Annotated in this window: 52 protein-coding genes (2 of these 52 cut by a window edge); 15 read left to right on the forward strand and 37 right to left on the reverse strand. The window is 32.8% G+C overall.

All coding sequences use genetic code 11. The annotated features are described in order from the left end of the window. The 6 genes in view from FS85_RS0111530 to FS85_RS0111555 are tightly spaced (at most 31 nt apart) and all read left to right on the forward strand, a layout consistent with a single transcriptional unit that may run on beyond the window. Positions 1–576: the final stretch of an MFS transporter gene (locus FS85_RS0111530; RefSeq protein ID WP_010136464.1), read on the forward strand. It extends 585 nt beyond the left edge of the window; only the last 576 of its 1,161 coding nucleotides appear in the window; its start codon lies off the left edge, out of view; its stop codon occupies positions 574–576. A gap of 31 nt (positions 577–607) precedes the next feature. Next, on the forward strand, positions 608–1,750 hold the full coding sequence (locus FS85_RS0111535) for a Gfo/Idh/MocA family protein (protein WP_010136465.1): 1,143 nt from the start codon (positions 608–610) through the stop codon (positions 1,748–1,750). Between the two features lie 12 nt (positions 1,751–1,762). Continuing rightward, complete coding sequence (locus FS85_RS0111540; protein WP_010136466.1) at positions 1,763–2,815, forward strand: sugar phosphate isomerase/epimerase family protein; 1,053 nt, start codon at positions 1,763–1,765, stop codon at positions 2,813–2,815. Positions 2,816–2,817: 2 nt separating this feature from the next. Further along, a complete protein-coding gene (locus FS85_RS0111545; RefSeq protein ID WP_010136467.1) occupies positions 2,818–3,552 on the forward strand; it encodes a 3-keto-disaccharide hydrolase in 735 nt (244 codons plus the stop codon). A gap of 24 nt (positions 3,553–3,576) precedes the next feature. Further along, positions 3,577–4,953 carry a Gfo/Idh/MocA family protein gene (locus FS85_RS0111550; protein ID WP_010136468.1) on the forward strand — a complete coding sequence of 459 codons (1,377 nt, stop codon included), beginning with the start codon at positions 3,577–3,579 and terminating at the stop codon, positions 4,951–4,953. A gap of 1 nt (position 4,954) precedes the next feature. After that, on the forward strand, positions 4,955–5,929 hold the full coding sequence (locus FS85_RS0111555) for a ThuA domain-containing protein (RefSeq protein ID WP_010136469.1): 975 nt from the start codon (positions 4,955–4,957) through the stop codon (positions 5,927–5,929). 75 nt (positions 5,930–6,004) lie between these two features. Here the strand turns inward: FS85_RS0111555 and efp are convergent, their stop codons facing one another. The 5 genes from efp to FS85_RS0111580 are packed head-to-tail and all read right to left on the reverse strand — an operon-like array spanning position 6,005 to position 11,048. Beyond that, complete coding sequence (gene efp, locus FS85_RS0111560; protein ID WP_010136470.1) at positions 6,005–6,571, reverse strand: elongation factor P; 567 nt, start codon at positions 6,569–6,571, stop codon at positions 6,005–6,007. 13 nt (positions 6,572–6,584) lie between these two features. Next, positions 6,585–7,367 (reverse strand): acyl-ACP--UDP-N-acetylglucosamine O-acyltransferase, encoded by a 783-nt coding sequence (gene lpxA, locus FS85_RS0111565; RefSeq protein ID WP_010136472.1) that lies wholly within the window; start codon positions 7,365–7,367, stop codon positions 6,585–6,587. Between the two features lie 4 nt (positions 7,368–7,371). Beyond that, positions 7,372–8,760: a bifunctional UDP-3-O-[3-hydroxymyristoyl] N-acetylglucosamine deacetylase/3-hydroxyacyl-ACP dehydratase gene (locus tag FS85_RS0111570; RefSeq protein WP_010136473.1), complete on the reverse strand. Its 1,389-nt coding sequence runs from the start codon at positions 8,758–8,760 to the stop codon at positions 7,372–7,374. Between the two features lie 21 nt (positions 8,761–8,781). Then, complete coding sequence (gene lpxD / locus FS85_RS0111575; RefSeq protein ID WP_010136474.1) at positions 8,782–9,786, reverse strand: UDP-3-O-(3-hydroxymyristoyl)glucosamine N-acyltransferase; 1,005 nt, start codon at positions 9,784–9,786, stop codon at positions 8,782–8,784. A gap of 29 nt (positions 9,787–9,815) precedes the next feature. Beyond that, a complete protein-coding gene (locus FS85_RS0111580) occupies positions 9,816–11,048 on the reverse strand; it encodes an HD domain-containing protein (protein WP_010136475.1) in 1,233 nt (410 codons plus the stop codon). 76 nt (positions 11,049–11,124) lie between these two features. Between FS85_RS0111580 and porX the strand changes: the two genes are divergently transcribed. Both porX and FS85_RS0111590 read left to right on the forward strand, forming a co-directional pair. Next, positions 11,125–12,672, forward strand: coding sequence for a T9SS response regulator signal transducer PorX (gene porX, locus FS85_RS0111585; RefSeq protein ID WP_010136476.1), 1,548 nt, complete (start codon positions 11,125–11,127; stop codon positions 12,670–12,672). A 1-nt stretch (position 12,673) separates the two neighbouring features. After that, the gene (locus FS85_RS0111590; RefSeq protein WP_010136477.1) at positions 12,674–13,171 is read left to right on the forward strand and encodes an acyl-CoA thioesterase; all 498 of its coding nucleotides are present in this window, start codon (positions 12,674–12,676) and stop codon (positions 13,169–13,171) included. A gap of 90 nt (positions 13,172–13,261) precedes the next feature. On the opposite strand, the gene FS85_RS0111595 is transcribed toward FS85_RS0111590, so the two are convergent. Then, positions 13,262–14,281, reverse strand: a complete 1,020-nt coding sequence (locus tag FS85_RS0111595) for a glutamine synthetase beta-grasp domain-containing protein (RefSeq protein ID WP_010136478.1) — start codon at positions 14,279–14,281, stop codon at positions 13,262–13,264. 247 nt (positions 14,282–14,528) lie between these two features. Here FS85_RS0111595 and FS85_RS0111600 point away from each other — a divergent pair, with 247 nt between their 5' ends. Both FS85_RS0111600 and FS85_RS0111605 read left to right on the forward strand, forming a co-directional pair. Next, positions 14,529–15,716 (forward strand): AIR synthase related protein, encoded by a 1,188-nt coding sequence (locus tag FS85_RS0111600; protein ID WP_010136479.1) that lies wholly within the window; start codon positions 14,529–14,531, stop codon positions 15,714–15,716. A gap of 140 nt (positions 15,717–15,856) precedes the next feature. Further along, entirely contained in the window at positions 15,857–16,432 is a 576-nt protein-coding gene (locus tag FS85_RS0111605; RefSeq protein WP_010136481.1) for a helix-turn-helix domain-containing protein, read from the forward strand. Between the two features lie 9 nt (positions 16,433–16,441). Here the strand turns inward: FS85_RS0111605 and pbfA are convergent, their stop codons facing one another. The 9 genes from pbfA to FS85_RS0111650 all read right to left on the reverse strand — a co-directional run bounded on the left by pbfA (position 16,442) and on the right by FS85_RS0111650 (position 30,322). Next, positions 16,442–17,767 carry a (R)-1-hydroxy-2-aminoethylphosphonate ammonia-lyase gene (gene pbfA, locus FS85_RS0111610; RefSeq protein WP_010136482.1) on the reverse strand — a complete coding sequence of 442 codons (1,326 nt, stop codon included), beginning with the start codon at positions 17,765–17,767 and terminating at the stop codon, positions 16,442–16,444. A gap of 1 nt (position 17,768) precedes the next feature. Further along, positions 17,769–18,452 (reverse strand): phosphonatase-like hydrolase, encoded by a 684-nt coding sequence (locus FS85_RS0111615; protein ID WP_029489445.1) that lies wholly within the window; start codon positions 18,450–18,452, stop codon positions 17,769–17,771. A gap of 9 nt (positions 18,453–18,461) precedes the next feature. Further along, the gene (locus tag FS85_RS0111620; RefSeq protein ID WP_010136484.1) at positions 18,462–19,622 is read right to left on the reverse strand and encodes a TIGR03364 family FAD-dependent oxidoreductase; all 1,161 of its coding nucleotides are present in this window, start codon (positions 19,620–19,622) and stop codon (positions 18,462–18,464) included. Beyond that, positions 19,612–20,886, reverse strand: a complete 1,275-nt coding sequence (locus tag FS85_RS0111625; protein WP_010136485.1) for a DUF5690 family protein — start codon at positions 20,884–20,886, stop codon at positions 19,612–19,614. Before FS85_RS0111625 ends, FS85_RS0111620 begins: the two co-directional genes overlap by 11 nt. A gap of 90 nt (positions 20,887–20,976) precedes the next feature. Next, positions 20,977–22,566, reverse strand: a complete 1,590-nt coding sequence (locus FS85_RS0111630) for a fibronectin type III domain-containing protein (RefSeq protein ID WP_010136486.1) — start codon at positions 22,564–22,566, stop codon at positions 20,977–20,979. 22 nt (positions 22,567–22,588) lie between these two features. Next, positions 22,589–23,854, reverse strand: a complete 1,266-nt coding sequence (locus tag FS85_RS0111635) for a ComEC/Rec2 family competence protein (protein WP_010136487.1) — start codon at positions 23,852–23,854, stop codon at positions 22,589–22,591. A gap of 8 nt (positions 23,855–23,862) precedes the next feature. Continuing rightward, entirely contained in the window at positions 23,863–25,530 is a 1,668-nt protein-coding gene (locus FS85_RS0111640) for an alkaline phosphatase family protein (protein ID WP_010136488.1), read from the reverse strand. A gap of 8 nt (positions 25,531–25,538) precedes the next feature. Continuing rightward, the gene (locus FS85_RS0111645) at positions 25,539–26,993 is read right to left on the reverse strand and encodes a SusD/RagB family nutrient-binding outer membrane lipoprotein (RefSeq protein ID WP_010136490.1); all 1,455 of its coding nucleotides are present in this window, start codon (positions 26,991–26,993) and stop codon (positions 25,539–25,541) included. A gap of 20 nt (positions 26,994–27,013) precedes the next feature. Then, positions 27,014–30,322, reverse strand: coding sequence for a SusC/RagA family TonB-linked outer membrane protein (locus FS85_RS0111650; RefSeq protein ID WP_010136491.1), 3,309 nt, complete (start codon positions 30,320–30,322; stop codon positions 27,014–27,016). 720 nt (positions 30,323–31,042) lie between these two features. Between FS85_RS0111650 and FS85_RS0111655 the strand changes: the two genes are divergently transcribed. Beyond that, positions 31,043–31,417 (forward strand): hypothetical protein, encoded by a 375-nt coding sequence (locus FS85_RS0111655; protein ID WP_010136492.1) that lies wholly within the window; start codon positions 31,043–31,045, stop codon positions 31,415–31,417. A gap of 358 nt (positions 31,418–31,775) precedes the next feature. Here the strand turns inward: FS85_RS0111655 and FS85_RS0111660 are convergent, their stop codons facing one another. The 15 genes from FS85_RS0111660 to FS85_RS16440 all read right to left on the reverse strand — a co-directional run bounded on the left by FS85_RS0111660 (position 31,776) and on the right by FS85_RS16440 (position 46,181). Beyond that, complete coding sequence (locus FS85_RS0111660; protein ID WP_010136493.1) at positions 31,776–32,510, reverse strand: flavodoxin family protein; 735 nt, start codon at positions 32,508–32,510, stop codon at positions 31,776–31,778. A 289-nt stretch (positions 32,511–32,799) separates the two neighbouring features. Continuing rightward, a complete protein-coding gene (locus FS85_RS0111665) occupies positions 32,800–33,252 on the reverse strand; it encodes a carboxymuconolactone decarboxylase family protein (RefSeq protein ID WP_010136494.1) in 453 nt (150 codons plus the stop codon). A 64-nt stretch (positions 33,253–33,316) separates the two neighbouring features. Beyond that, the gene (locus FS85_RS0111670; protein WP_010136495.1) at positions 33,317–33,898 is read right to left on the reverse strand and encodes a Crp/Fnr family transcriptional regulator; all 582 of its coding nucleotides are present in this window, start codon (positions 33,896–33,898) and stop codon (positions 33,317–33,319) included. Between the two features lie 315 nt (positions 33,899–34,213). Then, positions 34,214–35,257: a T9SS type A sorting domain-containing protein gene (locus FS85_RS16175; RefSeq protein WP_010136496.1), complete on the reverse strand. Its 1,044-nt coding sequence runs from the start codon at positions 35,255–35,257 to the stop codon at positions 34,214–34,216. A 237-nt stretch (positions 35,258–35,494) separates the two neighbouring features. After that, positions 35,495–36,259 carry a type I methionyl aminopeptidase gene (gene map / locus FS85_RS0111680; protein WP_010136498.1) on the reverse strand — a complete coding sequence of 255 codons (765 nt, stop codon included), beginning with the start codon at positions 36,257–36,259 and terminating at the stop codon, positions 35,495–35,497. Positions 36,260–36,367: 108 nt separating this feature from the next. After that, positions 36,368–37,237, reverse strand: a complete 870-nt coding sequence (locus FS85_RS0111685; RefSeq protein ID WP_010136499.1) for an AraC family transcriptional regulator — start codon at positions 37,235–37,237, stop codon at positions 36,368–36,370. Between the two features lie 225 nt (positions 37,238–37,462). Continuing rightward, positions 37,463–37,921: a GNAT family N-acetyltransferase gene (locus tag FS85_RS0111690; protein ID WP_010136500.1), complete on the reverse strand. Its 459-nt coding sequence runs from the start codon at positions 37,919–37,921 to the stop codon at positions 37,463–37,465. 95 nt (positions 37,922–38,016) lie between these two features. Continuing rightward, positions 38,017–38,304 carry a PDDEXK family nuclease gene (locus tag FS85_RS15965; RefSeq protein ID WP_010136501.1) on the reverse strand — a complete coding sequence of 96 codons (288 nt, stop codon included), beginning with the start codon at positions 38,302–38,304 and terminating at the stop codon, positions 38,017–38,019. 11 nt (positions 38,305–38,315) lie between these two features. Beyond that, positions 38,316–38,765 (reverse strand): hypothetical protein, encoded by a 450-nt coding sequence (locus FS85_RS16180; protein WP_010136502.1) that lies wholly within the window; start codon positions 38,763–38,765, stop codon positions 38,316–38,318. Positions 38,766–38,910: 145 nt separating this feature from the next. Beyond that, positions 38,911–39,987, reverse strand: coding sequence for a serine hydrolase domain-containing protein (locus tag FS85_RS0111705; protein WP_010136503.1), 1,077 nt, complete (start codon positions 39,985–39,987; stop codon positions 38,911–38,913). A gap of 189 nt (positions 39,988–40,176) precedes the next feature. Next, on the reverse strand, positions 40,177–41,529 hold the full coding sequence (locus FS85_RS0111710; RefSeq protein WP_010136504.1) for a TrkH family potassium uptake protein: 1,353 nt from the start codon (positions 41,527–41,529) through the stop codon (positions 40,177–40,179). 169 nt (positions 41,530–41,698) lie between these two features. After that, positions 41,699–42,172: a hypothetical protein gene (locus FS85_RS0111715; protein WP_010136505.1), complete on the reverse strand. Its 474-nt coding sequence runs from the start codon at positions 42,170–42,172 to the stop codon at positions 41,699–41,701. 247 nt (positions 42,173–42,419) lie between these two features. Continuing rightward, a complete protein-coding gene (locus FS85_RS0111720; RefSeq protein ID WP_010136506.1) occupies positions 42,420–42,839 on the reverse strand; it encodes a hypothetical protein in 420 nt (139 codons plus the stop codon). 149 nt (positions 42,840–42,988) lie between these two features. After that, on the reverse strand, positions 42,989–44,974 hold the full coding sequence (locus tag FS85_RS0111725; RefSeq protein ID WP_010136507.1) for an ATP-binding protein: 1,986 nt from the start codon (positions 44,972–44,974) through the stop codon (positions 42,989–42,991). A 1,003-nt stretch (positions 44,975–45,977) separates the two neighbouring features. Then, complete coding sequence (locus tag FS85_RS16440) at positions 45,978–46,181, reverse strand: hypothetical protein (protein ID WP_010136508.1); 204 nt, start codon at positions 46,179–46,181, stop codon at positions 45,978–45,980. A 148-nt stretch (positions 46,182–46,329) separates the two neighbouring features. On the opposite strand from FS85_RS16440, the gene FS85_RS0111730 reads away from it, so the two are divergent. The 4 genes from FS85_RS0111730 to FS85_RS16790 all read left to right on the forward strand — a co-directional run bounded on the left by FS85_RS0111730 (position 46,330) and on the right by FS85_RS16790 (position 48,122). Continuing rightward, a complete protein-coding gene (locus FS85_RS0111730) occupies positions 46,330–47,085 on the forward strand; it encodes a hypothetical protein (RefSeq protein WP_010136509.1) in 756 nt (251 codons plus the stop codon). A 4-nt stretch (positions 47,086–47,089) separates the two neighbouring features. Further along, entirely contained in the window at positions 47,090–47,485 is a 396-nt protein-coding gene (locus tag FS85_RS0111735) for a DUF5675 family protein (RefSeq protein ID WP_010136510.1), read from the forward strand. A 255-nt stretch (positions 47,486–47,740) separates the two neighbouring features. After that, positions 47,741–47,950 carry a hypothetical protein gene (locus FS85_RS0111740; protein ID WP_010136511.1) on the forward strand — a complete coding sequence of 70 codons (210 nt, stop codon included), beginning with the start codon at positions 47,741–47,743 and terminating at the stop codon, positions 47,948–47,950. A 4-nt stretch (positions 47,951–47,954) separates the two neighbouring features. After that, positions 47,955–48,122 (forward strand): hypothetical protein, encoded by a 168-nt coding sequence (locus FS85_RS16790; RefSeq protein ID WP_192807101.1) that lies wholly within the window; start codon positions 47,955–47,957, stop codon positions 48,120–48,122. A 339-nt stretch (positions 48,123–48,461) separates the two neighbouring features. Here FS85_RS16790 and FS85_RS17035 read toward each other — a convergent pair whose 3' ends face one another. The 7 genes from FS85_RS17035 to FS85_RS0111780 all read right to left on the reverse strand — a co-directional run. Then, on the reverse strand, positions 48,462–48,884 hold the full coding sequence (locus FS85_RS17035; RefSeq protein WP_010136512.1) for a DUF6943 family protein: 423 nt from the start codon (positions 48,882–48,884) through the stop codon (positions 48,462–48,464). A gap of 1,196 nt (positions 48,885–50,080) precedes the next feature. Beyond that, the gene (locus FS85_RS0111755) at positions 50,081–51,538 is read right to left on the reverse strand and encodes a DUF6339 family protein (RefSeq protein WP_139062207.1); all 1,458 of its coding nucleotides are present in this window, start codon (positions 51,536–51,538) and stop codon (positions 50,081–50,083) included. After that, positions 51,531–52,301 (reverse strand): hypothetical protein, encoded by a 771-nt coding sequence (locus FS85_RS0111760; RefSeq protein ID WP_010136514.1) that lies wholly within the window; start codon positions 52,299–52,301, stop codon positions 51,531–51,533. The genes FS85_RS0111755 and FS85_RS0111760 overlap by 8 nt, the downstream gene beginning before the upstream one ends. Before the next feature lie 4 nt (positions 52,302–52,305). Beyond that, positions 52,306–53,940, reverse strand: coding sequence for a hypothetical protein (locus FS85_RS0111765; protein ID WP_010136515.1), 1,635 nt, complete (start codon positions 53,938–53,940; stop codon positions 52,306–52,308). A gap of 70 nt (positions 53,941–54,010) precedes the next feature. Next, on the reverse strand, positions 54,011–55,291 hold the full coding sequence (locus FS85_RS16445) for a restriction endonuclease subunit S (RefSeq protein WP_010136516.1): 1,281 nt from the start codon (positions 55,289–55,291) through the stop codon (positions 54,011–54,013). Continuing rightward, complete coding sequence (locus FS85_RS0111775) at positions 55,281–56,909, reverse strand: HsdM family class I SAM-dependent methyltransferase (protein WP_010136517.1); 1,629 nt, start codon at positions 56,907–56,909, stop codon at positions 55,281–55,283. Before FS85_RS0111775 ends, FS85_RS16445 begins: the two co-directional genes overlap by 11 nt. Positions 56,910–57,101: 192 nt before the next feature. Beyond that, a protein-coding gene (locus tag FS85_RS0111780; RefSeq protein ID WP_010136518.1) for a type I restriction endonuclease subunit R crosses the window boundary here: on the reverse strand, positions 57,102–57,671 show its end. Its footprint extends 2,493 nt past the window's final position; 570 of the gene's 3,063 nt are visible here — the last part of the coding sequence; the start codon falls outside the window, past its right edge — the gene reads right to left on this strand; its stop codon occupies positions 57,102–57,104.

Below are 57,671 nucleotides of genomic sequence, written 5' to 3' on the forward strand. Positions count from 1 at the left end.
ATTAGTTACTCTAACATGCTAAAAAGTATTGGTAAGCCATTGTTTTTGTTTATGGTTTTTTGTATGTTTTTAACAGCCGCTTCGGAATTAGGGACAACACAAAGAATAGAATCTTTATTAAAATCTTCGGTAAGTGCTCCTTTATTAGTTTTGGCATTTATCAATGGTATTATGGCTTTGGGTAGAGCGTTTGCAGGAAATGTTGTACACAAACTAAAACCCTCTGGAATGTTACTATACTCTGCTATTTTAACATTTGCAGGACTATGGCTTTTAACAATCTCTACCGGAGGAATGACTTTTGTTGCTGCAGCTGTTTTTGCTTTAGGAGTTACATTTTTTTGGCCAACCATGCTAGGGTTTGTTGCTGAATATTTACCAGAAACAGGTGCTTTAGGACTCTCTATTATGGGGGGAGCGGGTATGTTATCAGTTTCTATTGTATTGCCAATTATGGGAAATCTAATGGACAATGCAAATGCAACCGAAGCTCTAAAAACCATGTCCATTTTACCTGCAATTCTTATTCTATGCTTTACAGGATTGTCTATTTACATGAAAAAAATATCGAAATAATCAAAATAAACCAACAACACATAAAAATCACATGAAAAAATTAAAAATGGGAATGATTGGTGGTGGTACAGGCTCTTTTATAGGAGACGTTCACCGAAAAGCAGCCAGTATCGATGGGATGATTCAACTAGTCTGTGGTGCATTTAGTAGCACGCCCGAAAAATCAATTGCTTCGGGAAGAGATTTAGGAATTTCCGAAAGTCGATGTTATGCCAATTACCAGGAAATGATAGTGAAAGAAAAAAAACTACCTGAAGAAGAAAGAATGGATTTTGTTGCAATTGTAACGCCTAACCACATGCACATTCCTCCTGCTAAATTGGCTTTAGAAAACGGATTTCACGTAGTTTGTGACAAGCCTGTAAGTTTAACATTAGATGAGGCTTTGGAGTTAGAAAAGGTAATTGATAAAAGTGGAAAATTGTTTGCTCTTACCCATAATTATACAGGACATCCTATGGTTAAGCAAGCAAAAGCTTTGGTCGCTAATGGAGATTTAGGAAATATCAGAAAAATCCAAGCACAATATTTACAAGGCTGGCTATCTACTTCTATAGAAAAAGAGGGACAAAAACAAGCTGCATGGAGAACTGACCCAACAAAATCTGGAATTGGTGGTGCTTTAGGCGATATAGGAACCCACGCTGAAAATTTAATAGAATATATTACAGGGTTAAAAATAGAAGAAATTGCTGCAGACTTAGGAGTTTTTGGTGAAGGTAGAACATTAGATGATGACGGAAACATGTTGATTCGTATGAATAATGGAGCTAAAGGAACCCTTTCTATTTCTCAAATTGCTTTAGGAGAAGAAAACAATCTTGCAATTAAAGTTTACGGAGACAAAGGTTCGCTAGAATGGCATCAAGAAAATCCTAACGAACTATTAACTCGTTGGTTAAAAGAACCACAAAAAACATACACTCCAAACGGAAATGGCTTGTATCCAGAGGCTTTAGAAGTATCTAGAATTCCAGCAGGACACCCTGAAGGATATTTAGAAGCTTTTGCAACAATTTATAAAAACTTTGCCACACATTTAAACGCTATTAAGAATGGAAACACCGTAGAAAAAATAGACTATCCTACCGTAAAAGATGGAATTAGAGGAATGAAATTTATTTATGCTGCGGTAGAAAGTGACAAAAACAATGCTTCTTGGGTTAAAATTTAAAAAAATAAGATAATGAGTACAATTAAAGGACCTGCTGTTTTTCTAGCCCAATTTATGGGAGATAAAGAACCTTTTAACAATTTAGATTCACTTTGTAAATGGGCAGCAGATTTAGGCTACAAAGGAATACAAATCCCTACATGGGAATCGGCATTAATAGATTTAGACATTGCCGCAGAAAGTAAAATTTACTGTGATGAGCTAAAAGGAAAAATAAATGATTATGGATTAGAAATCACAGAACTATCTACGCATTTACAAGGGCAACTGGTTGCAGTAAATCCTGCTTACGACACTATGTTTGATGGCTTTGCTCCTGATGCTGTTAAAAACAACCCCAAAGCTAGAACTGCATGGGCTATAGATACCGTAAAAAAAGCAGGATCTGCTAGTAATAAATTAGGATTAAAATCGCATGCCACTTTCTCAGGTGCACTTTTATGGCATACCGTATATCCATGGCCTCAACGCCCAAATGGATTGGTTAAAATGGGATTTGAAGAACTTGCCAAAAGATGGACTCCTATTTTAAATCATTTTGATGAACAAGGAATAGATGCTTGTTATGAATTGCATCCTGGGGAAGATTTACACGATGGGGTTTCTTTTGAAAGATTTTTAGAAGCTACAGGAAATCACAAAAGAGCTAATATTTTATACGATCCAAGTCATTTTGTATTACAACAATTAGATTATCTAACTTTTATAGACTACTACCATAATAGAATAAAAGCTTTTCATGTAAAAGATGCTGAGTTTAACCCTACAGGGAAACAAGGTGTTTATGGCGGATATGCAGACTGGGCAGACAGAGCAGGTCGTTTTAGGTCTTTAGGAGATGGACAAACAGATTTTAGAGGAATTTTTTCAAAACTAACAAAATACAATTGTGATGTTTGGGCTGTAATGGAATGGGAATGCTGTATTAAATCTCCAGAACAAGGAGCTAGAGAAGGTGCTCCTTTTATTCAAAAACACATTATTGAATCAACAGGTAAAACATTTGATGATTTTGCCGGTGGAGAAACCGATACAGAACAATTAAAAAATATATTAGGAATATAGTCATGAAAAAATTAGCCATATTTATTCTTGTCCCAGTATTGAGTTTTGCTCAAGAAAAAACAATCGACCCTAAACTTACAGAAGTATGGGAACCACAACCACCTAAGGTAGTTCCTGCTACAAAATATAAAGCTCCTAGTGATGCTATTGTTCTTTTTGATGGAACTAATTTTGATCAATGGTCTGGGAAAAACAATACGGTATCCTGGGCATTAAACCCTGATGGCTCTATGACCGTACAGCCAAAAACAGGTGGCATTAAATCTAAAAAAGAGTTTGGAAGTATACAGTTGCATTTAGAATGGAAATCTCCAATTGATATTGTAGGTAAAAAAGGCCAAAAAAGAGGAAATAGTGGTGTGTTTTTACAAGGTAGATATGAAATACAGGTTTTAGACAACAACAATAACACAACGTACGCAAACGGACAAGTAGGCTCGGTTTACAAACAGTCCATTCCTTTGGCCATGGCATCTGTTCCTACAGGAGAGTGGAACACTTATGATATTATCTATCATCAGCCTAAATTTAATGCCCAAGGAACCGTAGTCAAAAAAGCAACAGTAACTGTGCTGCACAATGGAATTTTAGTACAAGACCATTTTGAAATTCAAGGTCCTACTGTTTTTAGAGGAAAACCTAGTTACAAAGCTCATGGAAAAGGGGCAATTTTCCTTCAAGATCATGGAGACTTGGTCAGTTACAGAAACATTTGGGTAAGAGAGTTAAAAGACTAATGTTACTATTAAATTGTATAGAAAATGACACATAAAAACATATCTAGAAGATCTTTTTTACAACAAGCTTCTGTTGCTTCAGCTGGAATTTTAATAGCTCCTACTTTGATGAGTTTTTCTGCCAACAGTAAATTAAACATAGCAGTTATTGGAGTTGGTAATAGAGGAAACTACAATTTAAGAGCCTCTGCTATAGGGAACAATATTGTAGCTTTATGCGATACGGACGATAGAATGATGGCTAAAGCAGCCAGTGCCTTTCCCCAAGCAAAAACTTTCAGTGATTTTAGAGTAATGTTCGATCAAATGGCTAATGAAATTGATGCTGTAGTTGTTGCAACTCCCGATCACACACATTTTGCTGCAGCTATGGCTGCTATGGAATTAGGAAAACACATTTGTGTAGAAAAACCTTTAGCTCATAGTGTTTGGCAAGTACGTACGCTAAAAAAAGCAGCAAATTACTATGGTGTGGTTTCTCAGATGGCTAATCAAGGGCATACCACCAACGGTATAAGAACTATTAAAGAATTGTATGATAATGACGTTCTTGGAGAAGTAAAAGAAGTGGTTGCTTGGAGAGGTTTTAATAAATTTAAACCTAACTTTTATTTTACCAAACCCGAAAACTATCCTCCTATTGCAGAAACTGTTCCTAATTTTTTAAACTGGGATGCATGGCAAGGACCGGTGGTTAACAAATCGTATAATCATGTGTATACTCCAAAATCTTGGAGAGGATTTTACGATTTTGGCAATGGACAATTAGGTGACTGGGCTTGTCATACTTTAGATGCTCCTTTTTGGGCTTTGGAGTTGGGTTCTCCTAAAACGGTATTTGCAGAAATACCTAATGGAGAATTTAACCACAACAGTTTTATGCCAAATAAGTCTAAGGTGATTTTTAAATTTCCTAAAAGAGGAAAAAAACCAAAAGTAACTATGACTTGGTATGAAGGTTTAGGGGCACCAGATATTGCAATAAGAAAAGAATGGGGTATTGAGAAACTACCTGCAGGAGGTGGAATGTTAATGATTGGTGATAAAAACACCGCTTTTCATGGAGCAAGACCTAACGATGGAAAGCTATTGATTCCAAATGCTGATTGGGAAGAATTTAAAAAGAACAAACATCAACAAACTATTGCAAGAATAGCAGAAGAAAAACCACATCAAGAATGGATTGAAGCCATTAAAAATGATAGATTACCTGGTTCTAACTTTAATTATGCATCTGACTTAACAGAAATGGCTTTGGTCGGTGTAATTGCACAAAGATTTGGTGGTAAAATAAAATTTGATTCTGATAAGATGAAGATTACTAACAGAAAAGAACTTAATAAATATATTAAAGAACCTGTAAGAGAAGGATGGTCTTACGGAGAAAATTTATGGAAATAAAATGAAAATAAAACAATTATTTATTTGCTTAATACTATGCTTAGCTTGTGTAACACTTGGATTGGCTCAGCAGAAGAAAATAAAAGCCTTAATTATTGATGGACAAAACAATCATGCAGTTTGGCCAAAATCTACCATTATGATGCAACAGTACCTAGAAGAAACTGGTCTGTTTGCTGTTGATATTGCAAGAACCAAATACATTAACAACAGCAAAAGGTTTCACAACTGGTTAGATTATGCGCAGCAACCGTTTAAAAGTATTGAAGGTAAACCCAAAACAGATCCTGACTTTAGTCCTAATTTTTCGGACTACGATGTGGTGATTTCAAACTTTGGATTTAAAGCTGCTCCTTGGTCTTCTGCAACTCAAAAAAAATTTGAAAAATACATGAAAAAAGGTGGAGGTTTTGTAAGTGTTCATGCTGCTGATAACTGTTTTCCAAACTGGGAGGCATACAACCAAATGATTGGTATTGGTGGCTGGGGAGGAAGAACTGAAAAACATGGCCCTTATTTGTATGTAGACAAAAATAACAAAGTAGTTACTGACCATAGTCCAGGTCATGGAGGAACTCATGGAAAAAGAGAAGAGTTTGTAGTCACTACCTTTAATGATAAGCACCCTATTACCAAAGGCTTTCCTCATCAATGGATGCACACGTCTGACGAATGTTATGCCAAACTAAGAGGTCCCGCAAAAAAAGTTAAAATACTAGCTACGGCAGTATCTACCAAAAAAGATCCTGCATTGGGACAAAAAGAACCTGTTGTTATGACTATTAAATACAAAAAAGGAAGAATTTTTCATACTACTTTAGGGCATGATGAAACTGCATTTTCTTCAGTTGGTTTGATAACATTGATCCAAAGAGGAACCGAATGGGCTGCTACAGGAAAAGTTACACAAAAATTACCTAGTGACTTTCCAAATGCAGAAAAGAGTGTTGCTAGAAAGTTTTATTACCGAGAATAAGAAAAGTAAACTGTATTAAAAAGGCTTGCTAATTTTAGCAAGCCTTTTTGTTTTGTAAAGAAACAATAAAAACAGTTATTCCTTAATTCTTTCTTGGTAACTACCTTTGGTAGTTTCTATTTTAATTTTATCTCCTTCGTTAATAAACAAAGGAACATTTACAGAAGCACCTGTTTCTACTGTTGCAGGTTTGGTTGCATTTGTAGCTGTATTTCCTTTTACTCCAGGCTCTGTATATGTCACTTCTAAAATCACAGACTGAGGCATTTCTACAGCTAAAGGCATTTCATCTTCAGCTCTAACAATCACTGTTACTACTTCTCCTTCCTTTAATAAATCAGGAGCATCTAAAACCTCTCTTTCTAATGTAATTTGGTTGTAATCGTCTGTATTCATAAAATGAAAAGTATCACCTTCTGCATACAAATATTGATATTTTCTTGTTTCAACCCTTACCTCTTCTATTTTGTGTCCGGCAGAGAATGTGTTGTCAATTTGTTTTCCTGTGGTTAAGCTCTTTAATTTTGTTCTAACAAAAGCAGGTCCTTTTCCTGGCTTTACATGTAAAAACTCAATTATTTTATAGGTATCGTGGTTAAATACAATACACAATCCATTTCTAATATCTGATGTTGTTGCCATCTAAAATCTATTCTTAATTGTTAAAATATCCTTTCATAATACCACGTTGAGAGTTTTGTATAAATCGAATAATATCATCTCTCTCTTTGGTTGCTTCCATTTCGGCTTCAATAATTCTGATTGCCTGTGTGTTGTTGTATTTACTTTGAAATAAAATTCTGTAAATATTTTGAATTTCGTGAATTTTTTCTGGAGTAAATCCTCTTCTTCTTAAACCAACAGAATTTACACCTACATAAGATAAAGGTTCTCTAGCTGCTTTTACAAATGGAGGAACATCTTTTCTTACCAAAGATCCACCTGTTACAAACGCATGGTCTCCAATAGAACAGAATTGATGAATAGCTGTCATTCCAGCTAAAATTACACTATCTCCTATATTGGTGTGTCCTGCCAATGTACTTCCGTTAGAAAAAATACAGTTATTTCCAACAATGCAATCATGAGCTATATGGCAATAAGCCATAATCAAACAGTTGTCTCCTACAACTGTTTTCATTCTATCGGTTGTTCCTTTGTTAATGGTAACACACTCTCTTATGGTAACATTGTTTCCAATAATAGTTGCCGTTTCTTCACCGTTATACTTTAAGTCTTGTGGAATGGCTGATATTACTGCTCCAGGAAAAATTTTACAATTTTCACCAATTACAGCACCTTCCATTATTGTTACATTAGATCCAATCCAAGTTCCAGAACCGATAGTTACATTATTATGAATCGTAGTAAAAGGTTCAATTACCACGTTACGGGCAATTTTTGCACCTGGATGTATATAAGCTAATGGTTGATTCATATATTTATTTTTTCTTTGATATTTGGGCCATTAATTCAGCCTCTACTACTATTTTTCCATTGGCATAACCAACAGATTTCATATGACAAATCCCTCTACGGATGGGAGTTATTAATTCTGCTTTAAAAATTAAAGTGTCTCCTGGTAATACTTTTTGTTTGAACTTTACATTGTCCATTTTCATAAAGTACGTTAAGTAATTATCAGGATCAGGAACGGTGCTTAACACTAAAATCCCTCCACATTGAGCCATGGCCTCTACTTGTAAAACTCCTGGCATTACAGGAGCATCAGGAAAATGTCCAACAAAAAAAGGTTCGTTCATTGTTACATTTTTCATTCCTACAACGTGTGAGTCTGACAATTCTAAAATGCGATCAATTAACAAAAATGGAGGACGATGTGGAAGCAACTTCATGATGTCGTGAATATCCATCAAAGGAGGCTGGTTTAAATCGTAAGTAGGAACACTTTTTCTTTTTTCTTGTTTGATGATATTTGCCAAACGTTTTCCAAAAAGTGTGTTTACTTTATGTCCTGGTTTGTTCGCAATTACTTTTCCTCTTATACGGGTACCTACCAAAGCCAAATCACCAATAACATCTAACAATTTATGCTTGGCTGCTTCGTTTGCCCAATGCAATTCTAAATTGTCTAAAATTCCGTTAGGGGTTACTTTAATTTCGTCTTTCCCAAATGCTGTTTTTAAACGTTCTAAGGTGCTATCAGATATTTCTTTATCTACATAAACAATTGCATTGTTTAAATCTCCTCCTTTTATAAGATTGTGCTCTAACAACATTTCCAGTTCGTGTAAAAAACTAAAAGTTCTTGCTGCAGCTATTTCCTCTTTAAAATCAGAAAGTGTTTCTAAAGTTGCATTTTGGGTTCCTAAAATTTTAGTTCCAAAATCTACCATGGTTGTTACTTGGTACTCATCAGCAGGCATTAAAATAATTTCACTTCCTGTTTCAGGATCTTTATAAGAAACCACATCTTTCACAATGTATTCATCTACCTCTGCTTCTTGCTCTACAATTCCAGCAGATTCTAGTGCTTCTACAAAAAACTTAGAAGAACCGTCCATAATAGGTGGTTCTGAAGCATCGATTTCAATAATTAAGTTGTCAATCTGCAAACCAACAGCAGCTGCTAACACATGTTCAGACGTATTGATGCTCACTCCTTTTTTTTCCAAGTTGGTTCCGCGTTCTGTAGTTGTTACATATTCTACCTTGGCCTCAATACTTGGTTTCCCTTCTAAATCTACACGAACAAATGTATATCCATTGTTTTCTGGAGCTGGTTTAAAAACCATTGTTACATCTTTTCCTGTGTGTAGCCCTACACCTGTTAACGTAACCTCTTTTTGGATTGTTTTTTGTTTTAGCATTCTTTATACTTTTTTTAAAGCTTATTTATTTTTTAATTCTTTAACAATGGTAGGTAATTTTTTAAAATAGACATAAGATTTATTAAAATCACTATAATCCATAGCAGGAATTCCTCTTAATACTTCACCATCTTTAACATTTTTTCCAATTCCAGTTTTGGCAGAAATTTTCACATTATTTCCTATTTTAAGATGTCCAGCAACTCCTACTTGACCTCCAAACATACAGTTTTCCCCTACCGTGGTAGAACCAGCAATACCTGTTTGTGAAGCTATTACCGTATTTTTTCCAATTGTTACATTGTGAGCAATTTGCGTTAAATTGTCTATTTTAACTCCTTGCTCTATAACTGTAGATCCCATGGTTGCTCTGTCTATAGTTGTATTGGCTCCAATATCTACATGATCTTTTACAATTACATTTCCTATTTGCGGAATGGTTTTATAAGCTCCGCTTTCGGTGGGTGCAAAACCAAAACCGTCGGCACCAATTACTGCTCCTGCATGAATTTTACAATGATTTCCTATCTCGCAATCTGCATATACTTTAACTCCTGCGTACAAGGTAGTGTTGTCTTTAACTGTTACATTGTCTCCTATGTAGCAATTAGGATAAATTTTCACATTGTGTCCTATCTTTACATTGTGGCCTATATAAGTAAAGGCTCCAATGTAGGGATCGTCTCCTATACTAGAAGATTCTGAAATACTTACAGGTTGTTCTATTCCCGTTTTTTGATTTTTATACTCGTTGTAAAACTCTAACAATTTGGTAAATGCCTGATAAGCATCTTCTACCCTTATCAAAGTAGCATTTATGGGTTGTGTAGGTACAAAATCTTTGTTTACAATAACAACAGATGCGTTGGTAGAATAAATGTAATTTGTGTATTTTGGGTTAGATAAGAATGTCATACTCCCCTGCTCTCCTTCTTCTATTTTAGACAAGGTAGAAACTGTTACAGACGGATTCCCCTCTATTTCTCCTCCTAAAATTTCTGCGATCTGTGTTGCTTTAAATTCCATTACGGCAAAAGTAAAAAATTAAATTTTATTTAACTTGATTTCACAACTTTTGGATAGCAGACAAAGTGTTTTATCACGGGTTTTGTTAATGCCTGAATGTTTAATTGATCCGATGCTTTGATCAAATCTGTAATAGCACCATTTTTGTAATAGAGATAAATCTTTTTTTCTTTATCATTATACGCTTGATTTTCAACAGTGTCCTGAATGTAAAAGTATTTTAAATCTTCTGCCGTCCAACCGTTTTGTGTCATTTTATTTTTAATTTCATCTATTTCCAAAGTTGTAAAAGGAACATTACTCATTTTTACTTTTAACAACTTTCTGTTAATAATCATCTCTGAAAGGTGAGATAAAATAACATCATCATGACTGATCCAATCTTTTATTGCCGACAGCATGTCGTAATCGTCTAACCTAGAAAACGTTTTAAGAGTTTGCAAATCAAAATTCTCATCAACATCTCTGTATAAGAAATAATGCAATGCTTTGCTAGATGGCAACACAACTCCTTGTTTAGCCAAGTATTTTGCTCTGGCTAATAAGTTTACCAACATTTTTTCGGCAACCACACTGGTTTTGTGTAAATAAACTTGCCAATACATTAGCCTTCTACCTACAATAAACTTTTCTACAGAATAAATTCCTTTTTCTTCTACCACCAATTGATCGTCTACGACGTGCAACATATCAATCAAACGTTCAGAACTAATATTCCCTTCGGCAACACCTGTGTAAAAACTATCTCTTTTAAGATAATCCATACGATCTATATCTAGCTGACTGGAAACTAATTGATTTAAAAACTTACGCGGGTATTTTCCTTCAAAAATAGCAATAGCCAAGTCTAACTTTCCTTTAAACTCTTTGTTTAGTTCTTTCATAAACAATAAAGAAATAGTTTCATGACTCACTCCTTCTACAATACTATGTTCTAAGGCGTGCGAATAGGGTCCGTGACCTATGTCGTGTAAAAGAATGGCTATACAAACGGCATTTTTTTCCTCGTCACTTATCACCACTCCTTTATTTTTTAACACCCTAATTGCTTTTTGCATTAGGTGCATACACCCTACTGCATGATGAAAACGTGTATGATGAGCACCTGGATAAACTAAGTTAGACAATCCCATTTGAGTTATTCTTCTCAATCTCTGAAAATAGGGGTGCTCCATCAAATCAAAAATTAATTTGTTAGGAATTGTAATAAACCCATATATTGGATCGTTTATAATTTTAACTTTATTGTTTGGGCTTTTCAAATTTTATAATTTTAGTTTCGCACAAAGATAAAAATCTAAATTCTTTATATTTAGTTAATCCTAGATTCTTATACGCATGACAACCATAGAAATTCTTTGGGTTGATGATGAAATCAACCACTTAAAACCTCATATTTTATTTCTTGAAAAAAAGAATTACAAAGTAACTCCTTGTACCAACGGTGCCGATGCTTTGGATTTGATAGAGGAACAAAATTTTGACATTATTTTTTTAGATGAAAATATGCCCGGATTGTCCGGTTTAGAAACCTTGAGCGAAATTAAAAACAGAAATGCAACCATTCCGGTGATTATGATAACCAAAAGCGAAGAAGAATATTTGATGGAAGAAGCCATTGGTTCTAAGATTGCTGATTATTTAATTAAGCCCGTCAATCCTAGTCAAATTTTATTAAGCCTTAAAAAAAACTTAGATCACAGTCGTTTGGTTAATGAGAGAGCAACTATTAATTATCAACAAGAATTTAGACAAATTGCCTTAGATTTGGCAAGCGTAAATTCTTACGATACATGGATTGATTTGTATAAAAAACTAATCCATTGGGAGCTAGAACTAGAGAACGTAGACAACCCAGGCTTGTTAGAAATTTTAAGAGATCAAAAGCAAGAAGCCAATTCTGTCTTTTTTAAATTCATCAAAAAAAACTACCAAGATTGGTTCTACGAGATGGATGCACCTGTACTGTCTCATCAACTATTTTCTAAAGTAATTTTACCCGAAATAGAAAAACAAAAAACATTGGTTTTGGTGGTAGATAATTTAAGGTACGACCAGTATTTTATGATTGAAAAAAACATTCAAAATCATTACAAAAAACTTTCTGAAACTCCTTTCTTTAGTATTTTACCAACCGCAACCCACTATGCTAGAAATGCTATTTTTTCGGGTATGACTCCTTTAGAAATGTCTAAACATCACAAAGAATTTTGGAAAAATGAAAATGACGAAGGTGGAAAAAACACACACGAAGAAGATTTCTTGAAAAGTCAACTAAAAAGATTGCGAAAAGAGTTGAGTTTCTCTTATCATAAAATTGTCAATCAAAAAACGGGAAGAGAATTGTTGCAAAACTTTAACCAGATAAAACACAACGATTTTAATGTTGTGGTTTACAACTTTGTTGATATACTATCACACGCAAAAACAGACACTAAAGTTATTAAAGAATTGGCTGCTAACGATAAAGCTTTTAGATCATTAACCGAAACTTGGTTTTTAAATTCTACCATGTTAGAATTAATTCAAAAAGCACAAAAAGAAAATATTCAACTTATCATTACCACCGACCACGGAACTATAAATTGTAACAAACATACACAAGTAATTGGCACCAAATCTATAGCCAGTAATTTAAGATACAAAACAGGTAGAAGTTTAACCTATCAAGAAAAAGATGTGTACGCTGTTCACAATCCTAACAGTATTTTTTTACCGCAAGAACACTTAAACAGTTCTTTTATTTTTGCTAAAGAAAATTTATTTTTTGTGTACCCTAATAATCAAAATCACTACACGCATTACTACAAAGATACTTATCAGCATGGAGGTGTTTCTTTAGAAGAAATGATTATTCCTTGTGTTACATTTACACCTAAAAACTAAGATGGAAAAACCAAAAATTTTAACCAGCAGTACCAAAATTCGTTTTCAAGATTGTGATCCTTTTAATCACTTAAATAACGGTCGTTATGTAGATTATTTTATCAACCAACGAGAGGATCAAATTCTAAATGCATATGGAATTGATATTTTTAAGATGATTAGAGAAGAACAGCTAGGCTGGGTTGTTTCTAGCACACAAATAGCTTATATATTGCCTGTTTTTACAATGGAAGAAATAGCTTTTGAATCGCAAACAATTGATTTTTCTAAAAAACATTTGCGTGCAGAAATGCGCATGTTTAACAAAAACAAAACGGAGTTAAAAGCTTTGGCTTGGATGACTTTTGTGCATGTTGATGTAAAAAAACAACGTCCTACACAACATAGTGAAACTTTGATGGATTTGTTTAAAGAAGTGGTGCTTCCTGTAAAGGAAACAACATTTGATGAACGAGAACATCATATTAGAATGCTTAAGAAAAAAAAGGAAAAGAAGTAACCATCAGATTCTTTAAACTTTGATATTTTTCATAAAAAAGCCTTGTAATTTTGTTACAAGGCTTTTTATTATATTTTAATACTTTACAAATTAGCAAACTGTTTTTACAGTTTTGATAATACGTGCAGCAATTTTATATGGATCTCCGTTAGAAGCTGGTCTTCTGTCTTCTAACCATCCTTTGTAACCTTTTTCTACAGCGATAATTGGAATACGGATAGATGCTCCACGGTCAGAAACTCCCCAAGAGAAATCTGTAATGGCAGCAGTTTCGTGCTTTCCAGTTAAACGTTGGTCGTTAAATTCACCATAAACAGCAATGTGCTCTTTTACTACAGGACGGAAAGCTTCACAAATTTCTGCATATTTTTCTTTAGAACCGCAAGTTCTTAATACAGAGTTAGAGAAGTTTGCGTGCATTCCTGAACCATTCCAATCCATATCTTTTCCTAATGGTTTTGGGTGGTACTCAATGTAGTATCCGTAAGATTCTGTTAAACGGTCTAGTAAGTAACGTGCAATCCAGATTTCATCTCCAGCTTTTTTAGCTCCTTTAGCAAACAACTGGAACTCCCACTGTCCACATGCAACTTCTTGGTTGATTCCTTCAAAGTTCAATCCAGCTTCAATACATAAATCTGCATGCTCTTCAACCAATTCACGTCCGTGAGTATTTCTTCCACCTACTGAACAGTAGTACATACCTTGTGGCTTTGGATATCCTCCTCTTGGGAATCCTAAAGGCAATTCTGTTTCAGTATCCATAATAAAGTATTCTTGCTCAAAACCAAACCAGAAATCGTCATTATCATCGTCAATAGTAGCTCTACCATTAGATTCGTGTGGAGTACCATCAGCATTGTATACCTCAGTCATCACTAAGTATCCATTTACTCTTTGTGGATCTGGGTAAATAGCAACTGGCTTTAAAATACAGTCAGAAGAACCACCTTCTGCTTGTAATGTAGATGAACCATCAAAAGACCAGTTTCCAAGTTCTTCTAAGGTACCTTGAAAGTTTTCATGCTCCTCAACTTTGGTCTTGCTTCTTAAGTTTTGAGTTGGTGTGTATCCATCTAACCAGATATACTCTAATTTAATTTTAGCCATAATAAAATATTAATTTAATAAAATGTTTATCTTCTTTTAATTAACCGAAACAAATATATAACAATTATTGAAACATCCAACGAGCAAACTACGTATTTTTACGTAGCAGAGACAATTTTATATTAAAGATGATTTAACACATTCTTAAAACTGTTTTTTATCATACAAATAGGTTGTTCAAAAAATATGTGGTCGCTAAAATTCAAATACCTAAATTTGCAATTCCATAAAAACACGAAATTATATTATGAGCTCGGAAGTAAGTAAAAGATACAGCCAAAGAGGAGTTTCGGCATCTAAAGAAGATGTACACAATGCTATTAAAAATGTAGACAAAGGATTATTTCCCAAAGCATTTTGCAAAATTGTACCTGATTATTTAACACAGGACGAAGATTATTGTTTGATTATGCATGCAGATGGTGCTGGTACCAAATCTTCTTTAGCTTATATGTATTGGAAAGAAACAGGGGATGCTTCTGTATGGAAAGGAATTGCTCAGGATGCTTTAATTATGAATATTGATGACCTACTTTGTGTAGGTGCAACAGACAATATTTTATTATCTTCTACCATTGGTCGTAACAAAAATTTGATTCCTGGAGAAGTAATTTCTGAAATTATTAATGGAACCGAAGAGTTGTTGGCCGAGTTAAAAGATTTTGGAGTAACCATCCATTCTACCGGTGGAGAAACCGCTGATGTAGGAGATTTGGTAAGAACCATTATTGTAGACTCTACCGTTACTGCCAGAATGAAACGAAGTGATGTAGTAGACAATGCCAATATTAAAGAAGGAGATGTAATTGTAGGATTGTCTTCTTATGGACAAGCTTCTTACGAAAGTATGTATAATGGAGGAATGGGATCTAATGGATTGACATCGGCTAGACACGATGTTTTTCACAAGTATTTAGCCGAAAAATATCCTGAAAGTTTTGATGCTGCTGTGCCTAGTGAACTGGTTTATTCTGGAAACACCAAACTTACAGACTCTGTAAAAGATGCTCCTATTGATGCAGGTAAATTGGTATTATCACCTACAAGAACATATGCTCCCATTATTAAAGAAATACTTTCAAAATATACTCCTGAACAAATTCATGGGATGGTACATTGTTCTGGAGGAGCACAAACAAAAATTTTACACTTTGTAGAAAATTTACATATTGTAAAAGACAATCTATTTCCAATACCTCCTTTATTTCAATTGATTCAGGAAAATTCTGGAACTGATTGGAAAGAAATGTATCAAGTTTTTAACATGGGACACCGAATGGAATTGTATGTTCCTAAAGAAATTGCGGATGATATTATTAAAATTTCATCATCCTTTAACGTTGATGCACAAATTATTGGACGTGTTGAAACCGCTAAAGAAGCAGGAAAAAAATCATTAACTATAGAAAGTCCTTACGGAACATTTAATTATTAATTTATTGCTCTATTAGGCAATTTATACAAAACGCTCTTCTTTAAATTAAGAAGAGCGTTTTTGTTTGATTTCTTATCAAAAGAAATCTTTTTTTCTAGGTACAATTTCTTTATTATTGTATTGTTAAGATAAAAAAGAGCATGGACGATTTTCTTATAGGAATTGGAAAAAGAATCAAATCAATTAGAAAGAAAAAAGGAATTACAATTAGCAACCTAGCTAGTACTGCTGGTGTTAGTAACGGACTGATTTCTAGAATAGAAAATGGAAGAACCATTCCATCACTACCTGTTTTATTAGAGTTGATAAGTGCTTTAGAGGTGGATGCAAGTAATTTTTTTGAAGGAGTAGAGAAAAAAACTGGAGCAAAATACATTCTTATAAAAAAAGAAGAAAAACAATTGCTTGAAAAGGAAATAGAAGCCGAAGGTTTTACTTATTTTCAAATCTTTGGAAAAAGCCTAAATGCTGTTGGTTTTGAAGCTGTTGTACTAACTATTTCTCCTAATTCTAAAAGAGAAAAAGTAATAACCGATGCATGGGAGTTTAAATATGTTTTATCTGGATCCTGTGTGTATTTAATAGACAACGAAGAAATTGAAGTAAACCAAGGAGACTCTCTATACTTTAATGGTAGATTGCCTCATGTTCCTATCAATAAAACAAGCACAGACTGCACCATGCTTGTCTTGTATTTTTACTCTGAAAATAATTAGAAAAAAGCTCTATAGAAGCTGTAGTCCAGATTTTAAAGTTTGTAATGTATAATCAATTTCATCTTTGGTAATAATTAAAGATGGTTTTAGATTTAATATATTTCCTTGAATCAACTTAAAAGAAACCCCTCTTTCTAAGCAATAGTTCATTAACTGATGTGCTTTTTGCACAGCTCTTTTTTTAGTGTGTTTACTTTCTACCAAATCTACTCCTAGGTTTAAACCTAAACCTGTTATTGTCCCAACACACTCAAACTCTTCTTGCAACAAGCTTAATTCTTGTTTAAAATAACTTCCTAAAACTTGTGTTTTTGCTACAAGGTCTTGTTCTTCTATACAATCAATAACAGCTTTAGAAACAGCAGCACATAATGGATTTTTTTCGTGTGTATAATGACCAATAGATTTATGAGAAATTACATCTAAGTCTTTTCTTCCTATAATACCTGCATAAGGTACTACTCCACCCCCAAAACCTTTACCTACGACCAATAGATCTGGAGTTACAAAATGCTCTGAAGCAAACATTTTTCCTGTTCTTCCAAAAGCGGTATAGATTTCATCAAAAATTAAAAGAATATCATTCTTACTACATATTTCTTTTACTCTTTGCCAATAATACTTTGTAGGAACAGTTGAATTGTAAAAAATAGGTTCTGTAATTAATGCTGCAATTTCTGTATTATTTTCTACTTGTAGTTCCAATTGTCTTAAATATTCATCGTCTATTTGTTGCGAATCTGTCCATCCCCAAGGATTTCTGTAATAATCTGGTAATTCTAGATGTATGGCTCCTGGCATCATAGGGCCTAAACCTTCTTTAAAATGTTTGTCTGCCCCAATTGAGATTGCCTGAAAACCAGCACCGTGAAAAGTGCCATAATACGATAGTGTTTTCCATTTTCCTGTGGTGTGTTTTGCCAACATAACAGCCATTTCAACAGCTTGAGAACCTCCTGGACAAAACAGTACTTTTTCCAATCCTTGCGGACTTATATTGATAAGTTTTTCTGCAAGTGCAACTGCGGGTTCATTGGTAAATCGTCTTGGAGAAAATGACAATTGATTTTGAAATTGTTTTTGAATGGCTTCATAAATTTTGGGATTGTTGTACCCAATGGTATGCACTCCGTTTCCGTGAAAATCTAAATATTTAGTACCATTCTCATCGTACAAATAAGCCCCTTCTGCTTTGCTAACCACATTAAAAACTGGAGTTGATAGAGATTGATGGTAGAAACTAGCAGCATCTCTGTCTAATAAATTTTGAGCTTGGCTAGACACCGATACTTGATTTCCTAAATTCCTTATATTTTCTCCTTGATTTACACTCATCTTACTTCAAATTATTAATTACTGTATCTAATGCTGCCAAAGAATCTAAAATATAGTCTGGGTTTGCAGTTTCTAATTGCTCTTTGGTTTGTGCTCCCGATAAAACCCCCACGGTTACGCCACAATTTGCATTCTTTCCTTCTTGTATATCTACTGCAGAATCTCCTGCTTTTAGCACCCAAGAAGGGTTTTCTATTCCAAATAATTCCATCGCTTTGTAAATCATATCAGGCTTTGGCCTTCCATTTTTCACATCATCAGCCGTTATTAATGCATCGTAGTGCTGTTCTTTTTTCCAGTTTAATTTTTCTAACAATTGATTGGCAACTAAACTATTGTATCCTGTGTTTAATACTAGTTTAATATTTTTCGTTTTCAATTTTGTAAACATTGCTTCTACTCCATCAATTGCTTGTACATCCAAATTTTGGTAAGCCAAATCCAATGCCTTTTTAAACTCTTGAAAAATAATTTCAGAATTCAATTGGTCAGACAGCTTTAAAAATGACAAAACATCTTTAATTGCTTGATGTTTTTCTTTTCCTGCTCCTAATTGTAAAACCAATTCTAGATTTACCTCTGTGGTATATTTATAAATCGTGTTGTATAGCGTTTTGTAAACCACATTTTTCTCATCAATTGTGGTTCCTGCCATATCAAAAACCACCATTTTTATTTTTGTCATCTGTTCTTATTATCTGTTAATTATGTTGTTTAAACTCATTTCTGAAAAAGCTGGACTTCCTGTCATTCCTTTACCTCCAATTCCTGTTACTATGTGAATGTTTTTTTCTATTTGCTGCTCAAAAACATCCTGTTCTTTACATTGCGAATACATCCCTACCCATCTTTTATCTATCTGATAATTAGGCAAATTCATTATTTTCTTTGATTCTTCTATCATAAAATGGTCTAAGTCTTCATTTCTATCAAACCCTATTAAGTCTGCCTTAACTGCATCTTGATATTCATGAGAGTCTCCCAAAATCACAGAACCATCATTTACTTGTTTAAACAAAATATGCACCCCATATTGATTGTGGTATGCTTCTTTATTTTCCTTATCTTTTATACTTTGAAAAGAAGGACATTCATAAAAAGATTCATACCTTCTTATAGTCCAACCAGTTAAAACAGAAGGTGCTAGTGTATAGTTTTTTTGAGGTTTGGTACGTAACATTTGTAATTTAGACACCACCAAATCACTTTGATTAAATAATTCTGGAAACAAAATTTTAAAATCACTTCCGTTACAAACAATTGCTTTTGATGCTATAAACTTCTGATTGTTAGCTGTTGTTGCAAGTACTTCATTTCCTTTGTCTTCCAAATCTTTTACTGTGTTGTTAGAAAAAAATTCTAATTGATATTTTTCAATCAATAACTTGCGAACTCTATGAATCATTAAGCTAGGATCTACATTCATTTCTTGCGGAAAGAACAAAGCTCCTTTTGCGTATTCCTTCTTTAAACCAGCACAGCATGCTATACTCTGTGCCTGTGTTAACAAATGAGATTCGTAATTATTACTTTTGTTTATTTGTGAAAGTTCTTCTATTAACTGTAGTTCCTCGGTATCAGAAGCTATATAAATACTACCAGACTGCCTAATGGTAATGTCTGTTAGCTGACTGATTTCTTGATAAATTTCTAAACTTTTTCTTCCAATATTTTGCCACTTTAAGTCCATTCCCGAGGGTACTATTTGTCCAAAGTTTCGAACAGTAGCCCCTTGCGGAACCGTATTCTTTTCTAGAAGTACTACTTTTAATCCTTTTTTTAAAGCATGATACGCATGAAACGTTCCTAAAATCCCTCCTCCTACAATAATTAGGTCGTATTTTTTATGATTCATAAATGATGTGTTTTGATTGAGCTGTTATTTTTTGTTTGTTCTTAAAAAAGAAAAATGAGAGCATTGCTACTACAATGGCTAAAACTGAAACCATCAGAATTAGATAAGAAAAGAAGTGTATGTACGAGCTGTTTTTCTCTCCGAAATTTTTGTAAAGCAAAATGCAAACACTACCTAAATAACCAAAAGCATCGGAGATATAAATTAAAAAGCCTACATTTCCTTGAATTTTAAAGGTGGCAATCATTCTATCGTAAAACAATCCCTGAAATGGTATGTAGCAAGCATACATTCCAAAACCAGTACTCATCATCCACCATACAGCATTGATTGTATTTGTATAAAAAAGAAAAGTGGCTAAGGCAATTAAAACTCCTCCAAAAAACAATACCCAATGGTAAATAGCAAAAGCTTTTTTGTTCTTTTTAATAGAACCTATCACTATCATTAATAACAGAACAGAAATTGCAATAGGTATTTCCGAAAAAGAATAAACAGTAATACTATCTACATAACCTAAAGAATCCCAAATTTCTCGTGCAAAATTGTCTCTAAAGTCTCTAACCCCAGTGACAAAAACATAAAAAATAATTATTAATGTTAATGGAATTGCAAATTCTCTATACAGCAAAAAACGTTCATGCTTGTTTAACGGAGCTCTTTTAGACCTTAACTGCTCATCTTCTAAAGAAGGTTTTGGCAACTGCTCTAACAAATAAGCAAAAATTAATAAAGGAAATACAAATAAAGCTCCCACTATAAAGGGCATCCAAAAAGCATTGAAACCCCAAGTATCCATTACAAATTTACCTACAGATTTTACTACTCCTGAAGACACAATAAAGCTAGAGCATAGAATAACCCCTAAGATTTCGGTTGTTTTTCTTCCTTCTAAATATGAGAATACAATTCCCCAAATCATTCCCAATGGCAAACCGTTTAAAAATAAACATAGAATATTGTACGGTGCTGGTACCAAGGCAAAGCCTAATAAGGCAAATTCTGCAAAAGTTATAAAACTTATTAAGTACAGAAAGCGTTTAGAGTTGGGCATTTCGGCAATCCATTTAATTCCTAAAAACTTAGAAAGTGTATACCCTATTACTTGAGCAATAACCAATAGAATTTTATAGTCAATTCCCCAAAATTGTATATCGGAAAAGGTGGCTACTGTAAAAGGTTTTCGGAAAGCATACATACAGAAATAGGCACCAAAAGCTGCTATTGCTGCTTGTAATATAAATTTTAAACGATTTATTTTCATTATAAAAAAAGGAAATAAGTAGCAGCTTTCTAAACTACGAAAGCTGCTTTTCTACTAAAACAAACTCAAAATTCAAATAAATGAAACTTATTATTTTGTGGTGATAAAAGAAGCTGTATCAGACCAGTCACTCCAGTTTAAAAACTGATCTCTGTATCTAACTCTCCAGTAATAAGTAGTGTTTGGCTCTAATCTTTCAAAAGATTCATCGGTTAAATCATCAAACTTTTGACGGTTTTCGTCATAATACCAATTTTCAAACTGTTTCCAACTATTACTTGCTTCTTTAAAGGTTTTGTCTTTAGATAGTTGCCAATGTGAAGCTGCATGAAAAGCTCCCATTCGTTCTCCTTTAAACAAACTTGCTTTTAAAGTGGTTCCTATATAATTTACCATCTTGTTTACAGGAGACAACACTTGGGGTTTTTCTGGTTTTTTAGTGTTTTTAAAGACTGTAATCTCATCAGAAACCTCGTTGTTTTTTACGCCATCTTCTACGTTTCCTCTACTTATTCTTTTTAATGTTAATTTAGGATCTTCTGGATTAGGATCTACCGTAACCATTACAAAACCATAAGCATCTTGAGTAACCGTAAATTCGTTATAATCTCTTCCTTGGTACTCTCCCCAGTTATCAATAGCCCCACCTGCAGAAGCTACATTTACCCATAAATGTTTGTGATCTCTAGATTGCCCTCTAGAATATCCATGCGTATGCCCAAAGAAATGCAAACTTGGTTTTCCTGATGTTTCTGTAAATTCTTCTAACATTTTCACCACTTTTCCTGTAGAATCTTCTTCACCTGGGATCCATAATTCCGATTTGTGTGGATGGTGTAGTTGAGCAAACACAAAATCAATGTCCTTATTCTCTGCAGTTTCTTTAAGTACTGTTGCTAACCATTGGTATTGTTCTTTTAAATCTCTGTACCCATGATTGGAATTCAACCCAATAATTCTAGTATTTCCATAATCTTTATACCACCAGTGTTCGTGATAAGCAGGAGTTCCATTTTCTGGCAAAGAAAAATATTTAAAATAAAAATTAGAATTGCGTTCATGATTTCCTGGCACTGGGTATACTGGAACCTGCGAAAATAAATCTGCAGCTGGAGAAAAAAAATGATCTTTCCATTGATGGTATTTTGCTCCATTTTCTACCAAATCTCCAGGAACCATTACCAAAGCTAAATTTTCGGGCAAACTTCCGTTAAACTCTTTTTCTAAATAAGCAATTACTCCCTGATTTACAATTTCAGAAAATTTATCAGGTTGTCTGTAATCGTACTGCATATCACTCATAGCAACCAAATTAAAGGTAGTTGCTTCACTAGAAAAAGGAGGGGTTTTAAATTCATGAATATCAGAAGTCAATTCTCCTGTTTTTACACGGTAATAATACTTGGTAAACTTTTTTAATCCAGTTAATTTTACTTCGTGCAATCTTGCTGCTCCATAAGTTACTTTAGAACTGCTACCTGTAGTTGCATGTTTTAGTTTTTTGCGTGTTCCCCACTCTACCACACTCTCTTCCCCATCCGTAGTTTCCCACATAATTTTTATAGAGGTAGGTTCTGCATCTTGCAAGTATGGTTTTACCAAAAAATCTATTTTTTTCTGTGCAAACATACATTCTACAATTCCGATAAGTAACAACCCTAAGATTCTATTATTTTTCATTTTTAATTTCTTTTTGATGATTTTATCTTGAGATATACGGACCAAATTCAGACAAAACTTCTCTTGTTTCAGAAGCATCGTTTAGCACGTATATTTTGTAATGACTCCCTCCTTTAGCAACTCTTACCACTACATGTCCTTTTTGGCTTTTGTACTGATCCAATTGACCTCCAATTACTTCTTTTGCTCCTCTAAGCATTACAGTAGAAAAAAGATCTCTTTCTCCTGGGTACAAAGCTTTAGAAGTAATTCTTCTTAACACTTCTTCTCCTGGATGATCTGCTGTCCAGTTTTGTTGAATCCATACCCTTGGACGAAGAGTACGAACGTAATAAGGGTTTTGTGAATCTCTATTTCCATGATGATTGAGCGTGGCTACATCAACAGCACCTATAACAGGAGCTACATGAGACTCTACTGCATCTAAATCCATTTGTCCCAAACCATCAATTCCAGAAATATCTCCTCCAGTAAAGTAGTTAAATGGACCATAATCTATACGAATACAGTTGCTCAATGCATTTTCATTAGGAAAACTTCCTTTGGCAAACAATCGATAAGTTTTATTTTGTACTCCAGTCCAGATGACACCATTAGAAGCAATGTTTTGTATAGAAAAATCAGGATACGAATCAGGTTTTCTTGTTAGCACTATTTGCTTTTTTTCTCCTACATTCAACGTCTCATGTTTCATTCCTTTTTTTTCTTGATGCTCGATAAATTTCCAATATTCTTTTAGGGTAGGTATTAATTGGTATTTATCTTTTGCATATCGATCTAAAGATTGAATGCTTGAATCTTTTAAGTCTATTGGATCTGTATAACCTCTATCTATCATTTTTTTAATGGATAACATAGTTCCTACTTCTGTAATTCCGGTTAATTGATATCCTCCTTTAGCAATGGTTCTTAATGTATCTACTTCGCCAAAATGATCGTCATGGTAATGTGTTATCAACGCATAATCTAACTTTGTTTTTTGTTGATTGGGTGCAAATTGTTGTATGTAATCCACAATCCATTGTGGAGCGGTTTTGCTTGCATTTGGCATTAGTTTGGCATTTCTAGGGGAATGTGTTCTTGCATGTGTCTCCGACATATCTCCTGCATCAATCAACATTGTAGTACCATCTGGCATTACAACAAAGGCTGCATCTCCTCTACCTGTATGAATATGGTGTATGTCTAAAAAACCTTCTTGCCAAACAGGAAGTTCAAGTTTTTGAGCATTCACCAAAAAACTAGTACAAAACAATACTATAAAGACTTCTAATTTTTTATACTGCATGGTTAAACTTATTTGGTTAAATGCAATTTATCTATAGGAATAATTTGTTTTAGTACTTCATTTCCTTTGTATTTTACATCTAAATGGTAACCACCACCTCCATTAAAAAATTCAACTTTAATCAAGTGTTTTCCTTTGGTTAATTCTATAGAGCCACTTCTTTCCTGCACTCCATGATCCCCATCATTATCTACAATCAAACGATTGTTTACGTATAACTTACTTCCATCGTCACTATTGGTAAAAAAATGATACTTTCCTGGCTTATCAATCTGCAAATAACTTTGATACACAATCGCTACTTGTTCCGATTTGATTCCTTCTTTTATCACATTCTTGTGAGAAAAATTAAGAGTAGCACCTTCTTTTATTACGCTTAAAGAATTAAAGTCAGGTAATTTTTCTAACTTTTGGCCGTAATAAATTTGATATTTTACAGGGTTTTCTTTGTCTTTAGGTGCTATTCTAAAATTCCCTAAAGTTAACTTACTTTTTTGCATGCCTTTTTCAAAAACAGCTGCTTTTATCAAACTTGTTTGTTTAATGTAAAACGTGTCTTTATATACGGTGCTATTTTCAAATGAGATTTCCTTTTGATTAATTACAAAACGTACTTCTCCTTTATTGCTAGGATTTTGCATTACTACAGCCACAGAATCTGCTTTGTAAACTCCTCCTGATGCTTCAAAATATCCCATATCAGGAAGTATTTTTGGAGCAACAGTTTGTTCTACACGTTGATAACGTAGTGTAGGTTTTGGGTTTCCAATAAAAGCTCCTTTTACAGGTCTTCCAATCCAAGCTTGTGGAGTTTCTAAACCAAAAGCATAAGCAACGGTAGCAGCATTGTCGTATTGATAAACGGTTTCTTCTATAGCATATCCTTTTTTAATTCCGGCTCCAAACATCACAAATGGAATTTCAACTTCCGCCAAACTTTCTCCTCCATGCCCGTAGCCCAAACCTCCATGATCTGCCGAAACAATAAACAAGGTTTTGTTATACATTCCATTTTTTTTGGTAGCTTCTATTACCTTACTTATCAAAAGATCTGCTTTTTCTACAGATTTATAGTATTCTGAACTTCCATGTCCCATGCTATGTCCTGCATGATCTACATGGTCTAAATGGACAAATGTAAAATCAGGTTGGTGCTTTTCTAAGTAAGAAATAACATCTTTTATAGTTCCATCTTCGTGGTCACCATCAATATCAAAATCAACTTCTTCTTTATCAAACAAACGTCCAAAACCATCCCAATCGTAAATAGCTCCTATATGACTTTTAGGCTTTTGATCTCTTAATAGAGTAAAAATTGTTGGAAACCTTCCGTTTTTTGTTGCTACCATAGTAGGCAATACATGGTCTGTTATTTCCCAGCCGTTAGAAGTAACTCCGTGTTGTTCGGTATCAGCCCCCATTATCATGCTCGCCCAATTGGAACTTGAACTAGACGGAAGAACACTTCTTGCGTACATAGTTGAAGCCCCATTGGCTATCATAGTGTCTAATGTTGGTGTATTTGCTTTTTGAATACCGTTTGGACTCATTCCATCAACTCCAATAACAATTACATGATCTATTCCGTTAGGAATGTTATTGCTTTCTGTAGATTGGGTACAAGACCACAGGGATGTTGCCACCCCTATGATTGTACCTAACATTATTTTTTTCATATGTTTAATTAATTTTCCCACCAAACTTTGGTTGTAATTTCATCTTCTCCTATTCTACTTACCGCTTGGTTATAGTTTTCAGCATTTAAAGCTTGTTCTTTACTTGGGTATTCAAACCTACTAGGATAGGTTGCATAAAAAGCATCAGGACCTGGAGCAATGGTATTCGGAAATCCTGTTCTTTTAAATTCAATAAACCCTTGAAAGTCTGTGTAAAAAAGAGAGATGTATTTTTGATTGGCAATTATTTCTAATGTATTATCGAAAGCCACTTCTGCTCTTGTTAGATAATCCACAGGCATGTCTATACCCCAATAATTAAAGTTAGAAGTAATTCCTTCTTGATACAATGTAGCTGCATCTGTAGCTATCCAACCTCTTTGTGCTGCTTCGGCTAAAATAAATTTCACTTCACCATGCAACATCAATCTAGCTTGATTTGCATTGGGTTGTAAATAAAAATAATCTAACCTAAACTTTGATAAAAAAGCATCTCCTCCTTTGTATTCATAAGCAGGTCCATCTACAATTCCGTTTTGCATTCCCTCATAAACAGGAGTTCCTTTTTCAACAGAGTTGGCCGTAGGATCTGCAAAAAACTCTAACCTAGGATCGTCTAATCTTTTTAACAAGCCTACAAAGTTTTCAGAAATACGATATTCATTATAAGATCCTACTCTATAAACTGATTCTTCTGTTACAGGATGTGCATCAGGATTTGCATTTAAAAAGGTTAAGGCTGCATTGTCATCATTAGATTCCATTACTGGATATTGTGATGGATTGTTGTATATAGCTGCAATTTCAGAAGCTGCTTTAGAAGCATTAACTTCACTTAACCTTAACGCCAATCGCAATCTTAGAGAGTTTGCAAATTTTCTCCATTTTTGCAAATCTCCATCAAACAATAAATCTCCTCTAATTGCTAAAGAACTTTCTGACAATGTAATATTGGCTTCTTCCAACAACTGTAACATACCATTGTAAATTTCTTCTTGCGTATCGTATACAGGAGTTCCATTGCCTTCTGCTGCTTGGTTTACTTCGCTAAAAGGAATATCTCCCCAGATATCGGTTAATAAGCTAAACAACCACGCTTGCATTACTTTAGAAACCCCTTGGTAGCTTGTATTTTCTTCTGCTATGGCAATTTTTTCTAATTCTTTGGCATCTCTAATAGCCAAAAAGTAAGTATTCCATGTTCCTGACTGGTCGCCCCAATCAAACAAATCAAAAGAAGTAAATACAATTCTTGCTCCGTATTGCCCCATCAAATTACCTTCGCTCCACGCAGCACTTACAGAGGTTCTAATTGCATTTCTTTGCAAATTGGTTAATAATAATTCTGGATTTTTATTGATGTTTAAGGCAACATCAGGATTGTCGTTTGATACATCAAACTCTTCACAACTGGTACACATCAGTCCAATTGCCAATAAAGTTAAAAAGGCTATTTTTTTCATTTTAATCTTCTTTTGGTGGGTTAAAATTTAGCATCTAATGCAAATCCGAAACTTCTTGTTGTAGGTACCGTAGCATTTTCTACACCAGGTACGTATTTACCACTTCCAAAGGATAACAATTCTGGATCTCCGTGGTTAAAGTCTTTTGCCCACAACCATAAATTGTTTCCGATTACTGAGAACGTTAAACTGCTTAAGCTTAAGTCTTTGGTCCATTTGGATGGTAAATTGTATGTCAACCTTGCTTCTCTAAGCTTTACAAACGTTGCATCATACATCCCTTCGGTGTCGTTGCTTCTTCTGTATCTGTTGTTGTGGTATGCGTTTGCAGGTACAATTTTAGTATTAGGAACATAGGTTCCGTCTTCTAACTGCATTACACCAGCTCCAATTACTCCATCAGTTTTAGTAACTCCAGCATCGTCTACATAACTTAATCCTGAGTCTGTAATTCCATCGTGTGCTCCTCCAAATTCTGGAGCTCTACCCCATAAAGTTTCTTTAATATTTCCTGATGTTGCTGCAATTAACCTTGTTCTAGAAAGCATATCTCCACCTTGTCTCCAATCAAACAAAAAGCTTAATTTAAAATTTTTGTACTGTATAGCGTTGTTCCATCCTAAAGTAAAATCTGGATTAAAGTTTCCTATCTTTCTAAGGGTATTGTCTTGTTGTACCAAACCTTCGTTAAAGATTACTTCTCCGTAGTATGGACTTTCTTTATCTTCTACTTTTTTAAGACCTGTACCCCACATATCACCCAAAGAACCTCCTTTTTCTGCAACTAAAGTAATTCCATTTCCTCCGTATACGTATTGATCTACTCCGTCTACTAATTCTAAAATTTCATTTCTGTTTAATCCAAAATTAAAGGTGGTATTCCACTTTAAATCTTCTGTTTTGTATGGTGTAATGTCTAGTAAAATTTCTAATCCTTGGTTTCTAATTTTACCAGCGTTTATAATTCTAGAGGTTTTTCCAGAAGTTGATGGCAATTCAATTCCTAAAATTTGGTTTTTAGACACGGTATTGTAGTAGGTTGCATCCAAAGAAATTCTGTTAGATAAGAATCTTAAATCTGTTCCTAATTCTACCGAAGTTTGTATTTCTGGTTTTAAGTCTGCATTGGCCAATTGATTTGATGGACTAGCTGTAGGGTTTGTTCCTACTGGAGCTCCTAAAATATAAGGATCTGCTAATCTAAACGGATTGGTATCACTACCTACTTGTGCCCATCCTGCTCTAACCTTAGCAAAAGAAAGTACATCATTAGTGTTGGCTTGTTTTAAAATAGCCGCCAAAGATGCCGAAGGATAAAAGTAAGAGTTGTTTTGAGATGGCAATGTAGAAGACCAATCATTTCTTGCAGTAATATCTAAGAAATAAGTATCATCCCATTCCATATGAGCAAACCCATACAGAGAGTTGATTTGTTTTTCTGGACGATCTGAACGTTGTACCAAAGCTCCATCAGCATTGTTAAAAGAATAGATTCCTGGTAACAATAACTTGTTGGCCATTAAAGAATTGAAATGATTTCTTTGTATCATTTGGTTCCCCCCAAAGTTGAAGCTTATCCCTAATTTTTCTTGAAACGTTTTGTTGTAAGTTAACAAAAAGTCCATATTGGTTTCTTCAAAATTGATTTTATCTTCTCTATATTGTCCGTTTGGAAAACGTTGAGTAGAATAGGCTCTTTTCATAAAACGATACTCCGAGAAAAAATCTCTACCTCCACGTAACATTAATTTTAAATCTTTTGTAAAATCGTACGTAGCCGATATGTTTCCAATAATTCTATCCTTAGACAAACCATTCGTGTTTTCGTACATGGTAAAGTATGGGTTGTCGTGATAGTTGTAATTGTAGTTGTACTGCTGAAACCCTTCTAAACCAGGCTGCCAGTAATCTTTTAAACTTCTTACATCAACATTTTGTCCCCACCAAGTAAACAAATACATCACTGATTCTGTTCCATATCCATTTACGTGACGGTTGTCAGAATCCGTTTTGATATAGTTTACTTTTGAAGATATTTTTAACTTATCTCCTATTTGATAATCTCCTGATAAAGACACTGTATTTCTTCGCAGATCTGTATTTGGTAAAATACCTTTGTTGTCTAAATTAGTGTATCCTACTCGGTAATTTCCTTTGTCATTAGAACCGTAAAACGAAATGCTGTTGGTAGCTGTAGTTCCAGTTTCTAAAAAGTTTTCTAAAGGGTTTCCTGCATATACAAAAGGGGTTGGAGTAATGGTTCCTCTTCTGTTTAAGTCTACTCCTGAGGGTCCTAAAATAAAATCCAATCCATGTACATCTCCTCCTCTTAAACCATTGCTAGTAGGAGAATCGTGTTGTGCAATCAATCGTCCATCCATACGCGGTCCCCAAGATTCATCTACGCCATCATAAGTTCCGTTTCCATATCCATCAACAAAAGAAAAATCAAAGTTTTTACCCTGACCGTATACATTTTGATATTCTGGAACTTTAAGAGCGTTTTCGAAAGTAAGTTTAGAGCTCACAGAAACACCAAACTTTTGTCCTTTTCCTGATTTGGTAGTAATGATAATTGCTCCGTTGGCAGCTCTAGAACCATACAGTGCTGTTGCGTTTGCTCCTTTTAACACCGATACAGACTCTACATCTTCTGGATTGATTTCTGCCCCTCCGTTACCAAAATCTATGTTCATATTGCTTGCACCTCCTAAGGTATTGGTTCTTGTATCAGTGGTATTGTTAATAGGAATACCATCAACTACAAATAACGGTTGATTGTCTCCTGCCATAGAAGAATACCCTCTTATTACCACCGATGAAGACTGCCCCGCTCCTGTACCATTGGTTACCACCTGAACCCCTGCAGTTCTACCTGATAGGGTACTTACAAAGTTAGTGCTGGTAGATTGAGACAACTCTTCTCCTTCTACTTTTTGAAAAGCATATCCTAAAGATTTCTCATCTCTAGCAATGTTTAAAGCTGTTACCACAACTTCATCTAAAGACTCTAAATTTGCTTTTAAAGCAATGGTACCTAAGTCTTTTATTTCACCTCCAGCTAGTTTTAACGTCATTGATTTTGTTTCGAAACCAATAGAAGAAAATTCTAACTGAATACTTCCTGATGGTACTTTTTCTAATAGAAAATTTCCATCAAAATTAGTCATAGTACCTTTTGCAGTACCTTTTACTAACACATTTACTCCAATTAAAGGAGAAGATGTAGCATCGACCACCACACCTTTTACTCCGCTTCTTTGAGCAAATGCATTTCCGTAAAATAGAATACCAATTAAAATAACTAGTACTTTGCAATTTGTTTTCATTGTTTAGTTTTTACATTAATTAAAATTTGCATTTCAAAACAACTCAATATTTTACCATATGTAAAAAATGATATGTTATCAAAAAATGATGAAAACGAAACTTAAACGTAAACCTAACATTAAGAATGTTAACGTAGAACTTAACAATTAACAATCATAAGTACCAAAAAGCTAGTGTTTACTAGTTATTATGAATTGTATGCTTTTTGTAAAACGAAATTTTATATTTAATCATTTGTTTACTTAGAGTATGTTGAAGTAAAAAATAAAAGCATTGATTTTACAAATAGTAAATATTACCTTGTATAGATATCGTTTTTTACCCATCAACAGAAAACGATAAAAATCATATTTTAGAAAAAGGATGCTGCTTATTTTTGTATACACCTACCCATATTACAAAAAACAATAAGATGTTACAAAACCACAACAAATTACTTAGAAATACCTTATATTTTTTTATTAAAAGAATGTTGATGAAATTTAAAAATTATCAGAAATACACCGTTCTATACAATTTGCACTTAATTAGCTAGTTTTTTAGATTATTTTTAGCTTGATAAGTATTCCTTATAGGCATTTATGAAGGTGTCATGAAGAATGTATAGAAATAATTAAAGTACTATATTTTTAAGTTTTTTGTTTTTATGATAAAAATCATACTAGTAGGTTTTTGACTATTGTATCTTTAGATATCTAAACCCCATAAATAGCCCCACTATGAAACCGAAGACTAAACTTTATTACTGTAAAACTAAATTAGATGCTTATTTTCTAAAAAACATCATACAGAAAATACGTACTATTCCTGTAGAAATTGTTTATGAGTCTACGGGATATGTATTGTTAGTAAAGCCAGAACATTACAGAATTGCTAATGTTATTGTTGGTAATGAAAAATACGTGCTACCCAGTAATTACTTAAAAAGATTAAAAAAAGAAAAAGAAGAAAATCTGGCAATTACCTCCAACCCTAACACCCATATATTTTCCGATGTTGTTCTAAACCTTAAAAATAAAATGTGTGCTTTGCATCATGTACTTCAGTCGCATTCTTTGAATACTATTCATCATAATTTACATATGGTGAATTAACCCCTTTGTTTTAGGAATAATGTTAGAATGGAGTTAAGACTTTTTAGTTTTAGCTTCATTCTTTTTTGTTTTAAATCTTTATTTGCTATTCATTAAAGCAAAAGCTATTGTAAATCAACACGTTAAAAACAAGACACCGAAATCGTTTTCGGCTAAAACGAAAACGATTTCGGTATTAAACATCTCTTTTTCAATAAATTAACACATTAATTTTGGAGTAAAATAAGCAAAAAGTTACTTTCTAAAAATATTATTTAAGTCTATTACTTAAAGCAACCCTACCCTTAAATTACATTTACCTCTATGCTATGAGAAGTCAAAATGTAATATTTTGACTTCTTTTTTAATTGGTTGAAGTTTAACGATATTCAGGATTTTCAAAATTCCATTGTTCCCCAGATTGCCAATCTTTAATAGAATTTCCGTAATTGCTGTAACCTTTTTGTTGCTTTAATATGGTTGCCAAATGCAATAAATTGTAGGTCATAAACGTAATATTTTTGTTAGTAAAATCACTATCAAAACCTGCAGGGTTTTTGAGTTGTTTTCCTTGCCATTCAACATCTCCGTAACTAGGTCCTGGTCCAATTTTACCAATCCATCCGCAATCTGCCTGTGGTGGAATAGAATATCCTATATGTTGCATCGCATACAAAATTCCCATAGCAGCATGTTTCAATCCGTCCTCATTTCCTGTAATCATTGTTCCTGCTACTTTACCGTAGTACACATATTGTCCTTTTTCGTTTCTTTGGCCGCTCATGGCATACAATCGTTCAATAAGTTTTTGAGCCATCGAAGATTTTTCTCCTAACCAAATAGGCGTTCCTATTACTAATATATCTGCTTTTTCTACTTTTTTGAATATGCTTGGCCACTCATCTTCTCTCCATCCGTGCTCGGTCATGTCTGGGTATACTCCACTTGCTATTTCATGGTCTACTAAACGAATTTCATCAACAGTTACTTTTTCGTTCATCATGATATTCTTGGAAACCTGAATTAAAGTAGCTGTATGACTTTTGGCGGGGGATTTTTTTAAAGTACAATTGATATAAAGACAGTTTAATTGACTAAAGTCTGGTTTGTTCATAGCGTTTTTCTTTTCCTTAATTTTGTTTTGTTTGTTGATAAAATTACAGATTTAAAAAAAAATCTTCTCACACCATTTGTTGATTTTAAACAATTTTCTTTTTTAATATGATAACTCTTTTTAAATTCAACAAAAAACTGTTACACACTTTCTCCTATATAATTACTTTCAGTTTTTTTGTTTACAGCAAATTCATAAAAGAACAAGGAAAATAATGGATAGGATTTTTCTGTTTTTTATCAGTAATTGCAACTTAACTCTCCCCTACTAATTTGCTCTTAAAACAGTATTATTTATTTACTTGATAATTACCTGCTTCAATTTGAAACGTTTTCATTAGTCTTGTCCAAGTATTTATCTGAGCAATTCCCATGGTCAACATGGCTATTTCTTTCTTTTTAAAATGCTTTTCTATAACCTTATAGTCTTCGTCCCCTATAGGTTTTCCATTTAGTTTGGTTAATTTTTCGGTAAAATGCAATACTGCTTTTTCTTTTTCCGTAAAATCACGAGATTCTTCCCAAACCATTAGTAAAGATAAACGTTGATTGGTTTCGCCAAGATGTATTAGTTCTTTGTAATGCATATCTATACAATATGCACAGCCGTTTAATTGGGCTACTCTTAACCGCATTAGTTCTAATACTTGCATTTCTATGGTTGAATTGTTGATGTATTGTTCTAGCTCCATCAATTTACCAATCATTTCTCTAGGAATTTCTTTAAAGCCTATTCGCTCCATTTTTGTTTTGTTTTAAATTCAAAACAAAGATAGTTTCAGAAAAAAACAATAAAATTAAGATATCTTAAGAAACGTGTTTTGATTTTATAGCACTTAGGTGTTCTGGAGTTATTTCTAAATACGAAGCAATCATATATTGTGGAACGCGTTGTATAAAATCAGGAAAAGCTGAGGAAAATTGCTGATACCTATTTTTACTATCTAAACTAAGATAAAATTCACTATGCTTTTGAATTGCAATAAGCCAGTTTTCTGTTATTTTTCTAAAAACACGTTCTAACTTAGGAATGTTAGAAAAAGATTTTTCAAGTTCTGAATTGCTTATCTGTAAGATTGTAGTGTCTTCTAACGCTTGAATATAACTTTTTGAAGGTATTTCTTCTTTATAACTACTCCAATGGGTAAGCCACCAATGCTCTATTGCAAACTGAGTTATTTTTTCGTTTCCTTTATTATCTATATAAAAAACTCTAATCAACCCATTTGTAACAAAGTACTGATGCTTGCACGTTTTTCCAGCTTCTAAAATGTATTCCGATTTTTTAAACTTTCTTTCTTCAAACTGTTTGTAAAAATCGTCAATTTCTAAAGTTGATATATCTGCATAACGCTTTAAATATAAAGCCAATTGCTCTTTCGCTTTCAATTTGTAATGTTTTATGATTGTTAATTTGTATTAGGATAGTTGCTTGTAAACATTATAAAAACAAACCTATATAGATTTAAATAACTACCAACTAAAATTAAAGAACTTTGTATAATTAAAAAAAGTTTTTGTTTTGGGAATACTTAAAATGCTTCTTTATCCTTTCTATCAAAAAAATGTTTTCTTTTTTAAAGGTTGTGCATAATTACGAAAACTGTTAAAAACCTATAATCAACCATTTATAAAACAAAAAACAGTCTTTTTTAAGACTGTTTTTAATTGCACTAAGCTGTAGTTCTGTAAAAACAACGCTTTTTATTTCTTACTAAATTTAAAAGTGGTTCCGTTATTCAATACCAATACGTACAACCCTTCAGATAAATTTCTTACATCTATTTTTTTTCCATCAGAAATATTCCCTTTCTTAATTTCAGATCCTAAAATATTATAAATTCTATACGATTCTTCAGTTTTTAAATTTAATAGCTGAATAAAATCACTGGTTGGGTTAGCAAACATCTTAATTTTTTGTGTTTTTACATTAGTTGTTGCCGATAGCGTAGCAAACGAAAATTTAGATATTCTATTCCCATAAGCTTCTGATATGTAAAGTTCATTTTCATTTAATATTAACCCAACAGGTCCATCAAGTTCAGTAATTATATCTGTAACTGTTGGGGTTGTTCCTGAAAAATCTATTTTAGATACTTTATTCTCTCCAAAACTTGTTACATAAAGCTCCTGTCCTTTAAATACCATTGCAGAAACATTACTTACTCTATCTATAATCTCCGTAACTGTTGGTGTAGCTTCCAAAAGGTTTATTTTAGAAATTTTATCATTAGACATTTCACATACGTAAAGGTCATTGTCTTTTAAGACCAAATCAATAGGACTTTCTAAATCAGTTACAAAGTCTATAGCTGTTGGGGTGGTTGCAGAAAGGTCTATTTTAGAAATTTTATTAGTATCATATTCAATTACGTAAAGCATATTTTCTTTAACAACCATTTCTGTGGGGGTTCTTAATCCTGTAACAATATCGGTAAGTGTTGGACTGGTTGCAGAAAGATCTATTTTAGAAATTTTACCACCTCCGGCTTGACTTATATAGAGCTCATCACCATTTAAAGTTAAGCCCCAAGGGCCATCTAAGTCCGTTAAAAATTCGGTAGCTGTTGGGTTGCTTGCCGAAATATCAAGCTTAGATATCCTTGCACCATTCAATTCTGCTATATATAAGTTGTTTCCGTGTAGAGCTAATCCAACGGGGTTAGCGACTTCTGTTATAACTTCGGTTTGTGCGCTTGTATAGAAAAATGCAAATAATAATACTGTTAAGAGGTAGATTTTTTTCATTGTTTAATATTTGTAAATAATTTTAAAAACCGTAAAAATAATGCAAACATTAAATGAATTCTCTACTCCCTAAATTGATCTTCATCAAATTAAGAATCTTTAAAATTGTAACGATCTTGGTTTAAGCTAGGTATCAATTAGTTAAACTTGCCATAAATAAAAAAACAGTTCTTAAAAAGAACTGTTTGTGTTGAATCATACTACTAATTTGTAATAGGTACACTACATGCTCCTATTTTACCTCCAAATTCCGTTAGCTTCCGTTAAAATTGTTGGTTTGTTGTCTGTTACCAATATCGTTTGTTCGTGTTGTGTAACATAACCTCCCTTATCCCCTACCAAAGTCCAACCATCATTCAATTCTACAGCGATGGTAGATCGGGTTGCAATAAAAGTCTCTATAGCAACGGTAGTGTTTTTCTTAAACCTTTCTCTGTTGGTTTTAACTCTATAATTTAAAATATTTTCTGGTTCTTCATGCAGACTTCTTCCTACCCCATGACCAGCTAAGTTTTTAATTACCTTATAACCGTGTTTTTTTGCTTCCGTTTCTATTATATATCCTATTTCAGAAATTTTAACTCCTCCTTTAATCTTATGGATGGCTTTGTGCAAAATATTTTTAGAAGCATCTACAAGAGGTTGGTGATTGTAAATGTCTTTGCCAAGAACAAAAGAACCTCCATTATCTGACCAAAATCCATTCAATTCTGCAGATACATCAATATTAATCAAGTCTCCTTCTTTTAAAATTTTTGTTTCAGATGGAATTCCATGAGCTGCTTCTTCATTTACACTAATACAAGTATATCCAGGAAAACCGTAAGTTTCATAAGGAGCTGATTTTGCTCCGTAACTTTTTAAAATCTCTCCTGCGTATGCATCCAGTTCTTTGGTAGACATGCCAACTTTTGCATAGGCTCTCATTAGTTTTAGTGTCGTTCCTACAACTTCACTTACTTTTTTCATTCCTACTAATTCTGATTCTTTTGTTATAGACATCTTTTGGTTGTTTTTATTGGCTGTAAGTGTATTTAAAAGTTGTAAAAGTACTATTAACCTTAAGAAACCACAATACAACACTCTATTTTTATGTTTGTATTTGATGCTTTAAGATAGTGGCTGAATAGGAATGTAAATCTCGGTTTTAAGCTTAGACTCTTCGGTACGTTGCGGATTGTTACGATACCTTTCCCTTAAAGGTTCATCTCTTAGTTGGTATGGACTATTAAGTAGCCATTCGTTAAAAATAAAATCATAAACTTGTGATAAGTTTTTATAACTGCCTGTGTAATGAAACATGGCAAACATTCCTGCATTTAAGGTTTTAACACCAACGCTTCCCTTAGGTTTTGCAGGTTTATGAATTACCAAACAAGCATCATAGCGTATTTTTTCCTGTTCTGTTAAATTTGGATCGTCGTACGATATGCCAATATGCTCTATTCCCGCTGTAAATAACTTTTGATTTTTTACTTCGCCCCAAAGTTGCTCCCAAGCAGTTGCATAATCTAACTCTTGATAAGGGCCTTGAAGCTTACAATACAAAACATTTTTAGGTTCTAATTGTACCATTTTTGGTTTTTTGATGTTCAGTTTTGTTTCCATGCGAATTGTTTGTTTGTGGGTTGCTATTTTTCCATTTCTATACTCCGTTGGCGATATGCCAAAATGATTTTTAAACTGTTTTGATAAAGAAGAAGGTGTTTCGTAACCAACACTATAAGCAATTTGTTCAATAGCCTTGCCTGTGTACTGAAGTTGCTGTGCTGCCTGTTCTAAGCGTACCCTAACAATGTAAGCACCTATAGGTTCTTTTAGCATTGCCTTCATTATTTTATGAAAATGATAAGCAGAAAAGTGAGACAATTTAGACAACTCATTCAACGTAATTTTTGCATCCAAATGAGTTTGAATGTACTCTGTTACAATATTTAACCTTTCTATATAAAACTCTTTGTTGGATGTTTTTTTGTGCATCTTCTTTTTTTATACACACAAAAATACTTTAAAACAGATACCTATGCTTTTCCAATCTTGCGATGTTTGTACTGTACAACCACTGGTGCCATTTTTAATTAGGCTAAAAAATATTTTTATATAAACTACAAACAGCCCTTATAGGGCTGTTTGAGTTATTGTATATGAAAGTTGTAGCAATTGCTACAAAGATTGTTATTATTGTTATTACTTAATACAACCTGTTCACACTCTTTTTTTTCTGCTATAAACATTAGGATTGTGCTTTTCCATATATATTTCAGGCTTAGGTAACTCCGTAAATCCAAATTTTTTATAAAGCCATTCAGCAGTGTCAGTCAGCAAAATCCAACGTCTTAACCCTTGAAGATTTGGATGTTCCATTATTTCATGTATCAGCCATTTACTCAATCCATTTCCTCTGTATTTTTCTAAGATATAGACATCTCCTAAATATGCAATAGTAGCATAGTCAGAAATTATTCTAGCAAATCCAATTTGTTCGTTTTTAAAGTAAAGTCCAAAATTTAAAGAGTTTTCAATAGATGTTTTTAAGGTATGGATAGGAATCCCTTTGGCCCAGTCGGTTTCATTTGAAAGGAATTTATGAATACTTTCAATATCTAATTTCTTTTTGTCTGTAGAAATAGTAAAGTCGTTTTTATAAGATTCTCTAAGTTCCAATTCGGTTTATTTTAGGTAGTTTGTTATGTGTTTGCATATAAATAGAAGCTGACGATAGGAAGCTATCACTTATAATATTTTGTATTGGGTGTAGTTTATTCTTTAAATAGTTCTGCAGGATTCATTTTAAATTGTAACATTTGAGCAGTTTTTCTACCTCCATCACCACCTTTTCTTTGCATTGTAATTCTACCTATTTTAAAATTCCCTCTATTAGTTATCTCTATTTCTCCATTACCAAAAAAGTTCAAACAATAGTTCATTGGTTTTAAAATCCACCTTGCAGAATTATCTACTTTTTGAGCAACTAACATCCATTCAGCAGAAAACTTACCTCTTCCTTTTAAAATATCACTTACAATAAGTGATTTGTTGTTGGACATAGTTTTTATAATTAATTATTCATTTCCAAGTTTGTTTCATTTATTTTCAATCTAGCTTTTCCTGTCATAAAAAGAGGGTATTCTAGCACAATATCTACTATGTTATTCTCAATATTAAATATATTTTCTGTTTTAAACCTATCCTTTCCAATGTAATTATAATATGTAACTAATTTATATTTTCCATTATCAAGTTGGATATTGTTTGTAGTAAACCACTTGTATTCTTTTTTTTTAATTAGTTTATTTCTGACTAATTGGTTTTCGGAATGGTCATATATTTCAATAGTTGTTTTGTTACTGCCCAAAGCTCTAGGAGCTTCATTTATAGTTATTTGTATTCCTTTGGAAATCCTAATATTTTTAGCATCAATTAATTGATTTTTTTTAGGCGAAATTACAATACAAGAATTGCAAAATACAAGAATTGATAGTAAAAATATTCTTTTCAAATTTTTCATTTTAATTGCATTCTACTTTTTTGCCTATAATTTTATTGCATGGTTTAGTACTTAACTTTGCAAGAACACACCCAACTGAAAATCTTCCCAAATTTTCAGAAGTAGGCAGGAACAAGCAATTACTTATAGCCATTGTAGTTTGCCGTTATTTTATTCTTTTTATGATGTTTAAAGCCAACTCTTCAAGTTTATCATCTATTCCTTTAGATAAAACTGTACCTTCAAAACTTGCGTTCGATAAAACAGCAATTCCGATGTTTGATTCTGGGAAAATCATAAACCAATTCTGCATTCCCCAAATTCCACCGTGATGTCTATAACATACTTCATTTTCTATTTCAACAATATTCCAATGATAACCAATATCAAAATCGTATTGAGTTTTGAAAAAGTTTTTGTGAGATTCTCGAACTTCTGGGATTGAATCGTTTAAATGATATTTAATGTACTTGATTAAATCTTTTGTGTTTGAGTGAATTCCAGAAATCCCACCCCAAAGATTATTTTGATAATGTGCTTGCGGTTCCTTCTCTCCATTGTAACCTTGTATCAACAAATTTTGGTCGTTTGTATTTAGAACAAACTTCGTATTTGTCATTTTGTTAGGTTCTAAAATATATTGGTGAATAAGCTTTTGGTACGGAACTCCATACGTTTTTTCAAGAATGTATGCAGTTATTTCAGGAGCGGTATTTGAATAATGGAATTCTGTTCCAGGTTTCGAACTAATTTCTACTTCATGCAACCCAGTCCAAAATGCTTTCTTGCTTTCATCGGTAGGTGGAAAGTTTGGAAAACCACCTGTATGAGTTAGTAAGTCTTTTATTGTAATTATTTCTCCATCGTACTCAAAATTGGGATATGCTTCTGGTAAATAAGTACGAATATCATCATCAAGCGATATTTTGCCATCAAGAACTGCTTTTGCTGCCATTGTACCAGTAAAGGTTTTAGTAACCGAAGCCAGTTCGTAAAGTGTAGTGTCGGTTGGTGGGTTTTTCTTGTTTGGATTTTGTTCTCCAAAATGATACGTAGCTTCTTTTCCCTTATTGTAGATTGCTATTGAAACGGAATGAATTCTGTCATCATCTAAAAAATCAGTAGCAAAATGCTCTACAATTTTCTCTGGGTTATTTTTCTTAAATGATTTATTTCCATTGCAACTGATTATTAAAAAAGTTACAAATCCAAGAAGTATTGTTTTCTGAATGTTTCTTATCAATGTTTTTGGTTTTTAGCGATTGTACATTAAGTTCTAGTGTATGATTTTATTGCTGGTTTAAGTGATAAAGTTAGCAAATAAATTACTGATAAAAAGTCATTTAGGATTTTTAGAAGTAGGTAATAACAAGCAATTACTTATAGGCATTGTTGTGTGGCGTTTTTTCTATTTTTCTTATTTTTAATTTTTTCATACAGCCAAATCATCAGTTCTGATTTTTTTAGAATCGTTCTCTTTTTGTTTCAACAGAGCAAATCCAAAAGTTAGAACTCCAACACGTCCAATAAACATTAAAATAATTATCAATGTTTTCCCAATGTTAGATAAATCTCCAGTAATTCCTGTGCTTAATCCAACTGTTCCTAAAGCGGATGCTACTTCAAATAATATACTATCGAAAGAAAAGTTTTCAAAGTAAGAAAGTAAAAATGAAAACAAGAAAATTAAACTCGTGTAAAGCATAAAAGTAGATGTCGCAACATATATTCTCTCAAACGGAATGAGTCGGTTTAAAAATGTGATTTTTTTCTGACCAAACAATCGGCTTTTCAATATTGATAGCATTGCCGTTAATGTCGTTATTTTCATTCCTCCTGCCGTTCCCGAAGGCGAAGCTCCTATATACATAAGAAAGGTTACAAGTAATAATATTGGTAAGGATAATTCACCCATAGGTATCGTGTTAAACCCAACTGTTGTCATAGCTGACATTGCTTGAAAAAAAGAGGTCATTAGTGAACTATTTGAGCCCAGAATAGATGATGACTCTGTTATATAAATAAGAGAAGTACCTAAAAAAAGTAAAATCAAAAAACCATAAATAATAATTCTAGTTGTAAAGGAAATTTCTTTTGATTTACCCCTAATTCGATACCACAAATCTGTAATTACAATAAAACCCAAAGAACCAGAAATTGCTAATACAGAAATAATTGTATTTATAAAAGTATTGTCTTGATAGCTTTCAAATCCATCATCAAACAATCCGAATCCAGCTGTACAAAACGATGAAACACTATGAAAAATTGAAAACCAAATTGCTTTTAAACTTCCCATTTTAGAATCGGTAAAGGCAAAGTAGAAAAGTATAGCTCCAATAGTTTCCATGATTAGGGTAAAAACAATAACGCTTTTGATGAAATCTTTTATTTGAATTGTATTAGGTAAAGTAAATTCCACTCCTATTAATTTACTATGCCAATGGGTTATTTTTTTTGTGGTAAATATTAAATAGTATGTCGTTAGCGTCATATATCCAATTCCGCCAATTTGTATTAATGCCATAATAACAAACTGACCCAAAAAATTATAGGAATCGAAAACGCTTATAGTTACAAGTCCAGTAGTTGAAATAGCAGAAGTCGATATAAACAAATTATCTAAAAACGATATGTCGGTTTTGTGAAATAATGGGATGGATAGTAAGATGAATCCAATAAGTGTATACAAAAAGAATCCCCAAACTAAATTCATTTGTGGTGATTTACTAATTTGGAATTTTAGGTACCAATTAGATATTTTCTTGTATGTTTTATTTTCCATTCTTTGTATTCAGATTTTTGTTTATAAATGACACACAACAATCTCGTATAACCGTCAGTTACGGGATTAAAGTTAATGATTTTCGGTTAAGCACTGACGTTAGCAATTCCGAGTGGATTCGGACGTAGTTAAATCCGCAGTAATTGCGGTTATACATTGTTAGGCAAAGTTATTTTTTAAATTTAATTTTATTGAGAATTTTTTCCATCCAAGAGTCAAACTGTCCAGAGTAATTATAGAGAACAAATTGAAAAGAATTCGTGTCACAAATTCTCATAAAATTATGGCTATACCAAAAACCAGTATTTCCTTTTCCGTCCCAAAATTCGCCCTTCCTTAATGCATAATACCATTTTGTGCCATTAATGACTAATGTATCGGATTTAATAAATTTTGTTGTTTCTGAGTCATCCACAAATCCATTTTTATAGGTTTGGATAAAATTTTTACCACTGATATATTCAGTCAATCCTTGACCTTTTTCTCCGACTTTTTCATTTTTTTCATTATGAATTAAACTGTATTCGTATTTCCAGTTTTCAGGCAGGATTAATGAAATTTTTCCATTCTCAAGAGAATAATTGTTTTGAGAATGAATTTTAATAATTGAGAATAATATAAGTATGTGTATAAAGATTTTCAAATGCGTGTTGTTTTATGTTAATTTTGCCTAACGGTTTTGACTAGCTTTTGTGCCGGAAGAAAATCGACAAGATTTTCAAACACGCAACTAAGCCGAAGCTTTTTGTTTGGATTTGTATCTTTTGGTTAAACTAAGCCAAATCAACAAGATTTGGCGACTTAGTAAATATAGACAAAACTTTGGAAAAGAACCTAAGCCCACATTAACTATGAGCAGGTGTTGTAGTAAGTTTATTAAGTTCTACAGTTTATTGATTTTTCAATCTTTTCTTTATTCTTTTTTTATAATTACCTAATTCAATTTTCGTTAGCACATGTATAGGATCTTTTTTAGACATTAATTTTAATTCATCTTCAGAAAAACCTATTATTATTTTACGAGCTATAGATTCATAACCTTTCGGTTTTGTAACAATTTTCCCAATATTAACATTGTTATTATTATCTATTCTAAAAAAAGAAACTATCCTAATAACCGCTCTGTTTTCTATATTTAATTTTTGAGATAATTGGTCAACTTTTAGATTTAACTCAGTGTTATTTATTATTCTCTCAAAATCCACTTTTTTATTAAGTTCAGAAAAAGGTTTTATGATTTTAGGTACAATTTTTTGAGAAAAGGATTCATTTCCAATTATAATTAAGAATATCAGTATTACTTTTTTCATAATTTACTACAACGGTCTTGTATATGAAAAGTAGCGGGTTTTACACGCTAACTTTTCGGATTATAACAGACCTTTAATTTATTCATTTTCTTTTAATTAAGCGATTAAGCCGCTATTTTTTATATACGTTGTTGTGCTTTCGTGCATTTTTATTCAACCTGTCTTTCTAGATTTACAATCATCGGTAAATTCGAACGAATTGCTTTACCTGTTACAATTGCATGATATCGTTTTAAATTTGGCAAAGCTTGAACTAAATCCCTTCCAATATAGTTTCCTAAAAAGTTAAAACTAGTATCATCAAAAGCTTGGTAACATACGATGGTATTGCATTGTGTAAGAACTGTTTTTGATACATTCGCGGTTCTTTGAGCGATAACCAATAAACCAACACCATATTTACGCCCTTGCAATGCTACCTGTCCCATTTTGTTTACCACTGCCTTGCTATCCCAATCATTAACACCCATAAAATTGCCTTCTGGAACTATTGTGTGAGCTTCTTCAAGCACGAGACAAATTCTCATAGGAGTATTTGCTTCATAGGCTTCTTTTGCTTTAGAGAATATTAAACTGATAAAGTTTTCAGTAGATTGAATAACACCAACTGTATTACTAACAGTTGGGAGTTCAACTAGTCCGATAGAATCATCTTGAGCTGCTAGAAAAGCATCTAAATTACCACTGTTGAGTGAAGTTAATTGTAGTTTCTTTTTCCATTCTCCTGTGAAGTCAATGCAAATGACTTTAGTATCTGTTTTAAGCTGGTCAATTATTTCTCTCGCAAGGAATGATTTTCCTGACCCTGTTACTCCAATTAATGCTGTGTGATGACTTATAGCTTCATGTAAGTTAATTACTGAAGGAAGAGTTGTGCTTGGAATTGTACCCAATTCAAAGTCAGGATATTGATACTGGTCAACTTCGATATCACTAGTGTCTGCTTTGAAAATAGGTGTGTTTATTGATGGAACCCACCCAAATTTTTGAAAGGAAAGAACATCATTTTGCCATTCTCCTAGCTGAATCGCTTCTCCTTCAATAAAACCTGATTCATTTTTACTTTCCAACTTTTCTAGTTCTGTAGAGCCACTTACTACCTGATAAAATAATCTACGACTACCTACTTTTAACTCCAATAAATCTCCTTCTTGAATATCGTCAGTTTGCTTTGAGTATTCGAATTTTATAGTTCCAATAGATGATTTTTCAATTACAACACCAACAAAATCTGAAATTTTTAAAGAATCCGCCAAATTACGAATCTCATCAGGTTCTATGGTTTTATAAACTACATTGCGTTTTAAGTTTGATAAATCATTTTGTGTTGTACCTAGTTGAAGAATTTTTATCCACTTCTCTTGATTTAACAAATATGTGTCGAATACTATGCCTGCAATTGCATATGAATCGGAGTCTTGCATTGAATACTTGAAGGTTACAATGTCAAACCGTTTAATACTTTTACTTCTATCCTCAAAAAGCTTGGTAAGAAATATTTTCTTCGATTGAACCCCAAATATTTCCCCGATTGCATTTGATTGAAGAGTTGTTGTTTCTCTAATGAACGTATTATGAAGTGATTTTGGGTCGATAATTAATATTAATCCCCAAAGAATAATCATTGTAAAAAGATAGCTATCACTAACTTCTGCTATTATGTCGGATTTGTATAGAATAAGTATGGAGATGAAAACAAAAGAGTAGATAACTTTTCCCCGACCGAAAAACACTGCTATATTCTTAATTTTATTTGATAGCTTATTTTTAAAAGAATCTGGGCTTTCATTTTCAGAAGCAAGGGCAATTGCAACAATTGAAAGGACAATAAGAATGCCTATCAAAGCAATTGTTACATACCAAATAGTGTCATTTTTAAATGATGATTGAATTGACAAATAAACCAGAAGTAGTGGTATTGAATTAGTAATTATGTTTTTTGGTGATGAGTAATACGGTTCAATAAAAAGGGTTGAGAAGAACAACATAAAAAGTCCTGAATAGAACCAAACATTTTTTGTTGAAGTATCGGGTAGTATTGAATCTGTAAGTAAATAATGCAATCCACAGAACAATACTATGGTAACTAATAATAGAATGAATCTATTTGTCAAAAAGAATTTTATCTTGTTCATAGCTTTATTGTCTTTCTGTTCAAGGGTGAATTGTTCTTTTTAAGTTTATCATTAGTAGTCTCGTTGGTTTTTTCAGCATGAAGCACAACGTCTAATAACAACGTAATTTATTATACCATTCCAAATATAACAGAATTCCATGTAAAAGCACCTAAAACAAACAACAAATGTTAAAATAACACAGAATTGTCCCCTAATCTATATTCTTTTTTCTGTTTGTAGTGCTTGTTAGCCTTCTGCCTAAAAAACATTGTGTTTTTAGGGTATTCTAACACCTGTAGGGACCACAGGTTCAAGCAGCTGCAAGCTAAGCAATTCCTAGCAAACTACCTAAAAGCTGACACACAGTGACACACCCTGACACACGTTGGCACAACATGAACTTTTTTGACACAGCGTGACACATCCTGACACACAGTGACACACGATGACACATCGTGACACGCTCTGAAACAACCTGACCGAGATTGACACAAAAATTCGATTTTTTAGGGGTTTTGTTCGAGTCTCCTTCGGGTTTTCTTCGGGAATCACTCTGGGTTATTTTTTAAAAATGGACATTTCAGGGAACAATCCCGAACAAAACTCAAACCAAACCCATGGCATGCCCCCAAAACAAACGCGCAAACCGCAATTGTTTTAAAAAAATAAGTTCATTGCTAGCTGTTTACCCAAAAAAGCAACTCTTTTGCATAAAACAACAGCCTTTGGTCTTAAATTAAAAGATTATTGTTCTATGCCTAAAATCCCATTTCGGATGTAGATCTTATAAAAAACAAAACCCTTTAAAATCCTAAGCTTTTAAAGGGTTGTTGCAGTGAGAGTGGGATTCGAACCTTATCACTAACCCTGCTGTAAATCAATAGTTTGTTAGCTTTCAATAAAATGTGTTGACCGAATTGTGAACCTAAAAAATAATTCTTTTTAGTAGATTTTGACTATCATCGAACTATACAAATTTACGAATTAACAACCTATAAATCAACACAAAACACAACAAATTCTATGATACTTGTTTCAAATAATCCTTGATAATTTCTATGTCTATACCTGTGTATTCGGAGAACTCTTGATGGGTGATAAATTGATAAGGCTGCTTGTCAAAATGGGCTCTTATTTCGTTTAAAAGCCTCCTACTGTAACGTTCACTTCTTCCAGTAATGCACTGAATGTCTTTTGGATAGATACATGCTCTTATAATTTTCATTTTTTTAATACTTTAACTATGCTTTATCTATAGGGTTAATATCCTCCTTTTCGGAAAGAAAGGCTTTTAACGGTCTGTATAACCATCTATTTTTGAATTCTATATAAGATACTCATTCTTTTGTTATAAATCTTAAAATCATAGAATTATGGCAAAACAAACTGGAATTATTAAACTGAAAGGAACTATTGGAGATATTTCTTTTTACAAAACAACCGATGGGCATTTGGCTCGTGAAAAAGGTGGTGTGGATGCACAACGTATCAAAACAGATCCTGCTTTTCAAAGAACGCGTGAAAACGGTTCTGAGTTTGGAACCGCTGGTAAAGGTGGAAAACTTTTACGTAACTCTATCCGAATTCTTTTACAGAATGCAAAAGACAAACGTGTATCAAGTAGATTGACTGCTGCTGTTTTAAAGGTAGTAAAAACAGATACGACACATGCTCGTGGAGAAAGAACCATCCAAGATGGAACATTTGGATTGCTAAGCAATTTTGAGTTTAACATCAATGGGAAATTAGGGGCTACATTGTTTGCTACACATACCCATGCTTTTGACCGCGTGACTGGAGAGGGAACGATTGACATTCCTGCATTTAAACCAACGACTCATATTGCAGCTCCTTCTGGAACCACTCATTTTAAAATTGTGACTGGTGTTGCGGAATTGGATTTTGTGAACGAAACTTTTGTGTTTGACAATGATGAAACTGCTATTTTACCTTATGATAGCAACGATACTGCTGTGATTGATTTATCAGCAACTATCACAGCCAATTCAACCTTACCCGTTGTACAGGTGTTAGGTGTTGAATTCTATCAAGAAGTGAATGGTGAAATGTATTCATTAAAAAATGGTTCTTACAACGCTTTAGCGGTGAAACTAGCGGACAAAGTGTAATCTTATGGAGATCAATTTACATAGGACCTATTACAAAGAGGGCACCAATGGTGCTCTCTTTATCAAAGAACAGTTTTTTGGATTCTGTATCGAGTTGCCCTGGTTGGATAATCGTAGAAATGTTTCTTGTGTTCCAGAAGGAGTCTATGTATTAAAAGCTAGGTATTCACAAAAGTTTGGTCATCATTTGATTTTGGAAAACGTTCAAAATAGGACACTTATTTTGATTCATCCTGCGAATGATGCTTTGCAAGAATTAAGGGGTTGTATCGCTCCTGTAACTGGTTTATCAGGCATAGGAAAAGGTACTTCTTCCAGATTATTGTTCCACAAATTGGTTTCTAAATGTTATCAAGCTTTTGATAGGAAAGAAACGGTTTTATTAATTATTAAATCATAAAAAGTAAAAAATAAGAGTCTCTACACATTAGAGTTTCTATTCATTTTTTTCTTGATACTTCGACAAGCTCAGCACAGGTGCAAAATGAACCAAAAAATCAAGACTTCAAGAACATTGCTAAAAAGCGAACCTCATCCACTAAAACAAATGAACTCGCTAACACTCAAACAGCATTTGTTTTAACGCGAATTTCAGTTGCTTTTATAACGCAATAACCTTGTATGTCGATATTATTAAACCTTAAAAATTAAAATCATGAATATTCAAAAAAGAATCACAGAACCGACACCAAAGTTTTTTAGAAAACTTAGAAATATAGGATTAGCACTTGCTGCAGCAAGTGGGGCCATCTTGGCAGCTCCCATCGCATTGCCTGCTGCTATTATAAGCATAGCAGGATATGTAGCCGTTGCCGGAACGGTGGCCACTGCGGTGAGTCAAGCAGTAGTATCAGACAAAAACTAACATCATGGGGAATCTTCAATTGAAATCGACTGTTTTCGGAGGTACGTTGTTTAGTACCGTAGCAAATATTCAACCTCATGATGTTTATTTCACGATTATCATGGCTGTGATTGGTGCTGTGGTGAGTTTTTTTGTTTCACTTTTGTTAAAATGGATATCTGGAAAGCTATAAAAACAGTTCTTATATGAAGGTTTCTATGTTCTTTTGTCTTGACACAAAAGAACCCAAAAGTCAAGACTTCATGAACATTGCTAAAATTCTAACCTCATCCTCTAAAACAAATGAACTCGCTACTTCCTGAAATGAATTTAGGACTTCGCTCAAACAGCATTTGTTTTTACGAGTCTTTCGATTGAATTTATTACGCAATAACCTTGTATGTCAAGTTTACCACTATTAACGATTGAGGTTCAATTCTTTTGCGTAAGATTTTTTTGAAGTGAATTGATGTAGTTTATTAAAGAACTATATTTTAAAACCTCCTGGAGAAACATCAGGAGGTTTTTGTGTTTATTCTAGAGGATAAAATTTAAAACAAGCTTGTATGTAGGCTTTTTTCATTTGTCTGATTTTTTCAAGGTTTTCTGACAAACGGGTTTGTTCTTTTTGCAACACCTCAACAATCTGAATGTGCTTGTCTACCTCAACCATTGAATTTAATCCATTTCTTAATGTGTTTGAACAATCTTTTATCGTTATGAATGGAATAACACTTCCTTTTAAATAATAAGTGTAAAAACCACCTATTTGAAGCATCATACTCAAATTGAAAAGTTTGTTTTTGACTTCTTCTGTTTTTGTGGTAATGATAAAACAGTTCGGGCATGGGTTGTGTAGTGGCTTGCCACTGTTCAGCCCTTTGTTCAAAATAAAAAAATGAGGTTTTTCATACGTTTTACCTACTCGGTGAGTTTTGATTTCAAAATAAAGCATAGCTATCCAATTTAAATTTGTGCATCGCTACGCTCCGCCAATATTTTTTTTGGAAAAAAGATGCCTTTGTATTTGTTGCTGTGGCAGATGCTGTCAAGGTTTTTGATAAAAAGTTTGGTGTTTAAATCTGATGGTTTTGGAAAAAGTTGGTCAAAGTTTTTATCAAAACCCGTAGGGCTTGACCTTTACTGCATTAAGTGCTGGATGGAGGAAAGCAACGATATTAGCCATCTTTTATCCAAATAATAGATTTTAACCTCTCTTTTTAATCGGTTTGAACAAGTTCTTTTTGATGTAAGCCTGCTCTTTTATTTTAAAATGTATATGTAGTTGAGTTTTTGTTTTTTAGACTTAAAGCGTTGGGAATGTAGTGCAACGGAATGGACAACGTTTTGATTTATTATGGGATGTTTACAACAGGAGAACGATGTTTCTATGGGTTGTTTTGAAATATCGAATAGGTATAGAAACTAAAAGGTTTTGTACATGGAACATGGTGGAATGTACAAGTCCTTGTTTGGATTGAATTTGATACTTCTATAGATTGAAAAAAGTATGCTTGATCAGAATAGAAAACAGGTAAAACAGCCTTGAGCCAAACGGTGGGATGGCTATGCAATGAGTGTAACGGATTGCAGAGACAGCACAAGCGATAGCGAGCCGCCTAGCGAGTGGAGCTAGTGGTGGTACAAAAAAACAGCCTGACAATCGGAAGGTGTTTTGTAGCTATGTGTGTAGTGGAACGTCGGGATTTTGTAAATTTTCTATACAAAAACCCAGAGTGAAACGAAACTTACACAAGGTGACTTATTTATTGGCTAGAGCCTTAGCGGTTGGTGATGTGGTTGGGAAAGGCGGAGGCAAATTATAAAAAGACACCGTAGCCACTAGCGACCAGCAGGCGAGCAAAATTATGGCAATGGTTGGCTGTGTTGCTGCTGCATGTAATGGAACGAAGTATGAGTGCAATGGAATGCAGGTGCATAAGCAGACAAGGGAATTGCCGTGAGGATTGATTGAGGAACGCAACAAACATGACAAACTTGTAGCGTAGCGGAAACCCATAGGGCAAGTATACGCTTTTTTATAGCCATTGAAATGATAGTAGAAAAGTTAAAAAAAGGGTATGCTTGGTTTGGCAGGTTTGTTTGCTGACGATTGAATGACGAACTCCGCTTTACCGTTAATTAATGATTTTAGAATAATTCAAAGCTGATATTATTTGTAAGGTTATTAATGACTTGAAATTCTTTTTTATAATTGGGATTATTAAAGGATTTACCAGATGCAGAAAATGATTTAAAAATAAGTCTTTTTATTAAACTTTCTACATCCATCGGCAAAAGGAAGTATCTTATGTTATCATAAGATTCATACATGGTTTTATAACCCTGTAAACCAACAACACCATTATTATCTTTTAATTTATTTGTATAAAATGATTTAAAAAACTTTTCACCATCTTTAAAGTAAATTATACCAACTATCATTTTAGGTTTTGCTACCAAAATATCATTAACAGAATTTCCTTCATAAATCCCATTTTGATATAATTCACGATTTTTTTTCAACAATTCACTAACTTTTACTCTATTGATGTAGCCAGATTCATTATAACAAATCAATAAATATTCATTTTTAGAAGTAATAGAAGCATGGAAATCAAAACTATTAACTAGGTTATCTGTTAGATTATATTCACCATTGCCTCTTAAATTAAAATATTTAATTACTTTTTCTTTTTTGGCGATTCTTACAGGAGACTTTTTTTCTTTGAGTTTAACCGGAACTTTAGGAGCCACCATAAAGTTATTACTATTCAATAAATTGTTCTGTTTTTCAATTTTTAGTCTTGAAACTTTTTTACCTATTTGAATGCCTCTTGCTCTGTTGAAAATAGTCTCTTTAAATTGTTCTAATTTTTGATAAATCTCTTCTTTCGATAAATAACTTAAAACAGTAAGCCCCCCTAATTGATTTAAAGTTTTAATCATTTGTTGAGCAATTGCTTCAGAACCAATCCTTTTACCCTCAAAAGCTTGATCTTTATATTTATGATAAAAATCTAATACTGCATGCATTACTTTCTTATCTCTAATAATTTGGTACGATCCTATATTCTTATCTCTCAAATTTCTCTCAGAAAGAAATATTTTACTGTAGAAATATTTATCTGATAAAGTCTCATCTATGGTTAAATGAATCGCCCACCATAAACCAGCTATAGGCGATTTTATCAGACTATTTTGAGAAGGTTCAATTGATAAAAAAAATCTTTCAATTTCATCTTTTTGTTTTTTATCATCTTCTTCCCATTTTTTAATCCATCTATCTTTTATATACTTAAAGAAAGGATCTAAATTAAGATATAACCAGAATAAATTATTTGAAGCTTGAACACGATCAAGAGGAAGTGATTCATATATAATTTTTGCTAGTGAAAATTCATCCTTTTGATTTTCATTGTATTTTGAATAAAATAGATCCAACGAAGATTTATCTATTACAGGATAATTGTCATCTTCTGTATAGTTAATACTATTAAAATCAAATTGATCGTTTTGAAATTTGATTAAAAAATTATTTAGTTCATTATAATTTTTAAATTCCTGTCTTAAAGAGGTAAGACTTTCTGTTGTGATTAATTTACTCATCTTCATTTTGTTTTTCTACAGCAATTAAATGATTCACTAAACTAATACTTGGATTTTTTAGCATATCTGAAATAAATTTTAAATGGTCTTTTTCATTAGGAAATCCTGTTTCTTGTGAAGAATATTTTCTCCATTTTGATAGTAATGCTTTGTGCCAAAGTAAATGATCTAAATTAGATCCTTCTTTAAGATATTTACATGCTTCTAGAAGAGCAATTTGTGCAAATTGTGAAGTTAACACCTCTTTTACTAATTTGTCATTTTGTTTTTTAACTAAAAACTCATATTGTTTTTTAGGTATTTGTATTACAATAGTATTGCCCGCTGTTGCAATTGTTAGTTGATTATTTTCAGAAGTTTCAAAGGAAATCAATCCTTTACTTCTGTTATCAATATCTTTTTTGTGAGAACCAAAATGTGCTATTGGCATCCCTTTTTGTATTTGTTGTCCTTCCCATATTATATTTTTGTTAGCTACGACTAAGACATCAATGTTAAAATTAACAGCTACATTTTTCCGAGGTATTTGAATGATTACAAGTGTATCATTTTTAGCTTTGAAAACTTTTCTAAACATTGTTGCTGAACAATTAACCTCAGCAATTACATCTATATTAGATTTAATTGTTTTGTATTTATTATCGCTAATAAAATAGTCTGGTAATCTTATTTCATACTCAAAATTAATAGAAGAATGAGGTAATTCACTTAATTCAATGGTATGTATTTCTACACTATATGGAAAACTAGTAGCCTGTTTCATCTATTTATTTGTTTATTGAAGTAATAGAGGGAGCCACCAAGTATGGACAATCTAACTCTATGTTTTTAATAATATTATCGCCTTTTTTTACATCTAATGTTATGATGTTGTCATTTATATAACCCATTGAAGCTTTAAGAATATTTACAACATCTTTACTCGAATCTGTACCAATACTAATTTTAAATTTTTGATTTTTAATTGTTTTATTTGCATTAAAAATAAGATCGTATTTATATTTATTATTTTCTAGTCTTGCTCTAAAACTATGTTTCCCTATAACTCTATCTCTTGGAACATCATTTTTAATAGATACTATATTAGAAACCTCTTTCTTGTTTGTACCCGATGTAGTACCACCAGAAAAACTAAATAAATTGTCTAGTTTATCAATTGTAAATGAGCTTTTATTCCCTAGCCCCGCATACAATGCATACATATCTTTAATAAAGTTTTTAACTTGTTCTAGTGTCTTTTTAGCTTGCACTGTTAGGTTGTGATTAATTTTAGGGCTCCACATATCGTGAGCATCGTTTTCAATTTCTTTTAAAAATTTATTTCCTTCATCATTATCACATAAAAACAAACCTGCAAATCCAGAATCTAAATTATTTTCTTTATAGATTAACATTTTTGTTTGCCTAAATCTAGCCACGGCACCTAAATTAAACTCTTCATTTTTATGTAACCATAACTTACATTCCCCTATATTATCTATTACCTTAGTATAACATTTTCCATTTATATAAGTTTCATAATAGGCTCTAGGATTTTGTCTATCTCCTGTTTTATAATCTCTATAATCTGGAAAATAATCCATCATATATTTTTGAACATTATCTGTATTTAATTTTTGACCTTCTACAATTACCTCTAACTGATTATCTACAATAGCATACCAATAATTACGAAGTACTTCTTTAATTACTTCGTCTGTAAAATTATTTATTTGCCAAAATCCAATTATAAAAACAGACGTACCTAATTGTTCTCTTTTAAATAAATCAGGTATTTCATTATTTTTTTTAAGTTCAATATCTCCATAAAAGCCTTTGTAATAACTTTGTTCTTGAAGATTATTAGGGTTTGTATGTGTAGCAAGTTTGGCAGCTGCCCTAAACCTATTACCTTCATTATTTTTTGTAGAAACTAACATGGTACGTAAATAGGAACTAGCGTAATATACTGCTTTACCAACCCCTTTACTTCCTTGAGAAGAAGCATTGGTTTTGTTGGATTTAAAAATACCTTGTGTTAAACTTTCAAACGACTTTTTAGTCATTCCTGTAGTGTTGTAGTCTGATATTTCTAAATAGGTATAAAAATCATTGTCCGAAAATTCTTTGATATGTCTTTTTACTTCTTCATTTTCAGAATTGTCATTTTCACTATTCACACAAGCATTGATATGACTTTCAATCTCAGTAAACTCTGGTAGCGTATTTTTTTTAACTATTCCTGTTTTAATAATCACTTTAACAGGTTGGTTGGTTATTTTATGATCCTTTGCATCACATGAATTTTGAATGGCTTCACGTACTATTGATTTAGCAGGATTCATACCGAATTTTTCAATGTCATTATCTTTAAAACCAACAATATCTAGTTCATTTGTATGTTTTGCAAATTTCCATTTCATATTTTTCTTTATTTTCTTTCAATTATATACTTTAACACCTCTTTTCTATAACATATACAGAATATCTATATTATTTTTTATTCCCATATTGAACAGATTCCTCTGCCACCATGCCTAACTCTTTTTCTGCTCCACCAATCGTTACCTGCCCATTCATTAACATAGGCAACAACCAATCTCTTAATTCTGAGAGTTTTTGGTTTTCTTCATTATTAGAAATAATTTTACTTAAAGTGGATTTGAAAAAAATATTTGCTTGTTGTTGAATTTTATCTGTTGCTTTTAAAATTTTTAAATCATTAATATCTCTGGCACTTAAATGAGCTACAGTTGTTCGTGATACATTTTTCTCTCTAGCTTTAATATATGGCTCTATTGAATATTTAGTTTGAATTTCGGAAATAGAATTAGAAGATGTTCTTATTCTTAAACATCTTTGATTTAAATAACAACCTTCTTTATTCCAATAATTTATATGAAAATTACCATCCATTCCAACTAATAAATCTCCTTTTTCCAATTTGTATTTCTCATGAACCTCCTCGGTTGAGAAATTTGAAATTGTACAATTTAAAATATCTCGTATCCTTATTACTGGTACTCCCTCAGATTCTGAATTAAATAATGTTGTACTGAAAGGAAATCCATACTGTAAATCCATTTCATCTATCAAATAATTCACTTCCCACCCCTCAGGAATTTCTCTTTTTATATCTTCATTAAACTCCATTTTACCACCAGATGATTTGTAGGGTTTTCCGTTGGCATCGGGAAAATCAAACTGGACAAACCAATAGTCGTACAGGGTTTTGGCCATGGCTTCTAACTCCGCATTTATTTTGTTGTTGATTTCTATTTTGGCATCTAAATCGGATAAAACTTTGGCGATTTGTTTTTGGGTAGTTGGAATATTGATTTTGAGATTTTGCATCGCTTCTTTAGTTAAAGCGTTTCTTGTACCACCAACCCCACATATCTGCATTAAATATGGTTTAAGATTAATTAAAAAATAATTCACAAATCTTGAATCATATTCTGGTTTACATCGAATTATGCTGACATGTTGATTTACTCTAGCAGGTAAAACATTATTTGGAACCAAACAAGTTCTAGCAATTGAATCTCCTGTTATATTAAAAAGAATATCTCCTTCTTCAACAGTTACATTGTTTAATTTTTTAGCTTGTTCCTCATCTATAAAAGCTAAACCATTTTTTGAAAAAGAAAAATCATATACATTTTGACTCCTAATTAAAGAAATACCCTCATTTTTATATGCACTTTGTCCTCCTTTAGGAGTTGCTCCACTTCCTATTTTTAAAGTAATTTCTTCTAAAGTTTTAGTTTTCATACTTCAAACCTTTTAAATTCTTCTGGATTTCCACTTCTAAAGTTTTAGACTCTGCAAATAGATTTTCTAAATTGCTTTCAAATTCATTCATTTTGGTGGCAAATTCTTCTGCTGTAATGTCTGTATATTCAATTTTTACTTCAAAATACTGTCCTGCACTCAGGCTGTAGTTTTTGGCTTTTATTTCCTCATAAGAAACCACTACAGAAAAATCATCTTCTGCTTTTTTGGAGTTAAAAATGTTGATAATTTTTTCTTCTTCAAGCTCACTTAACACCGTTTTTTGGTTTTTACCCTCTTTAACCGTAGTTCCTAAGTTAGAAGCGTCTATCAACACTACATCTCCTGTATTGGCTTTGTCTAAAAACAGAATAGATATGTTGGTACCTGTGGTAGCAAAAATATTAGAAGGCATGGAAACCACTCCTGCCAACATTTTACTTTGCACCATTTTTTGTCTAATCTTTTTATCTATACCACTTTGTGCCGTAATAAAACCTGTAGGTACTACAATGGCTGCTTTTCCTTTGGTTTCTTCTAAAGAATACATAATGTGTTGTAAAAACATTAGGTAAATAGCCATAGATTCTTTCTTTTTGGCAGGTACTTTAGGAATTCCTGCAAAAAAGCGTTCGTGGTTTTCTTTGGTGTCTAAATCTGCACTGTAATCAGAAAAATCTAATTTAAACGGAGGATTAGAAACTATATAATCGAACTTTTTTAATTGTCCGTTGGCATCCTTATGGTAAGGGTCTAAAATGGTATTTCCTTTTACAATGTGTGGAATGGAATGCACCAAATTGTTTAACACCAAGTTTAAACGCAACAGGTTAGATGATTTTTGAGAAATGTCTTGAGAGTAAATAGAACACTTGTCTTCTCCAATTTGGTGGGCTAAATTCATTAATAATGTCCCCGAACCTGCAGAAGGATCGTAACAGGTTACATTGCTAACGCTTTTGTTCACCAAACAACGAGCCATGATTTTGGCTACGGCATGGGGAGTAAAATACTCTGCATATTTCCCTCCGCTGTTAGAGTTGTAATCTTTGATTAAATATTCAAAAATAGCTGCAAAAAAATCGAATTTTTCTGTAAAAATTTGCTCAAAACTAAAACCTGCTAGTTTGTTGATAATGGCTTTGCAAAAACCATCTCTATCATCGGTAACATACTTGCTTAGGTTTTCAAACAACACAATTTTTTCACCTCCGTGGGTTACTACCGAGAAAATAGCACTGTTGCTTTCTGCTACAGCTAACAAGGTATTGTCAAACAATTCAGAAAAATTGTCTTCGTTTTGTTTGCTGTGTAAATACGATATAAACTGATGGGGTTGTATGACTGCTGTACTTTCGTTAAGCTCATAGGTTAACATTTCAAAATCCTCATCGCTTAGTTTGGCAATTTCCTGTTCAGGATTTTTGGCATTGGCTAGATTAGGGTCTGCTTTTTTTAATTCATAAATAAACTTATCGTTTAAGAATTTGTATAAAAATACTTGGGTGATGATTTTGAATTCGTTTCCATCATTTCCTAAACCATAGTTGGCACAAACACTTTTTAAGTCGTCTATCAATGCTTTGGTTTGGGTTTCAAAAGCTAATACTGTTGTCATTTTTTTATTTTGTGTTTTTTATAGTTGTTCTCGATACTCTTTCTCATGCTTCGAAAGAACTCGAACTGACATTCTTTTTTTCTTAGAATTGCATCTCGACTCTACTTCGATAAACTCAGCACAGGCTGATGATTCCTCCTTTTATTCTCGATACATCCTGAAACGAGTTCAGGACACTCGAATTGACATTGATTATCCTACGTTACCGTAATATTCATTCATATATTCTTTTACAATGATTTGTTGTACACGTTTGGTGTCTTCTATATTCATAGTAATCTGTTGTTTTTTCTTAAATTCTGTAACTATTAAACGTCTCATGAGTTTCTCCACGTAATTTTCGTTTTCTAACAAATTGGTATTTTGTAACAATTCATTATCAATGGCATTTTTTAAACCAGATAAAGCCTCAAACAATTGCTGTTCGGAATCAGTTAAAGGATCTTTTTCTAGTAATCTTTTGTGTAAACGCGTATATTTTTCATCGTTGTTATACTTGGCTTTTAACAACTGATTTTTACGTTCTAATTCTCTAGCCTTATCGTAAATTTTATTCAATTCTATGATGTTGGCTTCCATGTCTTCTTTGGTTACCTCGTTTAAATTTTTCTTTTTAAACAAACGTTCCAATTCTTCTTTTAAAGAAATAAACTGAGGATCTTTTTGATCAAAATTCCCACCTAGCCCTTCTCTTGTTTTACGAAGTGTATCTTTTAGTGCATCTGCCAAAACCATTTCTTCTTCCTTTACTTTGGTAAAAGC

Origin of the sequence: Ochrovirga pacifica, from assembly GCF_000220525.1 — a bacterium.
Classification (GTDB): domain Bacteria; phylum Bacteroidota; class Bacteroidia; order Flavobacteriales; family Flavobacteriaceae; genus Ochrovirga; species Ochrovirga pacifica.

Bases quoted from the DNA above. Each gene is read 5' to 3' on its own strand.
- FS85_RS0111535 (WP_010136465.1), top strand. From the start codon at position 608: ATGAAAAAATTAAAAATGGGAATGATTGGTGGTGGTACAGGCTCTTTT.
- FS85_RS0111540 (WP_010136466.1), top strand. From the start codon at position 1,763: ATGAGTACAATTAAAGGACCTGCTGTTTTTCTAGCCCAATTTATGGGA.
- FS85_RS0111545 (WP_010136467.1), top strand. From the start codon at position 2,818: ATGAAAAAATTAGCCATATTTATTCTTGTCCCAGTATTGAGTTTTGCT.
- FS85_RS0111550 (WP_010136468.1), top strand. From the start codon at position 3,577: ATGACACATAAAAACATATCTAGAAGATCTTTTTTACAACAAGCTTCT.
- FS85_RS0111555 (WP_010136469.1), top strand. From the start codon at position 4,955: ATGAAAATAAAACAATTATTTATTTGCTTAATACTATGCTTAGCTTGT.
- efp (WP_010136470.1), bottom strand. From the start codon at position 6,571: ATGGCAACAACATCAGATATTAGAAATGGATTGTGTATTGTATTTAAC.
- lpxA (WP_010136472.1), bottom strand. From the start codon at position 7,367: ATGAATCAACCATTAGCTTATATACATCCAGGTGCAAAAATTGCCCGT.
- FS85_RS0111570 (WP_010136473.1), bottom strand. From the start codon at position 8,760: ATGCTAAAACAAAAAACAATCCAAAAAGAGGTTACGTTAACAGGTGTA.
- lpxD (WP_010136474.1), bottom strand. From the start codon at position 9,786: ATGGAATTTAAAGCAACACAGATCGCAGAAATTTTAGGAGGAGAAATA.
- porX (WP_010136476.1), top strand. From the start codon at position 11,125: ATGACAACCATAGAAATTCTTTGGGTTGATGATGAAATCAACCACTTA.
- FS85_RS0111590 (WP_010136477.1), top strand. From the start codon at position 12,674: ATGGAAAAACCAAAAATTTTAACCAGCAGTACCAAAATTCGTTTTCAA.
- FS85_RS0111595 (WP_010136478.1), bottom strand. From the start codon at position 14,281: ATGGCTAAAATTAAATTAGAGTATATCTGGTTAGATGGATACACACCA.
- FS85_RS0111600 (WP_010136479.1), top strand. From the start codon at position 14,529: ATGAGCTCGGAAGTAAGTAAAAGATACAGCCAAAGAGGAGTTTCGGCA.
- FS85_RS0111605 (WP_010136481.1), top strand. From the start codon at position 15,857: ATGGACGATTTTCTTATAGGAATTGGAAAAAGAATCAAATCAATTAGA.
- pbfA (WP_010136482.1), bottom strand. From the start codon at position 17,767: ATGAGTGTAAATCAAGGAGAAAATATAAGGAATTTAGGAAATCAAGTA.
- FS85_RS0111615 (WP_029489445.1), bottom strand. From the start codon at position 18,452: ATGACAAAAATAAAAATGGTGGTTTTTGATATGGCAGGAACCACAATT.
- FS85_RS0111620 (WP_010136484.1), bottom strand. From the start codon at position 19,622: ATGAATCATAAAAAATACGACCTAATTATTGTAGGAGGAGGGATTTTA.
- FS85_RS0111625 (WP_010136485.1), bottom strand. From the start codon at position 20,886: ATGAAAATAAATCGTTTAAAATTTATATTACAAGCAGCAATAGCAGCT.
- FS85_RS0111630 (WP_010136486.1), bottom strand. From the start codon at position 22,566: ATGAAAAATAATAGAATCTTAGGGTTGTTACTTATCGGAATTGTAGAA.
- FS85_RS0111635 (WP_010136487.1), bottom strand. From the start codon at position 23,854: ATGCAGTATAAAAAATTAGAAGTCTTTATAGTATTGTTTTGTACTAGT.
- FS85_RS0111640 (WP_010136488.1), bottom strand. From the start codon at position 25,530: ATGAAAAAAATAATGTTAGGTACAATCATAGGGGTGGCAACATCCCTG.
- FS85_RS0111645 (WP_010136490.1), bottom strand. From the start codon at position 26,993: ATGAAAAAAATAGCCTTTTTAACTTTATTGGCAATTGGACTGATGTGT.
- FS85_RS0111650 (WP_010136491.1), bottom strand. From the start codon at position 30,322: ATGAAAACAAATTGCAAAGTACTAGTTATTTTAATTGGTATTCTATTT.
- FS85_RS0111655 (WP_010136492.1), top strand. From the start codon at position 31,043: ATGAAACCGAAGACTAAACTTTATTACTGTAAAACTAAATTAGATGCT.
- FS85_RS0111660 (WP_010136493.1), bottom strand. From the start codon at position 32,510: ATGAACAAACCAGACTTTAGTCAATTAAACTGTCTTTATATCAATTGT.
- FS85_RS0111665 (WP_010136494.1), bottom strand. From the start codon at position 33,252: ATGGAGCGAATAGGCTTTAAAGAAATTCCTAGAGAAATGATTGGTAAA.
- FS85_RS16175 (WP_010136496.1), bottom strand. From the start codon at position 35,257: ATGAAAAAAATCTACCTCTTAACAGTATTATTATTTGCATTTTTCTAT.
- map (WP_010136498.1), bottom strand. From the start codon at position 36,259: ATGTCTATAACAAAAGAATCAGAATTAGTAGGAATGAAAAAAGTAAGT.
- FS85_RS0111685 (WP_010136499.1), bottom strand. From the start codon at position 37,237: ATGCACAAAAAAACATCCAACAAAGAGTTTTATATAGAAAGGTTAAAT.
- FS85_RS15965 (WP_010136501.1), bottom strand. From the start codon at position 38,304: ATGTCCAACAACAAATCACTTATTGTAAGTGATATTTTAAAAGGAAGA.
- FS85_RS16180 (WP_010136502.1), bottom strand. From the start codon at position 38,765: ATGAAAAATTTGAAAAGAATATTTTTACTATCAATTCTTGTATTTTGC.
- FS85_RS0111710 (WP_010136504.1), bottom strand. From the start codon at position 41,529: ATGGAAAATAAAACATACAAGAAAATATCTAATTGGTACCTAAAATTC.
- FS85_RS0111720 (WP_010136506.1), bottom strand. From the start codon at position 42,839: ATGAAAAAAGTAATACTGATATTCTTAATTATAATTGGAAATGAATCC.
- FS85_RS0111725 (WP_010136507.1), bottom strand. From the start codon at position 44,974: ATGAACAAGATAAAATTCTTTTTGACAAATAGATTCATTCTATTATTA.
- FS85_RS16440 (WP_010136508.1), bottom strand. From the start codon at position 46,181: ATGAAAATTATAAGAGCATGTATCTATCCAAAAGACATTCAGTGCATT.
- FS85_RS0111730 (WP_010136509.1), top strand. From the start codon at position 46,330: ATGGCAAAACAAACTGGAATTATTAAACTGAAAGGAACTATTGGAGAT.
- FS85_RS0111735 (WP_010136510.1), top strand. From the start codon at position 47,090: ATGGAGATCAATTTACATAGGACCTATTACAAAGAGGGCACCAATGGT.
- FS85_RS0111740 (WP_010136511.1), top strand. From the start codon at position 47,741: ATGAATATTCAAAAAAGAATCACAGAACCGACACCAAAGTTTTTTAGA.
- FS85_RS16790 (WP_192807101.1), top strand. From the start codon at position 47,955: ATGGGGAATCTTCAATTGAAATCGACTGTTTTCGGAGGTACGTTGTTT.
- FS85_RS17035 (WP_010136512.1), bottom strand. From the start codon at position 48,884: ATGCTTTATTTTGAAATCAAAACTCACCGAGTAGGTAAAACGTATGAA.
- FS85_RS0111755 (WP_139062207.1), bottom strand. From the start codon at position 51,538: ATGAGTAAATTAATCACAACAGAAAGTCTTACCTCTTTAAGACAGGAA.
- FS85_RS0111760 (WP_010136514.1), bottom strand. From the start codon at position 52,301: ATGAAACAGGCTACTAGTTTTCCATATAGTGTAGAAATACATACCATT.
- FS85_RS0111765 (WP_010136515.1), bottom strand. From the start codon at position 53,940: ATGAAATGGAAATTTGCAAAACATACAAATGAACTAGATATTGTTGGT.
- FS85_RS16445 (WP_010136516.1), bottom strand. From the start codon at position 55,291: ATGAAAACTAAAACTTTAGAAGAAATTACTTTAAAAATAGGAAGTGGA.
- FS85_RS0111775 (WP_010136517.1), bottom strand. From the start codon at position 56,909: ATGACAACAGTATTAGCTTTTGAAACCCAAACCAAAGCATTGATAGAC.